Source organism: Geodermatophilus sp. SYSU D00742, assembly GCF_054049935.1.
The window spans coordinates 56,879-111,709 of sequence record NZ_JBJGYJ010000009.1; the positions used below are offsets into that span (position 1 = coordinate 56,879).

A 54,831-nucleotide genomic window follows, 5' to 3' on the forward strand; every position below is an offset into this window, starting at 1 on the left:
CTCACCGCGGCCGTCGTCTACTTCGTCGTCGTCCTCCCCATGAAGACGATCGTGGAGCGGCGCAAGCGCGGCGAGGAGGCCGGCCCGGCCGAGCCGACCCAGGTGGAGTTGCTGGCCGAGATCCGCGACCTGCTGCGTGCGCAGCAGGGTGCCGGCCCGGGCCCCGACCGCTCCGGCCCGGGGACGACGACGCTCCCCGGGCAGCTGTGACGGGTCAGTCGCTGCCCCAGTGCGGCGGCCGGTCCTCCAGGTAGCGGCGGTCGTCGGTGGCGCGGTCGTCCGGGCGCTCGCCCCAGCCGACGTCCCGGTCGTCCGGCGCCCGCCCGGTCGGGGCCGCGGCGACCGGCGGGGGCGGGTCCACCGGCGCCCGGCCCAGCCCCTCCAGGACGACGGCGGCCGGCAGCGCGGCCAGCGCCGCACCCGGCAGCGCCAGCTTGCTGCCCCGCGTGCCGGAGCCCACGACCACCGTCTCGGCGGCCACGACCACGGGGTCGACCAGCACCGGCCAGGACGGCGGCAGGCCGATCGGCGTGATGCCGCCGTAGGCCATGCCGCTCTCGGCGACGGCGACGTCCTGGGGTGCGAAGGAGGCCTTGCGGGCCCCGAGGTGCCGCCGCACCAGCCCGTTGACGTCGGCCCGGGTGGTGGCCGGCACCAGGCAGGCGGCCAGCATCGTCTGCCCGGCCCGGCGGGCGGCGACCACCACGCAGTTGGCCGAGGCCTCCAGCGGCACCCCGTAGGCCTCGGTGAACGCGGCGGTGTCGGCGAGGTCGTCGTCGATCTCGGCCACCCACGCGGGCGCGGGGAGGCCGCCCAGGGCCGCCGCGACCGGGGCGGCGAGCAGGTCGGGCCGGTCGGCGGCGGGGATCCAGGTCAGCGAGCCGAGCTGCGGGGCGCGGGAGGGAGACGGGGCCACGCCCCCGATCCTGCCCCGGTGGCCGGATCGGGGCGGGAACGGGCCGGAACCGCGCTGGTCGCCCGCGGAGGGCCAGGTCAGGATGGGGTCATGATCGGCCAGTTGCACTCCGTCGTCATCGACGCCCCCGACGCGCACGCGCTCGCCACCTTCTACGCGCAGCTGCTCGGGATGGCGGTCACCAAGGGGGAGCCGGGCGACGACTGGGTCGTCGTCACCGGCCAGGGCCACCGCCTGGCGTTCCAGCAGGCGCCCGACCTCCGGCCGCCCGACTGGCCCGACCCCGACCGGCCCCAGCAGTTCCACCTCGACGTCCGCGTCGCCGACGTCGAGGAGGCCGAGCCGCGGGCGCTGGCGCTGGGCGCCCGTCGGCTGCCCGGGGGCGGGGGAGACTTCCGCGTCTACGCCGACCCGGCCGGCCACCCCTTCTGCCTGGTGTGGGACGCGTGAGCGCCGAACTGCCCGGCGTCGACCTCACCTCGGCCAGCCGGTTCGTCGCCGCGACCGGGTTCGCCGTGGACGAGGTCAGCGGCACGCGGGTCACCGGCGTCGTCGAGCTGGGGCCGGACCAGCACACCCCCTGGGGCGTCGTCCACGGGGGGCTGTACTGCACCGTCATCGAGTCCGCCGCCAGCATCGGCGCCAGCGCGGCGGTGGTCGGGCACGGCCAGTTCGCCGTCGGGGTGAACAACAACACCGACTTCATCCGCAGCACGACCAGCGGCCGGCTGGACGTCGTCGCCGAGCCGGTGCAGCAGGGCCGTACGCAGCAGCTGTGGCAGGTGCTGCTCACCCGGGCCGACGACGGCAAGCTCGTCGCCCGCGGTCAGGTGCGGCTGCAGAACGTGGCCCTCCCCGGGTCGTGACCCCCGGCCGGGTCGCCCGGGCGGTCACCACCGCCCGGGTGGTGGCCGCGGCGCACGGGATCCGGTCGGAGCACCCCCGGGTCCTGCACGACGGCGTGAACGTGGTGGTCCACCTGACGCCGGCGCCGGTGGTCGCCCGGGTGGCCACGCTGACCACCCTGCTGCGGCCCGACGTCGCCCTGCACCTCGGCCGGGAGGTCACGGTGGCCGGGGGCCTGGCGGCGGCCGGCGCACCGGTCCTGCCGCCCAGCGACCTGGTGCCGCCGGGCCCGCACCGGCACGACGGCACGGTGCTCTCGTTCTGGACGCACGTGCGGGTGCTGCCGGAGGCGCCGACGCCGAGGGAGGTCGCCTCCGCGCTGACCGGACTGCACGGGCACCTCGCCGGGCTCCCGCCGACCGGCCGGTCCCTGGACACCCCGCTCGACGACCTCGCCGTCTTCCTCGAGCGCGGCAGCGCGTGGGGCGTCCCCCCGGCGCAGCTGGCGCGGCTGGCCGCCCGGCTGGACGGCCTGCGCCCGCGGCTGGACGGCGAGGGCGGCCAGCTGCACGGCGACGCGCACCCGGGCAACCTGCTGGCCACCCCGGCCGGCTGGGTCTGGACCGATCTGGAGGACACCTGCCCGGGCCCGCGGGGCTGGGACCTCGCCTGCCTGCGGACCACCTCCCGGCTGGACGGCCGGGCCGCGCTGGACGCGCTGCCCGACGCGCCCGGCGACACCGACCTGGCCCCGTGGCTGGAGCTGCGGCGACTGCACGCGGCGGCCTGGTCGGTCGTGGTCGCCGTCGGCCACCCGGGGCGGTGGACGGCGGCGCGGGAGCGGCTGGCCACCGCGCTGGACGGCCCCCTCGATCAGGCCAGCGGCAGCGAGGACTCGCGGTAGGTCGTGCCCGCCTCGGACGGCGGCAGGACCGCGGGGTCGATGACGACGGAGAACAGCGCCCGCGGGTCCTGCAGGGTGGCCGGGGGGCGGGCCGCCGACCGGGGTACCACCCGGTCCCAGCGGGCGGGGCGTCGGTGCGGCAGCAGCTCCCGGCCGTCGAACAGGTAGTCCCCGAGCACCTCGCCGACCAGGAGCCCCGCGCCGTGCTCGACGGGCAGCGCGACGGGGTCGCCGGGGCGCACCTCGTCGAGGAAGGTCGAGAGCTGGCGGAGGTCCTTGGCCGGGCGTCGTCCGGAGATCTCCTTCGACAGGGCGCGCAGCTCGGCGGGGCCGAGGCCGGTGGCGTCGACGTCGATGCCGGACTGCGTGCCCAGCCCGACGATGCCGGCGGCCAGGCACGCGCCGAGCTCGTTGTGCGCGCGGGGGCGCACCACCCACACCCGCGCACCCTCGGGCGGGGGTGCGGGCGGGACGTCGTCCGGTTCGGGCCACACGTAGGGCAGGTCGTCGGGCTCGGGACCGAACAGCTCGGTGAACCGCCCCCGGTAGAACGCCGGCTCCTTGGCCAGCAGGTTCGACCGGTGGGACAGGTGCAGCGCCTCGTCGCCCACCCAGGAGGGCAGCAGACCGGCGCGGGCCAGCGTCTCCTGGGACTCCCCCACCACCTCGGGCGCGAACTCGGCGATCAGGGCGTACGTGCTGTCGGCGAACCCGCGCTCGCGCCACACCCGGACCATCGCCAGCCCGTAGGCCACCAGCGCCGCCGTCCGCCCCCGCCACATCCGCACGACCGGGTGCGAGACCCAGCCGTAGTCGGGCAACTCGAGAGCGCGCAGCACCTGCAGCGTCTCGACGCGCTGCTTGCCCAGGCGCGGTGAGTCCAGGAGCCGGGCGCTGAGCTCGAAGTCGGCGACGGGCAGGAAGGTCTGCATCGGGTTCGGTCCTTCCCGGGCCGGCGCAGGGTCAACCGCCCGACGACTCGAGTGCGGCGAGGGCGGCCTCCCAGCGCGCGCGGCGCTCGTCGTCGTCCTCGTCCCACCATGCCGGACCACGCTCGCCCAGCCCCGTCTTGGCCAGCTGGACGCGCGCCCGGGCGGCCGCCACCGCGGCGTCGTCCCCCCGGCGCCCAGCGGTCCGGACGGCGGCACGCGCGACCCCGAGGTGGTGCAGCAGGCGGGCTCGGACCTCCTCGGGCAGCGCCGGGTCGGCGGTGCGCCAGCGCCGGCCGTCGACGACGATCCAGCGGCCGTCGTCGGTACGGCCGACCTCCCGGCTCACGCCGCCAGACGCCGGGCCAGCTGGGGCAGGACCGTGCCGAGCGGCGCGTCGACGCGGACGTCGACCTTCGCGTCGCCGCGGGTCGGGCCGAGGTTGACCAGCGCGACCGGGATGCCGAGCTTCTCCGCGCGCAGCACGAAGCGGTAGCCGCTCATGACCGTCAACGAGGAACCGAGCACGAGCAGGGCACCGGCGTGCTCGACCATGGCGAAGCTGGCATCGACCCGGTCGCGCGGCACGGTCTCACCGAAGAAGACGACGTCGGGCTTGAGCGGGCCGCGCCCGCAGGCCAGGCAGTCGACCATCACGAACCCGTCGAGGACCTCGTCGGGCAGTTCGGCGTCGCCGTCGGGGTTGACCTCGTCGGCGTGCGGTCCGAAGTGCGGGTTGGCCGCCTGCAGCCGCTCGTCGAGCGCGGCCCGGCTCGCGACGTCCCCGCAGGCCAGGCAGACGGTGCGGTCCAGCCCGCCGTGCAGCTCCAGGACCTCGCGCGCCCCCGCCGCCTGGTGCAGCCCGTCGACGTTCTGCGTGATGACACCGGTGACCAGCCCGGCGGCCTGCAGGTCTGCGACCGCGCGGTGGCCGGCGTTGGGCCGGGCCGCGCGGATCTGCCGCCAGCCGACGAAGCTGCGCGCCCAGTACCGGTGCCGTCCGCGCGGGTCGCGCAGGAAGGTCTGGTACGTCATCGGTGTGTGCCGGCGCAGCGACCCCGTGGCGCCGCGGTAGTCGGGGATGCCGGAGTCGGTGGACAACCCGGCGCCGGAGAGGACGACGACGTCGCCGTCCTCCACCAGCGCGGCGAGGTCGTCGAGGGCGGCCGGGTCGACGGCCGGCGCGACGACGGTGGGCGGTGCGGTCACCCGGCCATCGTCCCCTCCGATCGCCCGCCGCGCCGCCGGCGCAGCGCCCCGGGTCAGCCGGCCGACAGCTCCCGCTCCAGCCGGCCCAGCAGGTCCTCGTGCACCCGGCGCAGGCCCTTGGGCGCGAAGGTGCGCTCGAAGAACCCGCCGACGCCGCCCGCCCCGTTCCAGGTGGTGCGCACCCGCACGGTGCTGACCCCGGCATCGGCCGGGTGCACCGTCCAGGTGGTCACCATCGACGACCGGGTGTCGGTCTCGACGAGGGTGCCCTCGTCGGGCTGGGTCACCTCGACCAGCTGGTCGCGCACCCGCTTGGAGGTGGCGGCGAACCGCCACGCCACCCGGGTGCCCGCGCCCTGACCGCCGGCCTCGACCCGGTAGTCGCTGAACTGCTCGGGCAGCACCCGCCGTCGGGTCTCGGTGTAGTCGGCGAGGGCGGCGAGCACCCGCTCCGACGGGGCCTTGACGATGCGTTCGGCGGTGGCCACGACCTGTCCCATGCCCCCATCCTGCCCAGGCGCTCAACCGCGGGCCGGGCCGGGGACCGCCTGCGGGTCCAGACCGGTCCGCATCCGCCACGCCGCCAGGGCCACGCCGAGCCCGACGTGCTGGGCAGGGTCCTGCACCGGGGCGCCGAGCAGGTGCTCGATGCGGTCGAGCCGCGCGTACAGCGACTGCCGCCGGATGCCGAGCACGTCGGCGGTGCGGGTCTTGCTCAGCCCGGTGGCCAGGTGTGCGTCGAGGGTGCGCAGCAGCTCGGTGCCGTGCGCGGCGTCGTGGTCGACCAGCGGTCCGAGCTGGCCGGCGACGAACCGGTTGACCTCCCCCGGCGAGGGGCCGGCCGCCAGCAGCCGGTGGACGGCGACGTCCCGGGCGAGCACGACCGGCTCCCGGCTGCCGACGCGGCGGCTGAGCGCGACCACCTCGCGGGCCTCGGCGACCGCGGCCGGGACGTCGGCCAGCGCCCCGACCGCGTCGGCCACCCCCACGGTCCGGATCGCGGTGCCGAGCGGCCCGGCGCACAGCCGGTCGCGCAGTCCGGCCACCGCCTGCCGCTGCCGCGGCAGTGCGGACCTCGGCCAGCCGCGGGCGAGCACCAGCACCGCGCTCCCGGCGGCGCCGACCAGGCACTGCCCCAGCACCTCCTCGGCGGCCTGCCGGACCGCGGGCACCGCCTCGCTCGTGGGTGCGCGGCGGTCGAACTCGACGGCGGCCACGAGGACCGGCACGCCGGGGGCCGGCACCCACCCGGCGGCGGCCAGGCGGGTCCGCAGCTCGCCCTCGGAGGCGAGGACGCCGGCCACGAGGTCGGTGACCACGGCCTGCGCGAGGGAGGGGCGCGAGCCGACGTCCGGGTGCCGGCCCAGCTCCAGCGCCACGGCGACCGCGGCGCGGTCGGCGACGCCGGTGCGCCGCGCGGTGCGCCGGCCCAGGAGGACCAGCCGGCCGACCGGGCCGTGCTGCCCACGCACCTCCGCCACGGTGCGGTCGGTCGGGTGCGCCGTCCCGGGGAGGCGGCTGCGCTCGACCACCCGCCCGTCGACGTCGACCAGCTCGGCGGGGCAGTCGGCCAGCCGGGCGACGGCGTCGAGCACCGCGGCCAGGCCCTGCCCGGAGACCACCAGGCCGAGCAGCTCCTGCCAGACCGGCTCCCCGGCGTGCCGCCACGACAGCTTGCGGCGCAGCACCAGGTCGTGGAAGTCCTCGACCATGCGCACGAAGGGCACCACCTCGCGCAGCGCCAGGAGCACCACCCCGCGCCGCCGTGCGGTGGTCACCAGTTCCGGCGGGACGACGGAGAAGGTGCGCCCGACCTCCAGCGCCAGGGCGGCGCACCCCGCGTCGGCCAGCAGCTCGACGTAGTCCACGACCTGCTGCGCCGAGCGGCCGTGCAGCCCGAGCCCGGTGGTCAGCAGCAGCTCGCCCCCGGCCAGCAGGCCGCCCATCTCGTAGACCTCGGAGGAGTGCACCCAGCGGACGACGGCGGCGCGCGGGTCCCCGGCCAGCACCTCGGGGGCGGCCGCGCGCAGCGACGGCAGGTCGAGCACCTCGGACACGGTGGGCAGCACGGCGCAGGAGCCTCCGGGGCCAGGGGCACCGCGTCAAGCCCGGCACCCCGCGGACCGGACACGGTGTCCCTTGTCGGGCACCCCCGTGCAGGGTTCGCTGCCGACGTCAGCGCGCGTCGCCCACCGTCGAGGAGCCCCCGTGACCACACCTGCCCTGCCCACCGTCCCGCCGGACCTGAGCCCCGCCGAACGCGACCGGTTCTTCCTCGGCCTCGCCGTCGAGCAGGCACGGATCGGCTGGGAGGAGGGCGGGGTCCCGATCGGCGCGGCGCTGGTCGACGGCGACCGGGTGCTCGCCGTCGGCCGCAACCGCCGCGTCCAGATGGGCAGCGCCATCCGGCACGGCGAGACCGACTGCATCGAGCAGGCCGGCCGGCTCCCGGCGTCGGTGTACCGCCGGAGCACGCTCTACACGACGCTGTCCCCCTGCTTCATGTGCGCGGGGACGGCGCTGCTCTACGACATCCCGCGGATCGTCATCGGCGAGAACCGGAACTTCCAGGCGTCGGAGGAACTGCTCCGGTCGAAGGGCGTACAAGTCGACGTGCTGGACGACGCCGAGTGCGTCGCGCTCATGGAGCGGATGCTCGCCGAGCGGCCCGAGCTGTGGCTCGAGGACATCGGGGAGGAGTCGTGACCGCCGCCGAGCGACCGGCGGCGGTGGACACGGAGGTCGTCGACCCGGACTACCCGGTCACGCCCGTCCCGGCGCACGCCCGGAAGTCGTTCTTCTCCGTGGCGGTGGTCCTGCTCGGGTTCACCGTCTTCACCCCGACGATGCTGGCCGGCGCGGCACTGGGCCCGGCGTTCGACTTCGGCGACCTGGTCCTGGTCATCCTCGCCGGTTCGGCGATCCTCGGGACCTACGTCGCGGTGATGGGCTGGATCGGCTCGCGCACCGGGCTCACCACCGTCGTGATGTCCCGCTACACGCTGGGCTCGCGCGGCGCCAAGCTGGCCTCGATCCTGCTGGGCGGTACCCAGATCGGCTGGTACGCCGTCGTCGTCGGGACCATCGGTGACCTCACCGCCGAGGCGACGGGGTGGGACTCCTACGCGGCCCGGGCCACGATCATGATCCTGACCAGTGCGCTCATGTGCGCGACGGCCTACTGGGGCTACCACGGCATGTACTGGGTGTCGCTGGTCTCCACGCCGCTGATCCTGGTCCTGGCCTTCTGGGTCCTCGCCCGGTCGCTGCAGGAGGTGGGTGGCTTCGGCGGCCTGGCCGACGTCCAGCCGACGACGTCGATGGCGCTGGCCGTGGCGATCACCACGGTCGTGGGCACGTTCGTGTCGGCCGGCACCCAGGCACCGAACTGGACCCGGTTCGCCCGCCGCGGCTCGCACGCGGTGTGGGCCTGCATCATCGGCTTCCTGATCGGCAACGGGCTGATGATCTTCTTCGGCGCGGTCGGGGCGCTGACCTTCGGCGAGGGCGACTTCGTCCTGGTCCTGTACCAGCTCGGGCTGGTCGGCTGGGGCCTGGTGCTGCTGTTCGGCAACCTCTGGAAGAGCAACGCCGACACCGCCTACGCCTTCGGTGTGGCCGGCGCCGAGCTGTTCAACCGGCCGAGCAAGGCGCCGTTCGTCATCGGCGGCTCGGTGATCGCCACCGTGCTCGCCCTGACCGGGGTGCAGAACCACCTGGTCGACTACCTGGTGCTGCTCGGGACCTTCATCCCGCCGCTCGGCGGGGTCATCATCGGCGACTTCCTCGCCCGCTGGCGGCGCGGCATCCCCACCGGCACCGTCCCACCCGCGGTGCGGTGGCCGAACCTGCTGGCCTACGCGGTCGCCGCCTTCCTGGCGTGGCTCAGCGGCGAGCTCGGCATCGGCATCCCGCCGGTGATCGGCATCGTCGTGGCCGTCGCCCTGTCGATGGGCCTGTCCCGGGTCGGCACCCGGCCGGCCGAACCGGTCGGCGCGGGTCGCTGAACACCCGGCCCGTGGGGTGCGAGGGCACCCCACGGGCCGGCGTGGCGGACGTCACGGCCTGCTGTCGATCCGGCCCGGGTACGGACAACGGGTGACTGCGCTGCTGTCCTCGACCCGTTCCGGCTCCGGCGAGCCGCTCCTCCTGCTGCACGGCATGGGCAGCTCGCGGCGTGACTTCAGCGCCGTCCTCCCCCTGCTGACCGAGCGCTTCGACGTCGTCAACGTCGACCTCCCCGGCATCGGCGAGTCGGCGCACCTCGAGCAGCGCCCCACCGTCGCGGCCCTCACCGACACCGTCGAGCACACCCTCGACAGGCTGGGCCTCGGCCAGGTCCACGTCCTCGGCAACTCCCTCGGCGCCCGGATCGCCCTCGAGCTGGCCGTGCGCGGGCGCGCCCTGTCGGTGGTGGCGATCTCGCCGTCCGGCCTCAACATCCCGCAGGAGCGGGTCTTCCAGGGCATCGGGATGGGCATGGCCCGGCTCGCCATGCGCACGACCGAACCGCTGATCGAGACCGTGTCCCGCTCGGCGGTCGGCCGGGCCGCGCTGCTGGCGCCGCTGAAGGCCCGTCCGTGGAGCACCTCCCCCGAGGAGGCCCTCGGCGCGCGTGAGGGCTTCGCCGAGTCCCGTGACTTCTGGCGCACCGTGCTGTGGGGGCTGATGCTCGACGTCCCGCGCGGCCTGGACCGGGTCGACTGCCCGGTCACGCTGGTGCAGGGCCTCTTCGACTGGGTCGCCTCCGGCCAGACCGTGCGCTACCTGCCGCTTGTCCCCGGCTCCCGCTTCAGCCCCCTGCTGATGGCCGGCCACGCGCCGCAGTCGGACCGGCCGGCGACCATCGCCCGCATCGTGGAGCGGACCGCCGGGCGGCGCAAGCCTCAGCCCCTGCGCGCCGTCGCCTGACCGCCCGGCCCCGGGGGGCCGGGCGCGGGACGATGCCGCGGGGACGTCGACGAGCCGGAGGCGCCGCGAGCGTCGCGCAGGGACGCGGTCGCGGGTCCGGCACGGCGCGACCGGGTGCCTAGTCGCCGGGTGACTCCTCGGCGTTGAGGTAGGTGCAGCGGAACCGGGCCCCCGACATCGCCTCGGTGAAGCGCACCTCCCACGCCGGGTCGCCCGTCGGGAAGGTGTCGAAGACCCTGTCCTCGAGCACCACCGGCAGCCCGTCGAGGCCGGTGTAGGAACGCCGCAGCAGCACCCGCGTGACGCCGTCGACCTCGTCGTGGGCCGGCGTCCAGCGGGCCTGCGCGACCGCTGCGGCGACCTCGGCCCGCGAGCGGGTGGGCAGCCGGGCCTGGCCGGCACCGGTCCGCAGCACGGGCCGGGTCGTCCAGGTGCCGAGCGCGTACAGCAGCAGGGCGGCCAGCAGCACCAGGAGGGTGAGCTCGGCCAGCGCGACCACCATGTGCTGACGGTAGTTCGCCGGGACCGCCCCGGGTGGCCGTCGGCCCGCGCCCGCTAACCTCCTCCGGTACGCCCCGGTCGGTCCGCCGACGAGCCCCCGTAGCTCAGGGGATAGAGCATCGGTTTCCTAAACCGTGTGTCGCAGGTTCGAATCCTGCCGGGGGCACTCTCCGGTGCTGACCGTTGGTCGGCCGAAGTGCTGACCGTTGGTCCCGGGGAATGACGTCGGTCAGCGTTCCCCGCTCAGGCTCGCGACCTGGGCAGCCAGGCCGGTGAACCAGCGCGCCAGGTACGGCGTCTGCCCGCGAGCGAGGGCACGGGCGATGCCGTCCTCGACGAAGTCCACCGTCCAGTGGCCGCGGCGGATCAGCTCCGGGACCACGAAGTCGTCCATCCGCCGTCCCTCGGTGAACGCCTCGTCCCGCTGGGCAAGTGAGGCTCCGCTGATGCCGTCCGCGTCGAAGATGCGGCGCAGCGTGACGTCGATGACCACGGGACGGGCCTCGAGGTAGCGGAGCACGGCCTGCCCGTCGAGGGCACCCGGCCCGCGGGTGATCAGGAACAGCACGGCGCCGCGGTCCACCGGGGGTGGGATCAGACCCTCGTGTGCCCAGTCGAACTGGGCCTCCATGCCGCGGATGCGATCCCACGCCTTGGGGCTGCGCAGGAAGCGGGCCGACCACTCTCGAGAGAACGCCTCGAGGTGCTCGGGGAAGAACGCCTTCGGCAGGTCGTGGGAGTCCGGCAGGTCCAGCGGGGCGTAGGTGACCGCCTGCTCCACCGTCGAGCAGCCGAGGACGGCGGCCGCCGCGGCGGACCAGTGCGCCTGCCGCAGTTCCCCGTCCCACTCGCCGGCAGCCGCGCGTGCACCGGTCGGCGCACCGCTCACCACCCGGTCGTGTCGCCGGATGGCCGGGCGCAGCCGACGGCGCCGGTCGCCAGGCAGGCTCAGGGCAGCCTGGATGACGTCGTCCCGACGGCCGGCGCGCAGGGCAGCCCACAGTCGTTCTTCGGCCGCGTCGAGCATGGCGCTGAGAGTGCCGGACGCGGGAGCGGAGCACTGCAACCGGTTTCAGCCGAGGGAGTCGGTGCAGCCCGCGGCTTGCGACCGAACCCACGCAGGCCGCGCTGAGCCGGCGTGCCGGACCTCGCGGGGGCGGATGCGTGAGAAGTCACCGCTCAGCACGGGAGAGTTGCCCGGAGCTCGGCGGCACCGGTCGGAGCAACGGTCAGCACCCCACCCTGGGCAGCGGTCCGACCTACCTGAACGCGTCTTTGACCTTCTCGCCGGCCTGCTTGAGGTTGCTCGTGGCCTGCTCGCCGCGTCCCTCGGCCTCCAGGTCGGCGTTGCCGGTCGCGCGCCCGGCGACCTCCTTGCCCTTGCCGGCCAGCTCGTCGATCTTGTTCCTGATCTTGTCCTCGCTGCTCATGCCCGTGGTCTACCCCTCCGCGGGCACGGCGATGCCGGGCGGTCGCGGCGGCGGCTGCCCCCAGCCGCGGACGAGCCGGCGTGCGACACCGGCCGGCGGGCTCCCGTCGAGGACCGGTGGGTGCAGCACCCGGACCGGTCCGGCGGTGGACACGGGGCGGCGCGGGTACCGGCGCCCCCATGGGAGTACGCAACGCGGCGGTCGCGGCCGCGGGCCAGTGGACCGACCCCGACGACGGCGTCCGCTACCCCTCCGGGGAGGTCCACGCGTGGGAGCGCGGGCGCAACGAGACGGTCTGCGGGCTGTCGCTGCACCGGTCGGGGCTGACCCGCTTCCCCCACGTCGCCTGGGCGGACGTCCAGCCGGAGTCGGGCCGGCACGCGGAGGAGGTGCAGGCGGTGTGCCGGCGGTGCCGGGCCGCTCAGGGAGCCCGCCGGGACGAGCGCGGCTGGACGCGGACCAACCCTCGTCCCTGACCGTGAGGGGGTGTCGACCGCAGGTCACGCCAGGACGGCACCCCGGCGCGGCGAAACCCTCGAGGGCTCCGAGGCGTTACCGTTCCAGTACGCATGTCGAACCCGGCAACGGCGCCGGGCGAGCGGAGGTGGAACACGAGCATGGAGACGAGCGTGGTCGACGTCCCCGATCGGGGACGCTTCGAGGTGCTGCTCGACGGCCGGGTCGTCGGACTCGCGAGCTACCACGTCGAGAACGGCACCATGGCCCTCCCGCACACCGAGGTGGACCCGTCCGTGGGCGGCCGCGGCATCGGCAAGGTGCTGGTCGCCGGCGTCCTCGCCGCTGCACGCGAGCGCGGCCTGTACGTCCTCCCCTACTGCTCGTTCGTCCGCCACTACATCCAGCAGCACCCCGAGGAGCTCGACCTCGTGGCCGACGACGAGCGCGCGCACTTCGGCCTGGCGACGGCCGCCCACTGACCTGCGGGGCCGCCTCCGGCTCCCTACCCTGGCGCGGGTGCCGATCGCGCTGATGTGGTTCCGCCGCGACCTGAGACTCGGCGACCACCCGGCGCTGCTGGCCGCGCGCGACGCGGCGGGCCCGGAGGGCGCCGTCCTGCCCGTCTTCGTGCTGGACCCGCGGCTGTGGGACCCGGCCGGCGCGCCCCGCCGGCGGTTCCTGCTCGACTGCCTGACCGATCTCGGAGCCGCCGTCGGCGACGCGCTCGTCGTGCGTTCCGGCGACCCGGCGCGGGTGGTCCCGGCCCTGGTCCGAGAGGTCGGCGCGACCAGCGTGCACGTCTCGGCCGACGCCGGCCCGTACGGCCGGCGGCGGGACGACGCCGTGGAGCGCGCCCTCGCGGAGGTGCCGCTCGTGCGCACCGGGTCCCCCTACGCCGTCACGCCGGGTCGGGTGACCAAGGGCGACGGGACGCCGTTCCGCGTCTTCTCCCCCTTCGCCCGGGCCTGGCAGGCTCACGGTTGGCGTGCCCCCGCCCCGCGGCCACGGTCGGTGCGCTGGTACACCGGCGTCCCCTCCGAGGCGCTCCCGGAGGTCCGCCTGGACGGCGTCGCGCTGCCTCCCGCCGGGGAAGCCGCCGCCCGGGACGCGTGGCGCCGGTTCCGGGAGGAGCGGCTTTCCGGCTACCGGGACACGCGGAACAGCCCGGGCACCGACGGCACCAGCCGGGTGTCGGCGTACCTCAAGTACGGCTGCCTCCACCCGCGCACCCTGCTGGCCGACCTCGCCGGCATCGAGGGCGCGTCCGCCGAGCGCTACCGCACGGAGCTGGCCTGGCGGGAGTTCTACGCCGACGTCCTGTGGCACCGGCCGGAGACCCACAAGGAGGCGTTCGACCCGCGCATGCGTGCGCTCACCCAGGACACGGGTCCGGACGCCGACGAGCGGTTCGCCGCCTGGGCGGCCGGCCGCACCGGCTACCCCATCGTGGACGCCGGGATGCGGCAGCTGCTCGGCGAGGCCTGGGTGCACAACCGGGTGCGGATGGTCGTCGCCTCGTTCCTCGTCAAGGACCTGCACGTGGACTGGTGGCGCGGCGCCCGGCACTTCCTCGCCCACCTGGTCGACGGTGACCTGGCCAGCAACAACCACGGGTGGCAGTGGGTGGCCGGCACCGGCACCGACCCCTCGCCGTACCACCGCGTCTTCAACCCGGTCCGCCAGGGCAGGGAGTACGACCCGGACGGCGCCTACGTCCGGCGCTGGGTGCCCGAGCTGCGCGACGTCCCCACCCGGTACGTGCACGAGCCCTGGCTGGCGCCCGACGGCGTCCCCGCCGGCTACCCGCTGCCGATCGTCGACCACGCCGAGGAGCGCCGGGTGGCGCTGGACCGCTACGCGCGGCTGCGCACCGATGGGTGAGGGGGCGGGGATGGCCGCCCCGCTCCTCAGCCGCGGGAGCGGATCCACCCCGGCAGCAGGCCGGAGTCGAACAGCCGCTGCCTGACCGGCGCCATCAGCTCCACCAGCCGCTGCGCCCCGACGGCACCCAGGTGCGCCCAGCCGGGCAGGGCCAGGACGTCGGTCATCGCCTCCACCTCCTGGCGCAGCGCCCGCCCCGCCGCGGTCAGGCCACCCTCGTCGACCAGGCCGCGCGCCCGGCACCGGTCGACACCGGCGGCCCACTGCGCGTCGGTCCAGCCGCGGGTGCTGCGCACGAAGTCGAGGCTGTCCGACGCCAGCCCACCGGTGACCAGCGCCTCCACGGGGTCCAGGCCGGCCGCCATGAGGGCGGTGACGTGGCCGTCGCCGCGGTGCTCGCGGAGCAGCAGCCCGGCGTGCCAGAGCTGCAGGAGCGGGTCGTCGGGCCAGTCGATGCCGCTCCACGCCGCGTACAGCGGGCGCCCGGCCGCCGCCAGGCCGCCGCAGGCCTCCCGCGCCAGGGCGAGCGCCTCGCCGACGTCGGCCTCGCCCAGCACGCGGTGCAGGGCGGCCGAGACGCCACGGCCGCGCGCGGCGGCCCACTGCTCCGGCGTCCCCGCCGCCCAGACCGCCGGTACCGCGCCGGCGACGAGATCGGGCGAGAACACGTAGAAGGTCGCCACGACGACGGCCGGCTCGACCGGCCCGAGAGCGGACGCGCGGGCGGCGAAGTAGCCGGCGCGGGTCGCCGACACGCCGAACTCGTCGTAGGCGGCCTGCACCTCGGGAGCGAAGAAACCCACGACGTGCACGGTCTCCAGCGCGCCCCAGGCCGCCCGCGCCAGCTGCGGTGTCACCGGTGCCACGCGGCCATCGTGGCGGAGTCGCCGCCCAGCGGCGAAGCTGGGGCCATGACCGGTCGAGCCGCCCGTGCCTGAGGGACACACCCTGTTCCGGCTGGCCCGCGACCAGTCGCTCGCCTTCGTCGGCCGCCCGGTGCACGTCACCAGCCCGCAGGGCCGGTTCGCGGCGGGCGCGGCGCTGCTCGACGGGCGGGTGCTCGACGAGGTCACCTCGTACGGCAAGCACCTGTTCGCCTGCTTCGGTGCCGACACCCTGCACGTGCACCTGGGGCTGTACGGCAGCTACACCGCGGGCACCGGCGTCCCGCCGGCGCCGCGGGGCGCGCTGCGCATGCGGTGGGAGGGCGAGGGACCCGACGGCCTCGGGGTGTGGACCGACCTGCGCGGCGCGACCGCGTGCGAGGTGCTGACCACCGCCGAGGTCGACCGGATCCTCGACCGCCTCGGCCCGGACCCGCTACGGCCCCGGAGCGACGGCGTGGCCGCCCACCGGCGGATCTCGGGCAGCCGCACCGCCATCGGGGCGCTGCTCATGGACCAGTCGGTGCTGGCCGGCGTCGGCAACGTCTACCGCGCGGAGCTGCTGTTCCGGCACCGGCTCTCGCCGTTCCGCCCCGGCCGGGACGTCGACGCCGACCTGTGGGCGCGGATGTGGGCCGACCTGGTGGTGCTCATGCGTGCCGGGGTCCGGATGGGCCGCATCGTGACCACCCGGCCGGAGGACCGCACCCGCCGGCGTGGCGCGGTCGTGCGGGAGGACGCGCACTACGTGTACCGCCGCACCGGCCTGCCCTGTCGCCTCTGCGGCACCGAGGTCCGGACCGAGACGATGGTCGGTCGCAACCTGTACTGGTGCCCGGTCTGTCAGGCGGTGTGAGCCCCCGCGGATGCCCCCCGCGGGGTGAGTGACCACCGCCACGAGCGGGCTTATGGTGAGGGGATGTCCGGTACGGCGCGCGCTCTGGTCGTCGCCGTGCTGGCGTGCGCCGGTCTCGCCCTGGGGCTGCCGACCGCGGCGGCGTCCACCGCCGAGGGGCGCTCGTCCGTCGGCTACGACGTCTCACACCCGCAGTGCGACGAGGACCTGCCCGGGGACCACGCGTTCGGCATCGTCGGCGTCAACGGAGGTCTGGCCACGCGGCCCAACCGCTGCCTGGCCGAGCAACTGGCCTGGGCCGCGGACGCGACGGGGGCGGTGGCCGGGCAGCCACGGCTGCAGCTCTACGTCAACACCGCCAACCCCGGTGAGTTCATCGACGCCCTGCACACCTGGCCGCTGCGCGGCACCACCCCGTACGGCGCGTGCGACGGCGACAACAGCACCGCCTGCTCCTGGCAGTACGGCTGGCTGCGCGCCTACGTGTCGGTCGAGGCCTTCTTCGTCCCCGCGGCCCAGGAGGCCGGGGTCGACGCCGACCCCGCCGCGTACCAGTGGTGGCTCGACGTCGAGACGATGAACACCTGGCAGTACGGGTCCGCGGCCGCCCGGGCCCGCAACCGGGCCGCGCTGGAGGGCATGACCGCCTACCTCACCGGCCGCGGCGCCGAGGTCGGGCTGTACTCGACGGGCTACCAGTGGGGGCTCATCGCGGGCGACGTCCCGGCCGACAGCCCGCTCCACGACCTGGACAGCTGGCTCGCCGGCGCCACCACCCTCGCCGGCGCGGAGGCCGCCTGCCGGCGGCCGCCGCTGACCGGCGGTGGCGAGGTGGTCCTCACCCAGTACGTCACCGACGGGCTGGACCACGACCACGCCTGCGACTAGATCGCACCCTTGGCCTGTTCCCCTGCCGGGACGGCGGTCAGCACCTGCAGCTCCGGGGCACCGGTGAGCCTGCCCTCCAGGGCCTGGCTGAGCGTGCTCAACGGCTCGCCCTTGCCGTGGGCCGCGAGCGCCTCGGGGCTCGCCCACTGCTCGATCATGACCAGGCGGCCGTCCTGGCCCTCGTGCAGCGCGTAACGCTGGCACCCGTCCTCCTCGTGCACCTGCGGGATCGCGGTGAGCACCGCCTCCCGCACGGCGTCGGCGTGCTCGGGCTGCGGGGTGATGGTCGCGACGACGACGACGGACACGGGCTGCTCCTGGGGTCGGGGGCGGATGCCTGGTGCATTCCCCACGGTGAGGGCGAGGATGCCTGTCGTGTCGGTCGACGAAGACCCCGGTCCCCCGTCCCCTGCGCCGCCCCTCCGGGTGGCCGTCGTCGGCGCGGGCCCGGCCGGCATCTACGCCGCGGAGGCGCTGACCCGGCAGCAGGAGGTCCCGGTCGCCGTCGACCTCATCGACCGGCTGCCGACCCCGTTCGGCCTGGTGCGGCACGGCATCGCGCCCGACCACCCGAAGATGCGGGCCATCCGCGACACCCTGCACCGGGCGCTGGAGCACCCGCGGGTGCGGTTCGTCGGCAACGTGGAGATCGGCCGCGACATCTCCTGTGCCCAGCTCCACGGCGCCGTCGACGCCGTCGTCTACACCTACGGCGCCGCCCTGGACCGGCAGCTGGCGATCCCCGGCGAGGAACTGCCCGGCAGCCTGGCCGCCACCGAACTGGTCGCCTGGTACACCGGCCACCCCGACGCCGACCGCCCCAGGGTGGAGGCGGCCCTGGCCGGGGCGCGCTCGGTCGTCGTGGTCGGCGTGGGCAACGTGGCCCTCGACGTCGCCCGCGTCCTGGCCCGGACGCCGGCCGAGCTCGAGCCGACCGACATGCCCCAGCACGTGTTGGACGCCCTGGCCGCGGCACCGGTGCAGGAGGTCACCGTCATCGGCCGCCGCGGCCCCGCGCACGCCACCTTCACCACCCAGGAGCTGCGCGAGCTCGGCGAGCTGGCGCGGGCCACGGTGCTGGTGGACCCGGCAGACCTGGAGCTGGACCCGGCCGCGCAGGAACGGGCCGACGCCGACCGGGTGGTGCACCGCAACCTCGCCGTCCTGCACGAGTGGGCGCAGCACGTGCCCGAGCCGGGCCGGACGCCGGTGCGGCTGCGCTTCTACTCCCGACCGGTGCGACTCGTGGGCACCGACCGGGTGACCGGGATCGAGGTGGAGCGCACCGTCGTCGACGAGGACGGTCGTGCCTCCGGCACCGGCGAGACGGAGCTGCTGCCGGCCGACCTGGTCGTCCGGTCGGTCGGCTACCGCGGCAGCGGGCTGCCCCAGCTGCCCCTCGACGAGCGCCGCGGCGTGGTGCCCAACGACGGGGGCCGGGTGCTGCGGAACGGGCGGCCGGCGCCGGGCGAGTACGTGGCCGGCTGGATCAAGCGGGGGCCCACCGGCGTCGTCGGCACCAACAAGCACGACGCCCGGGAGACGATCGCCGTCCTGCTCGAGGACGTCGCCGCCGGCGTGGTGCGCCCGGGCCGCGGCGGGGTCGACGACCTGGTGTCGGAGCTGCGCGCCCGCGGTGCCGACCCGGTGCTGCTGTCGGACTGGCGGGCCATCGACGCCGCCGAGGTGGCCCTCGGCGCCACCCGCGGCCGGGCCCGCACGACCCTGCACGAGTGGGAGTCGCTGCTGGCGGCGGTGCGGGAGGCGGCGGCGCGGCCCCGCTGACCCTCAGCCGACGGCGCGGAGCAGTTCCCGCGCCGCCTCCGGGGTGGCGGCGGCGACGAGCCGGGTGAGGGCCTCGGTGTCCGGGCGCAGGACGAGCGGCTCGCCGTCCGGGTCCAGCACCACGCCGCCGGCGGCGGTGAGCACGGCCAGCCCGCCGGCCACGTCGTGCACGTGGGTGCCGCTGCGGTCGACGTCGTGCCAGGCCGCGGCCGAGCCGTCGGCGACCAGGCACAGCTCGACGGCGGTGCAGCCGGTGACCCGCACCCGCCGCGCGGTGGGCGGCACGGTGACCGCCGACCCCGGCGGGGCCGAGGGGACGACGACCGTACCGCCCGGCCGCGGCCGGATGGGCAGGCCGTCGCGCACCGCACCGGCCCCGACCGCACCGGACCAGCGCCGCCCCGAGGAGAGGTCGACGACGACGCCGGCGACCGGGACGCCGTCCTGGACGAGTCCGGCGGAGAACGCCCACGGCGGCAGTCCGGCCCGGAAGTTGCCGGTGCCGTCGAGCGGGTCGAGCACCACCCACGGCCCGGCGGGGTCCACCGGCCGGTCCGGCCGTTCCTCGCTCAGCAGCGGGACACCCAGCGCGGACAGGACGCCGACGGCGGCGACGTGCGCGGCGTCGTCGGCGGCCAGCGACGGGCTGCCGTCGGCCTTGACCCGCTCCTCCCCCTCCCCGCGCGCCAGGGCGACCGCGGTCTCCACGCGGGTGGCCGCGAGCGCCGCCAGGTGCAGGAACCGCTCGCTCACCGGGGCGCTCGCCGCGGGTGCCGGGACCGGGACCACGCCCCGCCCGCCGGGTCGGTCGCGCACCCGCACGCAGCCCCAGCCCGCGGCGGTCGCCAGCACCGCCGGCGTGTCGGGCCCGACGCCGGTCGAGGCGAGGACCACGGCCTCCGGGGTCCCGTCGACCGTCCACTGCCGCCGGAGCAGGACCGCGGCGCCGTCGTCGTCGGAGAGGACCCGGTAGGCCGGGTCGCTGACCGCCGGGGCCAGGGCGGCGGGCGCGAGCCCGAGGGCGGCGGCCGCGCGGGCGAGCTCCGGTCCGCCGGCGGCCGGGCACGGCCCTCGCCCGGCCGGCGCCGCGCGGTGGACCGGCAGGGTGTCAGCCACTGTTGCGCAGCGCCGTGGCGATGCCGTTGATGGTCAGCTGGATGTTGCGGCGGACCAGCTCGTCGTCGTCCCCGCTCCGGCGCCGCCGCAGCATCTCCACCTGCAGGTGGTGCAGCGGTTCCAGGTAGGGGAACCGGTTGCGGATCGAGCGCGCCAGCGACGGGTTGTCGGCGAGCAGGTGGTCGTCGCCGGTGACGGCCAGCAGCATCCGGCAGCTGCGCCCGTGCTCGGCGGTGAGCTGGTCGAAGACCCGGGCGCGCAGCTCGGCGTCGGGCACCAGCTCGGCGTAGCGGGCGGCCAGGTCGAGGTCGGTCTTGGCCAGCACCATGCCCATGTTGGACAGCACCGTGCGGAAGAAGGGCCATCGACGGTGCAGCTCCTGCAGCCGGGCCAGCCTGGCCTGGTCGCCGTCCACCCAGCCCTCCAGGGCGGTGCCCGTGCCGTACCAGCCGGGGAGCATGATCCGGGCCTGCGACCAGCTGAACACCCACGGGATCGCCCGCAGGTCGGCGATGGAGTCCCCCGCCTTGCGCGAGGGCGGCCGGCTGCCGATGTTGAGCTCGGCGAGCTCGCCGATCGGCGTGGCCGCGCGGAACCACTCGACGAAGCCCGGCGTCTCGTGCACCAGGGCGCGGTAGGCGGCCCGGGCGCGGCCGGCGAGGTCGTCGAGGAGGGCGTAGGCGGGTTCCGCGTCGTCCCCCAGGCCCTCGACGTCGAGCAGGCTCGCCTCGAGGGTGGCCGCGACCATCGCCTCCAGGTTGCGGCGGGCGAGGTCGGGGTCGGCGTACTTGGCGGCGATGACCTCGCCCTGCTCGGTGATCCGCAGCGCGCCGGCGACCGCGCCCGGCGGCTGGGCGCGGATCGCGTCGTAGCTGGGCCCGCCGCCCCGGCCCACCGTCCCGCCTCGGCCGTGGAACAGCCGCAGCCGGATGCCCTCGCGGCGGGCGACCTCGACCAGCGCCAGCTCCGCCCGGTACAGCGCCCAGTTGGCGGCGAGGTAGCCGCCGTCCTTGTTGCTGTCGGAGTACCCGAGCATGACCTCCTGCACGTCCCCCCGGTCGGCCAGCAGCGCCCGGTAGAGCGGCTGGTCGAGGACGGCGGACATCGTCTCGGCGGCGCGCTGGAGGTCCTCGATCGTCTCGAACAACGGCGAGATGCCGACCGGGCAGGTGGGGCCGTCCTCGCCGTCGGGGTCCAGCAGGCCGACCTCCTTGAGCAGGACGGCGACCTCCAGCACGTCGCTGACCGAGTCGCACATGCTGATGACGTAGTTGGGGACCGCCCGCGGGCCCAGCGCGGCGACCTGCTCGGCCGCGGCGGTCAGCACGTCGAGCTCGCCGCGGGCGGTCTCGGAGAGGTCCGCGCCGGGGCGCACGAGCGGACGGCGCATCCGCAGCTCGCCGACGAGCAGGGCCACCCGCTCCTGCTCGCCGAGCGCGGCGTAGTCGGGGCAGACGCCGGCCCAGGCCAGCAGCTCGGCGACCACCTCCTCGTGCACGGCCGAGTTCTGCCGCATGTCCAGCCCGCACAGGTGGAAACCGAAGACCTCGACGCTGTCGCGCAGCCGGGCCAGCCGGTCGTCGGCCAGGGCCCCGGCGCCGTGCCGGCGCAGCGACGCGTCGACCGTCGCGAGGTCGGCCAGCAGCTCGTCGGGGCTGTCGTAGGGCTCGAGCTCGTGGTGCGGCGGCGGACCCGGGACGGCGCCGAGCACCCGCTGGGCGGTCGCGGCCAGGCGGGCGTGGATGCCGTGGAGGGCGCGCCGGTACGGCTCGTCGGCGCGGAACGGGGAGTCGTCGCGGGAGGCCTCGGCCAGGTGGGCGAGCTCCGGCGTGGGGGTGATCAGCCGGTCGGACATCGACAGCTCGTCGCGCAGCACCAGCAGCTCGGACAGGTGGTGGGCCAGCGCAGTCTCGGCCTGCCGGGTGCTGGCCTGGCGGACGGCGTCAGCGGTGACGAACGGGTTGCCGTCGCGGTCGCCGCCGATCCACGACCCCGGCAGCAGCATGGGGCGCGCCAGCAGGCCGGCGTGCGGCCAGCGCTCGCGCAGCGCCCGGCGGAGCTCGGCGTTGATGGCCGGGACCACCTCGAACAGGGACAGCTCGTAGTAGCGCAGCGCCTCGTCGATCTCGTCGGCCAGCCGCAGCCGGGACAGCCGCAGCAGCGCCGTCTGCCACAGGGTCAGCACCGCGCGCTCCAGCCGCGCGGACCACTCGGCGTCGGCCTCCCCCGGCGCGAGGCGGTCGCGCTGCCGGAGCAGCTCGCTGACCTGCCGCTGCACCCGAGAGACCGTCTTGCGCCGCACCTCGGTGGGGTGCGCGGTGACCACCGGGCAGACCAGCGCGCCGGAGAGCTCGCGTGCGACGACGTCGGGGTCGGGCCGCTCGGCGTCCAGCAGGGCGAAGGTGGCCGCCAGGCTGCCCTTCTGCGGCGGTGAGCCCTCCCGCCGGTGGAAGCGTCTCCGTCGCTCGTGGTGGATGTCCTCGGCGATGTTGGCCAGCAGTGAGAAGTGGCTGAACGCGCGGATCACGTGGTTGGCCGACCGGACGTCGAGGTCCCCGAGGCGGGCGGCCAACTCGGCGCGGTCGACCTCTGACCGGCGGATGCGGAAGGCCTCCACGCGGGTGGACTCGACGAGGTCGAGGACGTCCTCCCCGGACTGCTCCCCGATCACCTCGCCGAGCACGCGGCCCAGCAGGCGGATGTCCTCCCGCAGCGGGGCGTCGGTGGCGTCCCCCTCGTCGGCCCCGTGGTGGCGCAGGTCGGCGACGTCGACGGTGGCTTCGGACATCGCTGCAGTATCCCGGCCTGGTGTCACGGGCGGGTGTCCTGGGGACATGTCGTCCGTGCGCACCCTGACCGCCGTCCCGGCCGCCCCGTCCCCCGCCGTCCACGGCGAGGGACCGACGTGGGACGCCGAGCGCGCCGAACTGCTCTGGGTGGACATCACCGCCGGCCTGGTGCGACGGGCCCACGTGGCAGCCGACGGCACCCTCGCCGAGACCGCACCGGCCCTCCGGGGCGGCGACACCGTCGGTGCGGTCGTCCCGGCCGTGGCCGGCGGGTGGCTGCTCGCGGCCGGCGGCGGGTTCACCCACCTCGGGGACGACGGCACCGCCCGGGTGCTGCTCGAACTGGCCGGTGAGGGCGGCACCGAGGCCGACGGCGGTACCCGGATGAACGACGCGAAGTGCGACCGGGCCGGCCGGTTCTACGCCGGCACCATGGCCTTCGACCAGCGCCCCGGCGCCGGCACGCTCTACCGACTCGACCTCGACGGCACCGTGTCGACCGTGCTCGACGGGCTGACCGTCTCCAACGGCCTGGGCTGGTCACCCGACGAGCGCACCGTCTACCTCGCCGACTCCGGCCCCGGCGTCGTGCACGCCTTCGACTACGACCCGGGCGACGGGAGCTTCACCCGCGGCCGGGTCCTGCTGGACCTCGAGGGGGACGACGGCGTCGCGGACGGCCTCACCGTCGACGACGAGGGTTGTCTCTGGACGGCGATGTGGGGCGCGGGCCAGGTCCGCCGGTGGTCGCCCGACGGGGACCTCCTGGCCGTCGTCGAGGTGCCGGTGGCCCAGACGTCGAGCTGCGCCTTCGCCGGGCCCGGGCGGGGCCTGCTGGTGGTGAGCACCTCCACCGAGGGCATGGACGACGCGGCGCGGGCGGCCCAGCCCGACGCCGGCCGGCTGTTCACCGCGCCGGCCGGGGTGACCGGCCCGCCGGCGTCCCCCTACCGCGGGCCGCTCGACGCCCTGCGCCGGTAGGGAGGCCCTGGGGGCGGTCCCCTTCAGTCCCCCAGCTCGCGGAGGGCCTCGGCGGCCAGTGCGTCGCCGTCGGCGGCCCCGAGCCGGAAGTGCTCGACCGCACCCTCCAGGTCGCCGCGGTCGGCGAGCAGCACGGCGAGGTTGTGGTGGCAGTACGTGTCCCCGGCGGTGATCCCGGCCCGGTAGGCCTCCTCGGCGGCCTCCACGTCGCCGAGCTGCTCGGCGTAGAAGTTGCCCAGCGGCAGCCAGGCCTGCAGCTCGCCCCGCTTGGCGCCGCGCTCCAGGGCGAAGCGCGCCTCCTCCGGCCGGCCGTTCTCCCGCAGCAGCTGGGCGAGTGCGACCCGGGCGCCGGGGAAGAGGTCCTGGCCGGCGCGCAGGTCCCCCTCCAGGCCGGGGTCGAGCGTGGCGCCCCACCGCCAGGTGGCGACGACGGCCGCGGCCAGCGCGTCCCCGGCCGCGGCCAGCTCCTGGGCGACGGCCAGCGCCTCGGCCCGCTCCCCCTGGTCGTGCAGCAGGAAGGCCAGCTGCAGACCCCCCATGGCGTCCCCGGCCGCACCCGCGCCCTCGTAGGCGCGCATGGCCCCGGCGAGGTCCCCCAGCTCCTCCAGCACCAGGCCGAGGTTCACCCACGCCTCGGCCTCCCCGCCCGCGAGCGCCTGCTCGTAGGCGTCGACGGCCTCCTCGACGCGGCCGCGGGCGGCCAGGGCGTTGCCCAGGTTGAACCACCCGAGCGAGGCGCCCAGCTCGGCGGCGCGACGGAAACAGCGCTCGGCGTCCTGGTCGCGCCCGGCATCGGCCAGGTCGCAGCCCAGTTCGATGATCGCGTCGGCGTCCCGGCAGGCGCGCAGCCGACGGAGGCGCCCGTCGAGGTCCTTCCCCATGCGGCGATCATCACCGGGCGCCGTCGCCGCGTCGTCCCCCGACGGTGGCGTCTCACCCCTCGGAGGCGGTGCCGCCGATCACCCGCCGAAGGCCTCCCGCCACGCGGGCACCAGCGTCCGCCGGCTCCACTCGAGGAACGGCGCCTGGTGGTCGCCACCGATCTGCACCAGCGCGAGGTGGGTGAACCCGGCGTCGGCGTACTCCTGGGCCGCCGTGATGACGGCGTCGACGTCGTCACCGCACGGGATGCTCCCGGCGACGTCCTCCTCGCGCACGAACTGGCTGGCGGAGTCGAACGCCTGGGTGCCGGGCAGTTCGGCGTTGACCTTCCAGCCGAGGCCGAACCAGCGGAACAGCGTGTGTGCCCGGGTGACGGCGGCATCCCGGTCGGTGTCGTAGCAGATCGGCATCTGCCCGATCCGCGGCTTGCCGGCCCCACCCGCGGCGTCGAACCTCTCCCCCAGCTCCGGGTCGGGCGCGACGGCGATCATGGCGTCGGCGAGCTCACCGGCGATCCGGCAGGACTGGGCTCCGGAGACGGCGACCGCGATGGGCACCCGCTTCTCGGGCAGGTCGAAGAGCTTGGCCGACTCGACGTCGAAGTGCTCGCCGCGGACGTTGGTGTACCCGCCGTCGAACAGGTCGCCGATGATCTGGATCGCCTCGACCAGCATCTCCTGCCGGACGTCGGCCGGCGGCCAGCCGGCGCCCACGACGTGCTCGTTGAGGTTCTCCCCCGAGCCGAGGCCGAGGGTGAAGCGGCCGTCGGACAGCAGCTGCAGCGTCGCCGCCTTCTGCGCGACGACGGCCGGGTGGTACCGGAAACTCGGGCAGGTCACGTAGGTCATCAGCGGGATGCGGCCGGTGGCCTGGGCGGCGGCGCCGAGCACCGTCCAGGCGTGCGGCGCGTGGCCCATCTCGTCCAGCCACGGGAAGTAGTGGTCGCTGCTGACCGCGAAGTCGAAGCCGGTCTCCTCGGCGCCCACGACATGACCGACGAGGTCCTTCGGCCCGGCCTGCTCGGTCATCATCGTGTAGCCCAGCTGCATCGCCATGTGGGCGCGCTACCCGGCGACCGGACGGGTGAACCCGCCGCCACCGGGCACCGTCCTGGCCGGGGTCCTCGCTCAGGCCCGCTCGGCGCGCAGCGCCTCGCGCAGCTTGGTCTTCCCGCTCGTGCGCAGCAACGAGCCGGCGTACACCCGCCCGCCCAGCCGCACGACGAGCGCGATCGCCGCGAGCATCAGGACGACGGCGAGCCCGGTCTCCCACGCGGCGACCTCGCCCGCCGCCCGGCGGACCGGCATCACCAGCGGCGAGAGACCGGGCACGTAGGAGGTGACCCGCGCCAGCGCCCCGCCGGGGTCGGCGGCCGCCTGGATGCCGATGACGAACGCGGCGACCAGCACCAGCGTCGTCGGCATGACCACCGTGCCGAGGTCCTCCTGGCGGCTGACTAGCGACGCCGCGACCGCGAAGACCGCCGCGTAGAAGGCGTAGCCCAGCACGAACCAGAGCACCACGGAGACGGCGGTGCCCACGAGGTCACCGGCGATGTCGACCAGGTCGAGGGCGAGCGCCCCGCCGACGGCCACCACGGCGATCAGCACGATCTGCGCCAGCCCCAGCAGCCCCAGGCCGATGATCTTGCCGGCCAGCAGCTGCCAGGGCCTCATCGTGGCGAGGAGGAGTTCCACGACCCGGCTGGACTTCTCCTCGACCACGCCCTGGGCGACGAACTGCCCGAACAGGATCAGCAGGCTGTAGAGGACGCCGACGCCGACCATCGCGACGACGACCCGCTGGCCGTCCTCGTCGGCGTCCGGGTCGAGGGCGGTGACCGCGACCTCGGGGACGTCGAGGCCGGTGATGCCGGCCGCCCGCAGCTGCTCGGCCAGGGACAGCTGCGCCACCGCGCCCTGGACCACACCCTGCAGCGTCGCACCGGCGCTCTGCGGCACCAGGAGCTGCGGGGCGCCGGCGACGTCCGCGACGAGCACGCCGTCGACGTCCTCGTCGTCGATCGCGGTCCGCGCCGCCGCCTCGTCGGCGAGCGGCAGGACCTGCACGTCGGCACCGAGCGCCTCGCCCTGCGCCTCGAGCGCGGGCTGCAGCGCGGCGACGTCGCCGACGACCCCGATGCGCGTCTCCTCGGTGCCGGAGTCCAGCGCGACCTGCAGGCCCAGCACGCCGACGAGCACCAGCAGGATGACGACCGAGCTGATGATGAAGTTCTTGTCGCGGACGCGGCTGGCGACCTCCCGCCCGGCGACCAGCCGGACCATGGCGGCGCTGCCGACCTCCTGCGGCCGGCTCACGCTGCCACCTCCGGTGCCGACGGCGCGGCCACGGCCTCGCGGAACAGTTCCACGAGCGTCGGTTGCTGCCACGCGAAGTGGGTGACCGGGCCCGTGGTCAGGGCCGCGGCCAGCACCGCCTGGTCGTCGGCGTCGCCCTCCAGCTCGAGCACGGTGTCACCGGCCTGCTCGGAGACGACCCGGACGCCCGGGACGGCGGCGGCCCAGCCCGGGGCCGCGGCGGGGGCCACCACGCGCAGCAGCCGCCCGGTTTCGCGCCGGCGGAGCTCGTCGACGGTGCCGGTGGCGACCATCCGGCCGCGGGCCAGGATGCCGACGGAGTCGCACAGCCGCTCGACGAGATCGAGCTGGTGGCTGGAGAAGACCACCGGTACGCCCTGGCGGACCTGACCGAGCAGCGCCTCGGCCAGCGAGTCGACGCCGATCGGGTCCAGGCCCGAGAACGGCTCGTCGAGGATCAGCACCTCGGGCCGGCTCACCAGCGCGGCGGCCAGCTGGACCCGCTGCTGGTTGCCCAGCGACAGCTTCTCCACCGGGTCACCGCTGCGCGGCCCGAGCCCGAGCACCTCCACCCACTCGTCGGCGGCGCGCCGGGCCGCGGCGCGGCCGAGGCCGTGCAGCCGGGCGAAGTAGGCGACCTGCTCGCCGACCCTCATCTTGGGGTAGAGCCCGCGCTCCTCCGGCATGTAGCCGATCCGCCGGCGCACCGACGGGTCCAACGGGCGCCCCTGCCAGCGGACCTGGCCCGCGTCGGCACGGGCCAGGCCCATCGCGATGCGCATCGTGGTGGTCTTCCCGGCGCCGTTGGACCCGCAGAAACCGAACATGGAGCCGGGGGCGACGCTGAAGGACACCCCCTCGAGCACCCGGGTGGACCCGTAGGTCTTGTGGAGCCCGTCGAACTGCAGCACTGCGGTGGTCTCCCCTCGTCGGCTCCCGACCGTATCGGTCGGTCCGACCGGTCCCGTGACCGACGCGGGGTCAGCCCACCGGGTCGCCATTGCGGAGGGGGGTCACGGTGGTCGCCGTCCCGGCCCGCGCCAGCCGCCAGGCCGTACCGAGCCCGGCGACCCGGCCGGTGCCGTCGACGACGTGCACGGCGGTGTCCTCGTCCAGTGCCAACCCCCGGCCGCCCGGCACGCCGGGGAGCGCGCTGATCAGCCGCGGCAGGGTGCCCCACTGCGCGCAGTGCACGTCGACGGCCCACGGCACCAGCCCCAGGCCCGGGACGACGCCCACCTCCTCGAGGTCCTCGGCGGCGTCCTCGGGGCAGACGCGGACGCCGCCGGCGCGCCACCCGCCGACGACGGCGGCGCCGGCGCTGACCGCCGCGCCCGCGGAGAAGCCCGCGTAGGGACGGTCGCCCGCCGCCAGCCAGGCCCGCAGCTCCCCCGCGACGGGCGCCAGCGCGTCGGCGTAGGCGGGGGTGAGCCCGCCGCACACCAGCAGCGCGTCGGCGTCGCCGAGCGCCGCCACGTCCAGCCGGCCGCCCAGCGGCACCAGCACCGGCACCGGCTCGCAGGTCGCCGTCCGCCGCAGGACGGCGGCCCAGCGCTCGAACTGCGCGGCGCCGTCCCCCTCGTCGAGGACGACGGCCGCCACCACGGGCGCGGTGCCCGCCCCCTCCAGGAACGGGCCGTAGAGGGCCGCGGTCGCGGACGGGTCCCAGCCGCCGCCGAGCAGGTGGACGGGCGGCACGGGCGTACTCCTCGGGTCCGGGGCGCGGGCCGGGTCAGTCTGCCCTGCGGACGCGCGGTTCCTGCGGTCTCATCGGTCCATGAGCGAGGAGAACGTCCCGGCTCGGCCGCCCACCGGTGTCGGGCTGGAGGGCCTGCGCGCCGCCGCTGCGGGGTGCCGGGCGTGCGAGCTGTGGCAGGACACCACGCAGACGGTGTTCGGCGAGGGACCGGAGACCGCGCGCATCGTCTTCGTCGGCGAGCAGCCCGGCGACCAGGAGGACCGCCGGGGCGAGCCGTTCGTCGGCCCGGCCGGGCGGCTGCTGGACAAGGCGCTCGCCGAGGCCGGCATCGACCGCCGCGACGCGTACATCACCAACGCGGTCAAGCACTTCTCGCACACCGTGAAGGGCAAGCGGCGGGTCCACCAGACCCCGCGGCCGGAACACCTGCGGGCGTGCCGGCCGTGGCTGGAGGCGGAGTTCGCCGTCCTGCAGCCGGAGGTGGTGGTGTGCCTGGGCGCCACGGCGGCCAAGGCGCTGATCTCGCCGTCCTTCCGGATCACGAAGGACCGCGGGCAGCTGGTCCCGTGGACCCCGCCCGGCGCCGGGGCCGCCGACCCGGCCGACGACGACGAGGACGCCCCGCACCAGACGTGGATGCTGGCGACCACGCACCCCTCGGCCATCCTGCGGACGCCGGACGAGGCCCGCGACGCCGCCTACGACGCGCTCGTCGCCGACCTCCGGGTGGTCGCGCACGCGCTCGCCTGACCCCTGTCGGGCGGAACGGGGCCGGGCCGGTTATGAAGAGGCGGGCCCCGGCCGGCCCTCGCCACTCTCGGGGGCGGGTGAGGACGGCCGGGGCTCCCCGGCCGGCGTGGTCGCGTACGTCGAGCGGGAGGCACGGAACACCCAGAACGACGGCACGACGAGCGCGACGACCACCATGGCGACGACGACCACGATGCCGCCGGAGACCATCGCGGCGCTGACCCCGGCCGCGCTGGCGATCGCCCCGGCGCGCAGGTCGCCCAGGCGCGGCCCACCGGCGACGACGACGAGGAAGACCCCCTGCATGCGGCCGCGCATCTCCTCCGGGGCGGCCAGCTGGAGCATCGACGAGCGCAGCACGGCGCTGACCATGTCCCCGGCGCCCGCGACCGCGAGGCACAGCACGGCCAGCCACAGCGACGGGGCGAGGCCGAAGCCGATGATCGCCACGCCCCAGACGACGATCGCCCCCAGCACCACCGCACCCTGCCGGTCCACCCGCGACACCCAGCCGGACGTGAGCCCCATGAGCAGCGCGCCGATGGAGACGCCGGCGAACAGCCAGCCCAGGCTGTTGGGCGAGTCGGCGTAGCGGCCCTCCGACAACTCCGGGAACACCGCCTGCGGCCACGCGAAGCACATCGCGATGACGTCGACGACGAAGGTCATGAGCAGCACCGGCTGCGTGCGCAGGAAGGCGAACCCCTCCCCCACGCCCCGGACGGCCGCGCCCAGCCGCAGCGGCCCGGCCACCCGCCCGGGCGGCAGCGGGGGCAGGCCGCGCAGCAGCAGGACGGCGACGACGAACCCGAGCGCGTCGACGGCGTAGGTGATGAACAGGTCGCCGACGGCGATGAGGACGCCGGCCAGCAGCGGGCCGACGATGACCCCGACCTGGCGGACCGTCATCGCCAGGGCGTTGGCCGCCGGCACCCCCTCCGCCCCGACGATCGCGGGGATGACCGCGCTGCGGGTGGGCTGGTTGACCGCGCTGAACCCGGAGACGCACGCGGTGAGCAGCCACAGCAGCCACAGGTTGCCGCCGCCGGGCAGCAGCGCCTGGGCGGCGAGCAACGCGCTGGTCACCGCCGAACCGACGCCGGTGACGAGCATCAGCCGGCGGCGGTCCATCGAGTCGGCGATGGCACCCCCGAGCAGCCCGAACACGATGAGCGGGACCAGCGCGACGATCGACGTGACGCCGACCAGCAGCGAGGAGCCGGTGAGCGCGTAGACCTGGTAGGGGACGGCCACCAGCGTCATCTGCTGGCCGAGCATCGTCGCCGCGACGCCCCAGAACAGCCGCCGGTAGTCGGGGTTGCGCAGCGGCGTCGTGTCGATGGCCCAGGCGCGGCGGGGCGCCGGTGGGGGGACCGGGACCGGCTCCTCGACCGGACCTCCGCCCTCGACGGGGTCGACGGGTGACGTCATGCGCGCTCCTCCCGGGGGCGGGAGCGGCCACTGCTGCCCCCGGCGGCGGTCGGGGCGGTCACGGGGCCAGCCGCTGGACGATCCAGCCGCCGCCCTCCTCGTCGTCCCGGACGAAGCGCAGCCGGTCGTGCAGGCGGTCGGTGCCGCCCTGCCAGAACTCCACGCGGTCGGGGACGACCCGGTAGCCGCCCCACACCGCCGGCCGCGGGACCCTGCCGTCGGGGGTCTGCTCGTCCAGGCGGCGCAGCCGCTCGACCAGCTCCTCGCGGGAGTCGACGACGGTGGACTGCACCGACGCGGCGGCGGCCAGCTGGGCTCCCCGCGGGCGGGGGTCCCACAGGTCGTCGGAGGCCCGGGCCCCGATCCGCTCCACCCGGCCGTTGACCCGCACCTGGCGCTGCAGCGCGTGCCAGGGGAAGACCAGCGCCGCACGCGGGTTGACCGCCAGCTGGGCGCCCTTGGTCGAGGCGTAGCTGGTGCCGAAGACGAAGCCGTACTCGTCGTAGCCCTTCACCAGGACGATCCGCGCGTCCGGCGCGCCGTCGGCGTCCGCCGTCGCCACCACGACGGCGTTGGGCTCGGGGAGCTCGGCGGCCACCGCGTCGGCGAACCAGCGGTCGAACTGCTCGACCCACGTGGGGGCGAGGTCGGACTCCCGGAGACCCCGGGTCTCGTAGTCCCTGCGCATGCGGGAGAGGTCGGGCACGACTCCATGCTGTCACCGGCGATGCGGACCGGCGCGCACGGCAGCGGGCCCGCGCCCCCGCCGTGCTCGGCGTGTCGGCACCGCCTAGGGTCGCAGGCGCAGTCGTGCGCCATCACCGATGCGCGCACGTGTCCCGCGCGCAGAGGAGCATGCGAGATGGCCGACGACTTCGTACCCGGCCTCGAGGGCATCATCGCCTTCGAGACGGAGATCGCCGAACCGGACAAGGACGGCGGCGCACTCCGGTACCGCGGGGTCGACATCGAGGACCTCGTCGGCAAGGTCACCTTCGGCAACGTCTGGGCGCTGCTGGTCGACGGGAAGTTCGGCCCCGGCCTGCCGCCGGCCGAGCCGTTCCCGATCCCCGTGCACAGCGGTGACGTGCGGGTCGACGTGCAAGCGGCACTGGCGATGCTGGCCCCGTTCTGGGGCTACCGCCCGCTGCTGGACATCAGCGCCGAGGAGGCCCGCGACCAGCTGGCCCGGGCCGCGGTCATGGCGCTGTCCTACGTCGCGCAGTCCGCCCGCGGCATCGGCATCCCGGCCGTGCCGCAGAAGCGCGTCGACGAGGCCTCGACCATCGTCGAGCGGTTCATGGTCCGCTGGCGCGGCGAGCCCGACCCGCGCCACGTCGCCGCCGTCGACGCCTACTGGACGTCGGCCGCCGAGCACGGCATGAACGCCTCCACCTTCACCGCCCGCGTCATCGCCTCCACCGGCGCCGACGTCGCCGCGGCCCTCTCCGGCGCGATCGGGGCCATGTCCGGGCCCCTGCACGGCGGGGCGCCGTCCCGCGTGCTGCACATGCTCGACGGCGTGGAGAAGGAGGGGGACGCGGAGAAGTACGTCAAGGACCTGCTCGACCGCGGCGAGCGGCTGATGGGCTTCGGCCACCGCGTCTACCGCGCCGAGGACCCGCGCGCCCGCGTGCTGCGCCGGGCCGCCGAGGAGCTGGGCGCGCCGCGGTTCGAGGCCGCGCGGGCGCTGGAGCAGGCGGCGCTGCAGGAGCTGCGGGAGCGCCGTCCCGACCGGCCGATCGAGACCAACGTGGAGTTCTGGGCGGCGATCGTCCTGGACTTCGCCGAGGTGCCCAGCCACATGTTCACCTCGATGTTCACCTGCGCCCGCACCGCCGGCTGGTGCGCGCACATCCTCGAGCAGAAGAAGACCGGCCGGCTGGTGCGTCCCTCGGCCCGCTACATCGGTCCGGCCCCGCGCAGGCCCGAGGAGGTCGACGGCTGGGAGACGATCCGGACCAAGGCCGTCAACGAGCCCGCGCCGGCCTGAGAGAGGGCCCCCGCCCCGCCGTTCCCGGCGGGCAGGGGGCCGGGAGCCGGGACGGGGCCGCTCTGCTCCTCCGCGCCGGCTCCAGCCCCGACCCTGATCTGAGAGGCAGTCCCCCCGGATGAGCATCACCATCCCCGCCGACCTCCTGCCCGCCGACGGCCGCTTCGGCTGCGGCCCGTCGAAGGTGCGCCCCGAGGCGCTCGAGGCGCTCGCCGCCAGCGGCGCCTCGTTGATGGGGACCTCCCACCGCCAGGCCCCGGTCAAGGGCCTGGTCCGTCAGGTACGCGAGGGCCTGACCCAGCTGTTCGACCTGCCGGACGGCTACGAGGTCGTGCTCGGCAACGGGGGGACGACGGCGTTCTGGGACGCCGCGATCATCGGGCTGATCCGCGAGCGCAGTGCGCACGGCACCTACGGGGAGTTCTCCGGCAAGTTCGCCTCCGGGGTGGCCGAGGCGCCGTTCCTCGCCGACCCCGTGGTGGCCCGGGCCGAGCCGGGGTCGCTGGCCCTGCCGACGGCGACCGACGGCGTCGACGCCTACGCGTGGGCGCACAACGAGACCTCCACCGGCGTCATGGCACCGGTGCAGCGGCCGCACGGCACCGACGACGCCCTGGTGCTCATCGACGCGACCAGCGCCGCCGGCGGCCTCCCGGTCGACGTCTCGCAGACCGACGTCTACTACTTCGCGCCGCAGAAGAACCTCGGTGGGGACGGCGGGCTGTGGATCGCCCTCATGTCCGGTGACGCGCTGGAGCGGGTCGCCGAGATCAAGTCCTCGGGCCGCTGGATCCCCGGGTTCCTGGACCTGTCGATCGCCGTCGACAACTCCGGCAAGGACCAGACCTACAACACCCCGGCGGTCGCCACGCTGTTCCTGCTGGCCGACCAGATCCGCTGGCTGCTGTCGCTGGGCGGGCTCTCCGGCGCGGTGGCCCGCACCCAGGACTCCTCCCGCCGGCTGTACGGGTGGGCCGAGCAGTCGCAGTTCGCGACGCCGTTCGTCACCGACCCCGACCACCGCTCCTACGTGGTCGGGACGATCGACTTCGACGAGTCCGTCGACGCCGCGGCGGTGGCCACGGTGCTGCGGGCCAACGGCGTGGTCGACGTCGAGCCCTACCGGAAACTGGGCCGCAACCAGCTGCGGGTGGGCATGTTCCCGGCCGTCGACCCCGACGACGTCAGCGCGCTGACCGCCTGCATCGACTTCGTCGTCGAGAAGCTCTAGCCGGACCCCCTCGCCGGGCACCACGGTGCGCGGTCGACCGGTGACGGCCCGGCGGGACGGGGCCCGTCGGATCCGCCACGCCGGGCGAGCCTGCCGAGCCCGTCCCCCGCACGCGGATAGCCTCGGGAGCCAGGCTGTCTCCGCCGAGCCGGCCCGCCCGTCCACGCAGTCCCCAGGAGGTCGCCATGCGCACGCTGCGCCTCGTGGCGCTCTCCGACGACGGCACGAGCCTCGTGCTGGCGTTGGACGGCACCGAGCCGGGCGAGGAGGGCGAGCGGTTCGAGCTGCCGATCGACGAGCGCGTCCGCGCCGCAGCCCGGGGTGACGCCCGCCGCCTCGGTCAGATCGACGTCGAGATCGGCGCCACGCTCCCGCCCCGGGTGATCCAGGCCCGCATCCGCGCCGGCGAGACGCCCGAGCAGGTGGCGCAGGCCTCGGGCATCCGGGTGGAGCGGATCATGCGCTTCGCCCACCCGGTCCTGCAGGAGCGCGAGCGGGTGGCCGAGCAGGCCCGCGACGCCCGCGTCCGCCTCTCCGACGGCACCCCCGCCGTCCCGCTGCAGCAGTTCATGTCCGAGCGGCTGCGGTTGCTGGGAGCCGACCTCGACGCCGTCCGCTGGGACGCCTTCCGGTCCTCCGACGGCACCTGGCAGGTCACCGCCGCCTGGCAGGCCGGCGCGAAGTCCGGCGTCACGCGCTGGGCCTACGACATCCCGGGGCGCACCGTCACCCCGGTCGACGCCGCCACCACCGACTTCGCCGAGGGCACCCGCCTGGTCCGCGTCGTCCCGCACGTGCCCAGCGAGCGGCCCGTCCCCGTGTACCGCGCCCGGCCCGTCGCCGTCGTCCCGGACGACGACGGCGTCGCCGCACCGGCGTCGTCGGAGCGGCTGGCCGGTGACGACCGTCCCGAGGAGGACGAGCACGTCCGCCCGGTCCTGCCCGCCGACGGCTCCCCCGGCGGTGCGCGGCGCACGGACCCGGAGTTCGACGACGACATCGCCGAGCACGACACCGTAGTCCTGGGCCGCCCCGGCGGGGACGGCGACGGCGAGGACGAGGACCCGCGCGCCCGCATCCCCGCGTGGGAGGACATCGTCTTCGGGGTCCGCCGCCACCGCTGACCCCCTACGCTGCCACCGGCGGGAACACCCCTCGCGTGTCCGCCGTTCGTCCGGGGGTAGGAGGTGCCCATGGCAGCGTCGGTGTCCATGCCGCTCGGCGGCGTGCAGGTCGGGTCCTACGACAGCTACGAGCAGGCGCAGGCCGCCGTCGACTACCTGGCGGACGAGAAGTTCCCCGTCGAGAACGTCACGATCATCGGCTCGGACCTCAAGCAGGTCGAGCAGGTGACCGGCCGGCTCACGATGGGCCGGGCGGTCGCCGCCGGTGCCGCCGGCGGCGCCTGGTGGGGCCTGTTCGTGGGCCTGCTGCTGGGCATCTTCGCCGAGGACGGCGCCAACTGGGTCGGCTCGGTGCTCACCGGCCTGCTCATCGGCCTGGTGTTCGGCGCGCTGTTCGGCGCCATGGGGTACGCCGCGACGCGAGGACGGCGCGACTTCACCAGCACCAGCTCGATCATCGCCGGCCGGTACGACGTGATGTGCAACCCGGCCCGCGCCGAGGACGCCCGCGCGCTGCTCGCCCGCTTCTCGCTGCGCGGCTGACCGTCGGCCGGCGCAGGGCCCTCCGCCCCTGTCGCCGGCGCCGCGCGAGCCGCTAGCGTCGCCGCCTCCGTCCGCCCGGGAGGCGACGATGGACGACGTCCGCGCCCAGCAGGTCGACAGCTCGCCCACGTGGGTCGCCCCCGGTCCGGGCACCTGGACGCTGGATCCCAGCCACGTGCCGCGGCCGCTGTGCCGCTTCACCGCCGTCGCAGTCCTGGAGGGCTTCTCGCTCGGCTTCGACGAGGGCCTGGCCCGTTACGGCACCCTGCTGGAGCACTTCGACACGGCCGTCGTGGGCGGGTTCCTCTACCAGCGGTTGCGCCCGGTGGGTGCGCCCCCGGACGCCGCGGGACCGCCACCGGGGCCGGTGTTCCGGCAACTCCTCGAGGAACACCCGGTGCTGCGCGAGCGCGTCGCCACAGCGGAGGCGGTCCTCTCCGAGCGCCGATGGCGAGAGGCGCTCCGGGAGTGGGACGAGGAGGTCAAGCCGGCACTGCAGGGCGTCCACCGGGCGCTGACCGCGGTGGATCTCGGCGTCCTGGACGACGCCGGTCTGGCCGACCACGTCGATCGGTGTGCGCAGGCCCTCGTCGAGGGCTGGAAGCAACACCACCGCTACACCGTCCCCGCCCTGCTGCCCGTCGCGGACCTCGTCGTCCACAGGATGCGGTGGACCGGGCTGCCACCCGCCGACGTGCTGGCCTGCCTCGCCGGCGCGAGCCCGGTCACCGAGGGGGCACCCGACCAGTTGGCCGCCCTGGTGGCCGCGCTGCGCGAGGACCCCGCGGCCGCGGCGCTGGTCGTCGACCGGACGGCCGAGCCGGACGCGGCGCTCAGCGCGCTGCTGCGCAGCCCCGGCCCGGTCGGCGAGCGGGCCGGGGCCTACCTCACGGCCCTGGCGGCCCTGCCGGTCGACGGGGAGGACTCCGTCGCCGAACCGGGGTCGCTCGAGGCCCCGGGCCTGGTGCTCGGACGCATCCGCGGCGCGCTCTCGCCGGACCGCCCGCGCGACGACGTCGGGGCTGCCGAGGTGGAGGCCCGGGTGCGGGCGGCTGTCCCGCCGGAACACCGGGCCGCCTTCGACGACCTGCTCGCCGAGGCCCGCCTGGTCTACCGGCTGCGCGACGAACGCGCCGTCCACGGGGACCGGCGGATGGGCAGCGCGGCACGCACCGCGCTGCTGGAGGCCGGTCGGCGGCTGGCCGACCGCGGCCTCCTCGACGACCCCGAGGACGCCGTCGACCTCGATGCCGGTGAAGTCCGGTCGCTGCTGGTCGAGGGCCGCGGCCCCGGCCGGGAGGAGGTCGCCGCGCGGGTCCACCGGCGGCGGACCGCCGACTACCGGGACATGCCACCGTTCCTCGGCACGCCACCGGGCGAGCCGGTGCCGGCGTCCTGGCTGCCGCCCGCGGCGGCCCGGATCCACGAGGCGGTCGGCTTCGCCGTGGCAGCCGTGCTGCGCGACGCCGCCCGCCCGCCGGAGGGCCGGGTGCTGCACGGGCTGGGCGTCAGTTCCGGCAGCTATGAGGGCACCGCGCGGGTGGTGTCCGGCGCCGGGGAGCTGTCCCGCATCCAGGCCGGTGACGTGCTCGTCGCCTCGTCCACCGGTCCGGCGTTCAACCTGGTGCTCCCCCGTCTCGGGGCCATCGTGACCGACCGCGGCGGACTGCTCTCGCACGCCGCGATCGTGGCCCGGGAGTTCGGCGTCCCCGCGGTCGTGGGCTGTTCCGAGGCCACGCAGGTGGTGCCCGACGGAGCCCGCGTGCGCGTCGAGGGCGCCACCGGCACCGTCACGGTGCTGTGACGGCCGGGCCCGTGCCGCTGGCGGCGGTCGAGGACGAGGGCACCTACGGCGGCAAGGCGGTGGCACTGGGGCGGGCGCTGCGCAGCGGCCTGCCCGTCCCACCCGGGACGGCGCTGCCGGTCGACCTCGTCGCGACCGTGGCCGCCGGGGACCGGGAGGCCGCTGCTGCCGTCCGGGACGCCGCTGCGCAGCTGGGCGGGCCGCTGGCCGTCCGCTCGTCGGCGGTGGGTGAGGACGGCGGGACGTCCAGCTACGCCGGCCAGCACCTGTCGGTCCTCAACGTCGGCACCGCGGACGTCGTCGACGCCGTCGTGCGGGTGGCGGCGTCGGCCTGCGCCGAACCGGCGCTGGCCTACCGTCGCGCCCGCGGCGACCGTTCCCCGCCGCGCTGCGCGGTGGTCCTGCAGCGGCTCGTGCCGGCCGTCGCGGCCGGGGTGCTGTTCTCGCACGATCCCGTGACCGGCGCCGACCAGCTGGTCGTGGAGGCCAGCTGGTCGCTCGGCGAGGCGGTGGTCGGGGGCATGGTGGTCCCGGACCTGTTCCGTCTGGACCGCGACGGCCGGTTGCTGGACCGGGTCGTCGGCCGCAAGGACCGCGCGGTCGTCCCCCGGCCCGGTGGTGGGACGGCGACCGTCGACGTCGAACCCCAGCGCGCCCGGCAGCCCTGCCTGCACCAGGCGGAGCTGACCGTGCTGGCCGACCTGGCGCACCGCTGCGACGAGCTGTTCGGGGGGCCCTCCGACGTGGAGTGGGCCTGGGGGGCCGCCGGCGTGGCGCTGCTGCAGCGCCGGCCGATCACCACCGGCTGACCGGGGATGGCCGCGGGCACTGGACCGGCCGCCCGCGTCCGCGCGGAGGAGCGACCGGTCGTGGCCGCCGCGTGCCTGGCCACCACGCTGGTCCCCCTGGGCTCGACCTCCGTGGCGGTCGCGCTGCCGCGGATCGGTGCGGCCCTGAGCACGGGCGTCGCCGGGGTGGTGGCCCTGGTGACCGCCTACCTCGTCGTCACCGCGGCCTGCCAGACCATCGCCGGCGCTCTGGGCGACCGGTGGGGCCGCCGGCGCTGCGCGCTCCTCGGCACCGCAGGGTTCGGGTTGTGCACCGCACTGGCCACCGCCGTTCCGGCGCTCCCCGCGGTGGGGGTGATGCGCTGCGGACAGGCGGCATGCGGAGCGCTGGCGCTGGTGAACGCTGCGGCGACCGTGCGGGCGACGGTCCCCGCCGCACGCCGGGGCCGGGCGTTCGGCGCGGTGGGCGCGAGTGCGACCGCAGCCGCCGCCGCCGGGCCGGTTCTCGGCGCCCTCGCCGTGCACGTGGCCGGCTGGCGCGGCGCGTTCCTCGTCACGCTGCCGGTGGTGGTGCTCGGCGTCGCCGCGGTCCGGCGCTGGTTCCCGCCCGACCCGGACGGCCCGGTCGCGCGGGGACGGCCGGTGGCGGCGCGGTTCGACGTCCCCGGGGCCCTGCTGTTGCTCGCCGTCCTCGGGGGTGGCGCCGCCCTCCTGAGCGAGTTCCGGCGGCTCCCGGCCGGCTGGCTGGTGGCCGCGGCGGGCGCGCTCGTCCTGGTCGCCGTCGCGTTCACCCGGCGCGAGCTCCGCCAGCCGGCGCCGGTCCTCGACGTGCGAGTGCTCCGGCTGCGTCCGGTGCTCGCCGCCGGCGCCGCGGTCGCCACCGGCAACCTGGCCCTCTACACCGTCGTCCTCGCCGTCCCGCTCCTGGTGGGCACCGGTCCAGCGGTGCCCCTGCTGCTACCCGCGCTCGCAGGAGCCAGCGTCGCCGCCCTGTTCGGCGGGCGGCTCAGCGACCGCTGGGGACGCCGGCGGCCCGCCGTCCTCGGTGGGGCGATGGTGGCCGTCCCGGCGCTGGCGCTGGTCGCCGTCGACCCGGCGCGGCAGGCGCCGGTGGCGGCTGTGCTGCTCGCGGTGTGCGGCATCGGCCAGGGCATGGCCGCGGCCGCGGTGCAGACGGCGGGGCTGGAGGCGCTGCCGGCCGAGCGTGCCGGCCTGGCGTCGGGCGTGTGGTCCACCTGCCGCTACCTGGGCAGCATCACCGGGACGAGCCTGCTGGCCCTGCTCATGGCCGGCGGAGCGGGCACGGGCGTCTTCTGGCTGACCGCCGTCGGGGGTGTGCTGTCGGTGGCCGCGGCCGCCGCGCTCCCCGCGGTCCGCCCGGGCTGAGCCGCCCTCAGCGCAGCGTCGCGAACGCCACCGCGGCCGCCGCGGCGACGCCCAGGGAGTCCACGCCCGCCCGCATCGGGATCCGGGCCCGCACCCGCGCGGCCGCCTGCGCCTCCGGCGTGAGCCCCGGGCCCTCCGCACCGAGCAGCACCGCCGTCCGCGGGTGGGCCTTCGGGTCGACCTCGGTCAGGTCGACCGCGTCCGGCGCCGGGGTGAGCGCCACGGTCAGGTAGCCGGCGTCGTGCAGCCGCGCCAGCCCGCCGGGCCAGTCGGGCAGGACGGCGAACGGCAGCGCGAGCACGTGCCCCATCGACACCCGTACCGAGCGCCGGTACAGCGGGTCGGCGCACCGCGGGTCCAGCAGCAGCGCGTCGACGCCGAGGGCCACCGCCGAGCGGGCGATCGAGCCGAGGTTCTCCGCGTCGTTGAGCGCCTCGAGGACCGCCAGCCGCCGCGGCGCCACCGGGTCCGGCCCGGCCAGCAGCGCGTCGACGTCGGCCGGCGGCCGCCGGTCGGCCGAGGCGAGCACGCCCCGGGTCAGCCGGAACCCGATGACCTCCGAGAGCACCCACTTGTCCGCCTCGTAGGCGGGCACGCCCTCGGGCAGGCCGAGTGCGGCCACCCGGCCCGGGACGCCGAACACCGCGCGCACCCGGTACGGCGAGGCCAGCAGCCGCTCGACCGCCGGCACGCCCTCCACGATCACCGTGCCCGTCCCGCGCTCGGTGCCCGGCGGGCGGTCGCCGGCCACGAGGTCCCGGAAGTCGGCGACCCGCTCGTCGTGCGGGTCGGTGATCGTCACGGGCGCGGTGGGCACGACCGCCATCCTCCCAAGCCGCCGGCCCCGCGGTCACGGCGCGGGGACCGCGTGCGGCCGTCCTCGGGTGGTCGCGGCGCCGTGATCGCCGCGGTCAGCGCGGCAGGCGCGCCAGCTGCCGGCTCTGGGCGACCAGCCGGCCGGTGGAGTCCCAGATCCGGTAGTCCTCGTCCAGCCAGCCGCCGGCCACCTCGTTGGCCCGTGCCTCCACCAGGCACCAGCCCGGCGCCGGGAGGGCGCGCACCAGCACCTGCAGCTGCACCGTCGGCGCCCAGCCGAACCGTCCGGTCGCCCAGCTGGTCGGCGGCAGGACGTCGGCGAACAGCAGCAGCGCCAGCGGGTCCGGCTCGCGTCCGTCGGCCAGCCGGACCCAGCCGCGCAGGTACGGCTCGACCCCGGGCCGGCCCATCGCCCAGCCGGCGGTCAACGGGTCCAGCCGGGTGTGCACGCGGGTCCGCAGCCCCACCTCCGGCAGGGGGTGGGTCAGCGTGCCGTCGTCCACCGCGGGCAGGCAGTCGGCCACCGGGGTGGCCTCCGGCGGCGACGACGCCGAGTACAGCGGCTCGTCGTCGGTCAGCGTGGCGGTGGTGACCTGGACGGCCAGCGACGGCCCGTCCCCACCCGCGAGGAGCACCGAGGCGTGCGCGAGCGTGCGGCCGGCCGGCCCCGGGGTCAGCGTCAGCGTGGCCGGACCGGGCGGCGTGGCGCGCAGGAAGCTCGCCGCCAGCGCCACCGGGTGGGCGTGCGGGCTGGCCGTGAGCGCCGCCCGGGCCACGACCGCGAGCAGGTACCCGCCGTTGAGGACGCCCGGCCCGACGTCCCACCCCGGTTCCAGCTCCGCGGCCAGCCCGCCGCCCTCGGTGCTGGTCACGGCGGTGGCGGCGTCGAACACGGAGAGCGTCGGGTCGGTCTGCGGCACGCCCCCGAGACTGCCAGGGTGGGCGCCCATGGAGTACACGCACCTGGGACGCAGCGGCCTGTCGGTCTCCCGCCTGTGCCTCGGCACCATGAACTTCGGCTGGAAGACCGCGGAGGCCGACGCCCACGCGATCATGGACCGCGCGCACGCCGCCGGGGTGAACTTCTTCGACACCGCCAACACCTACGGCTTCGACGCCGGGAAGGGGCGGACCGAGGAGGTCCTCGGCACCTGGTTCGGCCAGGGCGGGCAGCGGCGCGAGAAGACCGTGCTGGCCACCAAGGTGTACGGCTCGATGACCGACTGGCCCAACGACACGTTCCTGTCCGCCCGCAACTTGGTCCGCTCCTGCGAGGCGTCGCTGCGCCGGATGCGGACCGACTGGATCGACCTCTACCAGTTCCACCACGTCGACCTGACCACGCCGTGGGAGGAGATCTGGCAGGCCTGCGAGACCCTCGTCGCCCAGGGCAAGGTGCTCTACGTCGGTTCCTCCAACCACGCCGCCTGGCAGATCGTGGCGGCCAACGAGGCGGCCGCCCGCCGGCACTCCGTCGGACTGGTCAGCGAGCAGTCGCACTACAACCTGCTCACCCGGCACGTGGAGCTCGAGGTGCTCCCGGCGGCACGGCACTACGGCGTCGGCATCATCCCGTGGAGCCCGCTGGCCGGTGGGCTCTTGGCCGGGGTCCTCGCCCGGGAGGGCGGCGACCGCCGCCGCGCCGCCGAGCAGCGGGTCGAGCAGCACCGACCGGCACTGCAGGCCTACGAGGACGCCTGCCGGGAGTGGGGCCTGGCACCGGCGGACGTGGGCGTGGCCTGGTTGCTGCACCAGCCGGCGGTCACCGCACCGATCGTCGGCCCCCGCACGACGGAGCAGTTCGACGGTGCGCTGGGAGCCCTCGACGTTCGCCTGGACGACGCCCAGCTGGCCCGCCTCGACGAGATCTTCCCCGGCTACCGAGCGGCACCCATGGAGTACGCCTGGTGAGAACGGCGCCCAACGTCCTGCGCGGTGTCACCGGCTGACCACACTGCGCGACGCCCCGTCCCCCGGCACCCCAACTCTGGGGGCCGTCCACCCCCGCTCCCGCGTGTGGCCTGCGCGTTCGCCGCCCAGCAGGGTCAACGGCCACGAGAGCTGCCGACGGGTGCGGGCTCTCCTCTGCGCCGGGGGGCGTGCGATGCGCGAGTTCGGGGACGGGTCCGGGGGCGGCTGCCCCTTCAGTGGGGCAGCCGCGCGGGACGACGAGGGGGCGGGCAACCGGCTGTCCCGGCGGTCGGTGCTGGCCGCCGGGCTGGCCGGCCTGGCCGCGGTGCCGGTGATGAGCGGCACGGCGTTCGCGGCACCGGAGCGGCGGGCCGCACCCACGCCGACCCCGGCGCCCACGACGGCACCGCAGGTGACGCGCCGGCCGGCCCGGGCCGCCCGGGCCGCACACGCGGTGGGCAACCCACGCGGCGCCGACATCGCGGTGCGCGTCGGGCGCGACCGGGAGGCGCGCTTCGGCGTCATGTTCAAGCAGCTGCCGGCGTTCAGCCCGCCGGACACCCTGCTCACCGCGCTCGCGGCGAGCATGAACGACGGCAAGCTGCCGCTCAGCGACGTCAAGGACTCCGATGCGGAGTTCGACATCTCGACCATCCCCGCCGGGTACATCTACCTCGGCCAGTTCATCGACCACGACATGACGCTGGACACCACGCCGCTGACCGAGCAGCAGTACGACCCGCGGGGCGTCACCAACTTCGACACGCCCCGCTTCGACCTGGCCAGCGTCTACGGCAAAGGCCCCACCGGCAGCCCGGAGCTCTACGACCCGGCCAGGCCGGGCTACCTGATGGTCAACGACCACGACGGGCTGCACGACCTGCCCCGCGACGACACCGGCGCGGCGTACCTGGGCGACCCGCGCAACGACGAGAACCTCATCGTCGCGCAGCTGCACGCGGTCTTCCTGCGGATGCACAACAGGCTGCGGGACGAGGGCCGGACCTTCGAGCAGGCCCAGCGGGAGCTGCGGTGGAACTACCAGTGGCTGATCGTCAACGACTTCCTGACCCGCATCGTCGGAGGCGAGGTCGTCCGCAGCAAGATCGTCCAGCGGCGCGGCGGTCCCATCGAGTTCACCGGCAAGTTCTACAAGCCCCGCGACCGGCAGCGGCCCTACATGCCGATCGAGTACTCCGGAGCGGCCTACCGCTTCGGGCACAGCATGATCCGCGCGGAGTACGAGGTGCAGGACCAGCGCACCGTCCCGATCTTCGCCCAGGAGGGCTACCAGGACCTGCGCGGCCACCGCCCGGTCCCCGCTGACCTGTGGATCGACTGGAACTACTTCTTCGACATCCCCGGCATGAGCGCGCCGGACGACCGGAACATGGCCCGGAAGATCGACACCCAGCTGTCGCTGCCGCTCACCACGCTGCCGCCCACCGTCGTCGCTCCCACCGCGGGCGCGATCGTCTCGCTGATCGAGCGCAACCTGCTGCGCGGGAAGCGGCTGGGTCTGCCGGCCGGCCAGGACGTCGCCACGGCCATCGGCGCCAAGAAGGTCTACACCAACGCCGAACTCGGTCTCACCGACCCCGGTTGGGGCGGCAAGGCGCCGCTGTGGTTCTACATCCTCAAGGAGTCCGAGCTGCTCGGGGGCAACCGCCTCGGTCCCGTCGGCGCCACGATCGTCGCCGAGGTGATCCTCGGGCTGCTGGCCTGCGACCCCACCTCGTACTTCAACGCCAATCCCACCTACACCCCGAGCGCGGGCCCCTCGATGGGCCACTTCCTGCTGCGTGCCGACGCGATCGACCCGCGGGCGGTCGTGCCGCCGGAGGGCGAGGAGGCAGAGGAGGGCGAGGAGGCAGAGGAGGGCGAGGAGGCCGAGGAGGGCGAGCACGTGGACGAGGAGGAGCTGCTCGAGCCCGAGCCGCTCGAGCCCGACGAGCGGATCGACCCCGACGCCACGACCCCCGTGGAGGGCCCCGTCGTCTGAGCCCGCTCACCCGTCGAGGGGCCAGGCGGCCAGCCGCTCGTACCGCGCCGACGGGCCGAGGTGGCTCTCCAGCAGCTCCACCTCGGTCACCGGCCAGCTCGGTCCGCGGTAGTCGGCCAGCCGGTCGGGCAGGTCGCCGTCCCCCGGGCGCCCGGGTCGCCAGCGCCCGAGGGTGAGGTGCGCCCGGAAGGGCCGGTCCTCGACCGCGAGGCGCAGCCCGCGGGCGGTCCGCGACAGCCGGCCGGCGAGCGCCCCCAGTTCCCGCACGTCGCCCGCCAGGCCGGCCCAGCACACCTGTGGCCGCCGCCGGGAACCGAACCGGCCACCGCCGGCGAGCTGCAGCCGCAGCGCCGGGGTGCCCGCCACCGCCGGGCCGGCCGCGTCGACCAGCGGCGCCACCGCCGCGTCGGGTACCGCGCCGAGGAACAGCAGCGTGAGGTGCCAGCGGCCGGGAGCGGTCCAGCGCGGCGCCCCCGGGGCGTCGCGCAGCGGCGCCAGTGCCCGGTCGAGGTCGTCGCGCGCCGCGGCCGGCGGCGTCACCGCGAAGAACAGCCGCCGCGTGGCCTGGGCGCTCAGTCCGGCACCACCAGGCCGGCGTCGGCCAGCGCCGCGCGCACCCGCAGGCGCTCCACGTCGCGGGACCGCCCGGGTGGGGTGCCGGTGAGGGCGTGCGGCACCTCCAGCAGCTCCGCCGCCTCGATCAGGACGTCGTCGTAGGCGGCCTGCAGTCCGCGCCGGCGGGCCATCGGGGCGCCGGCCGGCACCCGGGCCAGCTGCCGGCCCAGCCGGCGCAGGTCCGCGGCGACGACCTCCAGGGGGCGGTGCACCGGTCGCGGCGGCTCCGGTGCCCGCCGGCGCCGGGACACCGGCAGCCGCGCCGACCCGAACAGGAAGCGGGCCAGCCAGCCGAGACCCGCCACCGCACCCACCACGCCCGCGACGATCGACCCGAGGTACAGCAGCGAGGTGGCCATGTCGCCTCCACGGACGACTCGACGATGACCTGCGTCACGGTACGTCGGGGCGGCGTCCGGCGGCAGCCGGACGGCGGTCAGCTGCCGCTCGCCGTCCGCTGGCCGGGTGCCTGCAGCGCGGCGGCCTCCATGGCGGCGGGCACCTGGGGCGGGGGCACCGTGCGGGGGCTCACGTGCAGCTGCAGCCGCGGTGGGGCGAGGGAGGCCTGCAGCCGGACGCGCCGGCCCCGGGCCAGCCACGCGGCACCGCCGCACCCCGCCAGGACGGCGACCGACCCGCCGAGGACCAGCCCCCAGGGCGCCCCGAGGTGCTCGGAGACCCAGCCGATCAGGGGCGCGCCGAGCGGCGTCCCACCCATGAAGCACATGAAGTACAGCGCCATGACCCGGCCGCGCACCTGCGGGTCGGCGCCGAGCTGGACGAAGCTGTTGTTGGCGACGCTGAACACCAGCCCGGCCGCGCCCGTGGGCACCAGCAGCACCGCGAACGACCAGTACCCCGGCGCCAGCCCGCAGACGATGGTGAGCAGGCCGAAGACGGCCGCGGAGACGACGAGGAACCGCTGCCGCGGGCGGGTGCTGCGCCGGGTGGACAGCAGCGCACCGGACAGCGAGCCGACGGCGAAGCAGGTCGACAGCAGCCCGAACGCCTCGGCCCCGAGGTCGAACACCTCACGGGCCATCAGCGCGATGGTGACCTGGTAGTTGAACGCGAAGGTCCCCAGCACGAACGCCAGGCCCATGGCCAGCCGCAGGTCCGGGTGGGCCCAGGCGTAGGCCAGCCCCTCGCGCAGCTGGCCCCTGGCCCGGGCCACCCGCGGGCTGGGGTGCAGCTCGCCGGCCCGCATGCGCAGCAGCGCCCCGATGGTGAAGGCGAAGCTGGCGGCGTTCACGAAGAACGCCGGTGCGGTGTCGCCCGAGGCGGCCCCGATGAGCAGCCCGGCGACCGACGGGCCGACCAGCCGCGCGCCGTTGAAGATCGTCGAGTTGAGGCTGACCGCGTTGGTCAGCAGCTCCGGCCCCACGAGCTCGGACACGAAGGCCTGTCGCACCGGCGCGTCGATGGCCGACACCGCGCCCAGGGCCCCGGCGAGGACGAACACGTGCCACAGCTCGATGCCGTCGGCGGCCACCAGCAGCCCCAGCACCAGGGCCAGCAGACCCATCAGCGCCTGGGTGACGACGAGCATGCGGCGCTTGGCGTAGCGGTCGGCCAGCACCCCGCCGTACATGCTCAGCACCAGCGTGGGCCCGAACTGCAGTGCGGTGATCAGCCCCAGCGCGATGCCGCTGTCACCGGAGAGCTGCAGGACCAGCCAGTCCTGGCCGATCCGCTGCATCCACGTACCGGTGAGGCTGAGCAGGTTGGCCGACGCGTAGATCCGGTAGTTGCGGACGCGCAACGACCGGAACATCCCCGTGCCGTCCGTGCGACCGCTCACCCACTCGCCAGCTTGCCCATGATCGCCGCCGCCTCGCGCAGGACCGCCCGCTCCTCGGGGGTCAGCTCCTGCAACCGCCCGGACAGCCACGCCTCGCGGGCGCGGGCCTCGACGGTGAGCAACTCCTCCGCGGCCGGGGTGAGGTCGATGACCACCTGTCGGCCGTCGGTGGGGTGCGGGCTGCGGGTGACCAGCCCCATGCCCTCCAGCGCGACGACGACGCGGGTCATCGACGGCGGCTGCACCCGCTCGTGCGCCGCCAGCTCACCCGGGCTCATCGCGCCGTGCTGCTGGAGCGTCGACAGCGCGGCCAGGTGGGTCAGCGTGACCGACTGGTCGACCCGCTGGTTGCGCAGCCGCCGCGAGAACCGCATCACCGCCAGGCGCAGGTCGTGGGCCAGCGCCGCGGTGTCGAGCGTCGTCCGGCCCACTTCCTCAGCCTAGCTAACGGTCGCCCGCGACTCAGAACAACTGCTGCAGCGGCTCCAGGGCGAAGTAGACGAGGAAGAGCACCGCGATGACCCACATGAGCGGGTGCACGTCGCGGCGGCGCCCGACGACCGACCGCAGCAGCACGTAGCTGATGACGCCGGCGCCGATGCCGTTGGTGATCGAGTAGGTGAACGGCATGAGGGCGATGGTGAGGAACGCCGGGATGACCAGGGACATGTCGTCCCACTCCAGGTTCCGGATCTGGCTGATCATCAGCGCGCCCACGATGACCAGCGCCGGCGCGGCGGCCTCGGACGGCACGATCTGCACCAGTGGGGTGAAGAGCATCGCGAGGAGGAAGAGCACGCCGGTCGCGACGCTGGCCAGGCCGGTCCGGGCGCCGTCGGCCACCCCGGCGGCGCTCTCGACGTAGGTGGTGTTGGAGGAGACGCTGCCCGCACCACCGGCGGCGGCGGCCAGGGAGTCGACCAGCAGCACCGGCTGGGACCGGGGCAGGTTGCGGTTCTCGTCCAGCAGGTCGCCCTCGGCGCCCACGGCGGTCACCGTGCCGACGGTGTCGAAGAAGTCGGCGATCATGATCGAGAAGACGATGAGCAGGGCGGCGATGACGCCGATCCGCTCGAAGCCGCCGAACAGCGAGAACTCGCCGACCAACGACAGGTCCGGCGCGCTGACGACCTCGTCGGGCCACCGCGGCAGCTGGAGCGCCCAGCCGCGCGGGTTCTCCTCACCGACGCGGACACCGATGTCGGCGACCTCCTCGATGACGATCGCCAGCACGGTGGAGACGACGATGCCGATGAGCAGCGCGCCCTTGACCCGGCGGACGACGAGCACGCTGGTGAGCAGGAGGCCGACGACGAAGACCAGCAGCGGCCACCCGGCCAACTGGCCCCCGACGCCGAAGCTGATCAGCGGCGTGCCGGGGCGGATGACCCCGGCGTCGGCCAGGCCGATGATGGTCAGGAAGAAGCCGATGCCCACCGCGATCGCCGTCTTCAGCTGCGGCGGGATGGCCTCGAACACCGCCCGCCGGAAGCCGGTCAGCACCAGCACCGTGATGAGCAGGCCCTCCAGCACGACCAGGCCCATGATCTCCGGCCAGGACAGCTGGGTGGCCGCGAAGACCGCGACGATCGCGTTGATGCCCAGCCCGGCCGCCACCGCGAACGGGTACCGGCCGACGACGCCCATGAGGATCGTCATGACGCCGGCGATGAGGGCGGTGACCGCGGCGACGGAGGCGAACGGCAGCGAGCCGCCGGTGACGTCGGTGCCGGACAGGATGATCGGGTTGAGGATGACGATGTAGGCCATCGTGAAGAACGTCGTCAGGCCACCACGCAGCTCCCGGGTCACCGTCGAGCGGCGGGCGCTGATCTCGAAGTAGCGGTCCAGCCCGTTCTTCGGCTTGACCCGGGGACCGCCACTGCGCCGCGCCGTACGGGCACCGGCGGCGACGTCGGCCGGTGTGTCTCCGGGGGCGCTGCTGCCCGTGGACGGGCCGGACTTCTCTGCCATGACGACTCCACGACGGGGGGCCGGGCGGGCGAGCGGCGGGGGAGCGCGCGCCGGCCGACCGGTGCGGTCTGCACTGAGCGGCGACAGAGTGCCACACGCACGTGCCGGCCGTGTGCAGGCAGGGGGCGCGGTACAGCGCCTAGGGTCGGGGTGTGCCCGGTCCGGCGAAACAGGCCCCGCCCCCGCTGCGGGTGGACACCGTCCGCGTCGTGCTGGCCGGGACGGCGGTGTGGGCGGTCGCGCTCGTCGTCCTCCTGCTGCTCGGGGACCGCGTCGACCGCGTGTGGACCTGGACCTGTGTCGCCGGCATCGCCCTCGCTGCCGCCGGTCTGGGCATCATGCGCTGGCAGGGCCAGCTCCGCCGACGGGACTGAGGGCGCACCGGGCCCACCGCGGGTCGTTCTCGCCGGGACACGGACAGCGGCTCAGCGGCGGTCGGGGACGGCCGTCGGTGGCGGTGTGGACCGGTCGCGGGGGTCCGCAGGACCTCCCGACCGGGACACGGGCAGCGGCTCAGCGGCGGTCGGGGACGGCCCTCGGCCGCGGTGTGGACCGGTCACGGGGGTCCGCAGGACCTCCCGACCGGGACACGGGCAGCGGCTCAGCGGCGGTCGGGGACGGCCGTCGGCCGCGGTGCGGTCCGGAGGACCGCGATGTCACAGCACGTCGAAGGCGCCGGTGTCGTAGCGGGCCGAGGTGACGACCTCGGTCGCCTCGTCGGCGACCAGCGTGGCCTGGCTGTGCGCGCCGCAGCCGTAGTCCACGGCCACCACGTGCCCGTCGGCGGGGGCGTAGACGTTGCCGCAGGCGCCGTAGCCGTGCCGGAGCGAGCCGGCCAGCGGGAGGAAGAACCCGCAGGTGCCGCAGGGGCCGGGCGCGTGCCGGGCCATCGCCGAGCCGGGACCGAACTCACCCGCACTCCACCGGGCTGCGGCCTCGCTGCGCCCCTCCCGGGACATGACCCGCTCGCGGCCGAGACCGATCTCGGCGGCGACGACGGCGCCCTCCGGGTCGTCGGCGGAGTCGTCGTCGGCCGTGTAGGCCGGGACCAGGCGGGGGTCGTCCTCCGTGGCGGGCAGGACGTCGCCGACCGAGAGGTCGCCCGGCCGGAGGCGCTCGTGCCACGGCACCCACGCCGGGGCGAGCAACGCCTGCTCCCCCGGCAGGAGGACGACCTCGTCGACGGTCACGGTCTCCTCACCGGGGACCCGGGCCAGCGTGACGGCCCAGTGCCAGCCGACGTAGCCGGGCAGCCGGCTGGCGAAGGAGTGGGTCACCACCTCGCCGAGCACCGCGGGGTCGGGGAGCTCGACGTCCGCGGCGGGCAGCTCGGGGACGGCGCCGAGGTGCTCACCGACGAGGTCCGGGGAGCCTGCGGTCTCGACCGCTGCCGCCCGGGCCTGCTCGACCGCCGCGGACAGCACGTCGTTCCCCGCCGCGGCGGGGTCGGTGAAGTCGACCACGTCGCCATTGTCCCTGACGCGGCCACCCCCGCGTCGGTGCGGGGGCGGTTCGCCGACCGACCGTCCGGACGGGTGCGGCACGATGGGCGGGTGCCCAGCTCCCGCCCGCCCGCGCCCCGGCGCGGCGTCCTGCGCGGGCGGCCGCTGCCGCCGGCGGCGGAGCGGATGGACACGGCCCCCATCGACGTCCCCCGGCCGGCGACCCGCCCGCTGCCGGAGGCGCAGGCCGGCGGGGGAGGCGCACAACCCCCGCCCGCGCTCCCGCCGGGGTCGCCCACCCCGCCCCCGACCGCGCCGCTGCCGCCGCGGAAGCTGACGGTGACCCGTGTGGCCGCGGTGCGGTCGCGGCAGCTGACCGGTGCGGCGGTGCGCCGGGTCCGCGCCGCGAGCCGGGCCGACGGCGCGGGCGAGAGCGGGCTCACGCACCTGCTGTGGGTCAACGCCCTGCACATGGCCGGCGACGCGATGGTCGCCGTCTCGCTGGCCGGCACGCTGTTCTTCGCCGCGACCACCGACGCCCAGCGCGGCAACGTGGCGCTCTACCTGCTGGTCACGATGGCGCCGTTCGCCGTCGTCGCCCCGGTGATCGGCCCGCTGCTGGACAGGCTGCAGCGCGGCCGCCGGTGGGCGATGGGCGCGAGCCTGTCCGGCCGCGCCGTCCTGGCGGTGGTCATGGCGGCGCACTTCGACGACTTCGTCCTCTACCCGGCGGCGCTCGGTGTGCTGGTGCTGTCCAAGGCGCACAACGTGCTGCGCGCCGCGGTGGTCCCCCGGGTGCTGCCGGGTGCGATGTCGCTCACCTCCGCCAACGCCCGGACGTCGGTGTTCGGGCTGCTCACCGCGGGGGTGTTCGGCGGCATCGGAGCCGGGCTGGCGTGGGCGCTGGGCTTCGAGTGGCTGCTGTACGCCACCGCGGCGGTCTTCGTCGTGGGCGCGGTGGCCGCGGTGCGGCTGCCCCACCACGTCGACGTCCCGGCCGGGGAGCAGCCCGCCGACGTGCTCACCACGGCCCCGCAGCCGGTGGCCACCGGCCGGCGGCGGCGTCCGGTCAGCCCGCACGTGGTCGTGGCGCTGCGCGCGAACGCGGCGCTGCGGGGACTGGGCGGATTCCTGACGATCTTCTCCGCCTTCCTGGTCCAGGCCACGGTCGACGGCGGGTGGCCGGCCACCCTCGCCCTCGGCGCGGTCGCGGGGGCCGCGGGCGTGGGCAGCGTCCTGGGCACGGCGGTCGGCTCCCGGCTGCACCGGGTCAGCCCCGACCCGATCGTGCTCTGGTCGGCCGGCACCGCGGCGGCGATCACCGTGCTGGCCGCCGTCTTCTACAGCCTGCCGATGGCCGCCGTCGTCGCCGGCGTGGCGGCGGTGACCAACGCGCTGGGCAAGGTGGCCCTCGACGCGATCATCCAGCGGGAGGTGCCCGAGAGCCTGCGCGCCTCGGCCTTCGCCCGGTCGGAGACCATGCTGCAGCTGTCCTGGGTGGTGGGCGGCGCCCTCGGCATCGCCCTGCCGCCCACCGGCTGGCTCGGCTTCACCGTGGCCGCCGCACTCCTGGTGCTCGCCGTCGGGCTCGTCCTGTGGGGTCCGCGCCGCCGCACCGCGGCCACCGCGGAGACGCCGACGTGGTCGCCGGGCGCGCCCGACGCGGCCCCGGGACGGCAGCCGTGAGGCGGGCGGCCGGCCTGGCCGCCGGCGTCCTCCTGCTCGCCGGCTGCGGCTCGGAGCCCAGCGGCCCCGAGGAGGTCGAGGTCGTGGCGGGAGCACGGCAGGTCAGCGTCTCGCCGACCCAGTCCTGCCTGGACGGCGAGGGGCAGCGCTACTCGACCACGCCGCCGATCCTCGAGGTCTCCCCCGACACGACGATCCGGCTGACCGTGCCGGACTCGGTCGCCGAGCGGGGCTGGAGCGTGCAGGTCTTCGACGAGCAGCTGGAGGAGCAGCTCGGTGAGGTCGACGTCGACCGCGGCGAGACGGTCTTCGACGGGATCAACAGCTCCGACGTCGTCCCGCCCGCCTTCTACCTGGTGGTCGTGGAGGACGCGGGCGAGGACTGCGCGGGGTTCAGCGGGGCGTGGCCCGTGGGCTTCCTGCGCGCCGGCGGCGCCACCGGCGGGACGGCATCACCCGACCCCGCCGGCTGATCAGACCCCGCACGGCCCGCGACGGCCCCGTCCCGGGTACCGCCCGAGCCCGCCGAGGGTGGGGAGGACTGGGTCCTCCCGCGAGACGGGAGTGGCCCGTCCTCAGTGCTCCAGGTCCGTGGCGACCGCGCGGAGCACCGCGGCGACCTTGCGGGCCACCGCCTTGTCCGGGTGCCGGCCGCGGCGCAGGCCGTTGGAGACGTCGTCGAGCAGCTTGATGAGGTCCTCGATGATCGGGACCAGCTCGTCGGGCTTCTTGCGGGTCCGCTCCGCGTGTGCCGCGGCCACCGACGGCAGCGGATCGAGGATGCGCACCTGCAGCGCCTGGTCACCGCGCCGTCCGGCGACGATGCCGAACTCCACCCGCTGGCCCGGCTTGAGCTCGCTGGTGCCGGCCGGCAGCGCGTCCTTGTGCACGAAGACGTCGGGACCGTCCTCGCGGGAGAGGAAGCCGAAACCCTTCTCCGGGTTGAACCACTTGACTCTGCCGGTGGGCACGTTGATCTCTCAGTCGGTCGCGGACGGACCCGGCACCGGGCCGGGAGGACGGGCGCGGTACGGGGACCGCTGCCTGCCAGATTAGTCGGCGCGACCGCCGTCCTCCCCGCCCTTTCCCCCGCGTCCTGGCCGGGGCCGCGCCGAGGACGGCGGCGGCCGCCACCGCCGTCGTCGTCCCCGTGGCCGCAGCCGCGCCGGCCGGGGTGCTCAGCCCTCGCTGACGACGCCCTCGACGACTCCCAGCCGGTCGAGCAGGATCAGGAAGACCGCCGCGAAGTCGTTGCTCTCGACCTCCCGGCGGACCCGCGCCCAGTCGACCTGCTCGCGCAGCGCGCGGGCCACCGGCAGCAGCCGCGAGTAGTCGCAGTAGTGCTCGTCGAGGGCCATCAGCTTGGTGACCACGATGTCGGTGGCCTCCAGGACCGGCATGTGCACCGACAGCACCGGCAACTCCTCGGCGCGGTCGATGAGGTCCATCTCCACCGGGATCCCGCAGGTGCGCCACAGGACGTCGACGAACGAGTTGCCCTGGACGACCTTGGTCAGCCAGTCCTCGGCGGGGTCGACGACCTCCAGGCCGGCGTCGGCCAGCACCTTGGCCGCCCGCTCGGACTCCGCGGCCGGGACGAGGAAGTCCGCGTCGTGGTCGGGCTCCGGTGCCCCGCGGACCCATGCCGCGTAGCCCCCGCAGAGGGCGAAGGGCACGTCGCCCTGCTTGAGCGCCACGGCGGTGCGCTTGAGGAGGTCACGGATCTCGTCGCGGTCGTCTGGCAGCACGCCGTACCTGCTACCCGGCGTCCCGTGCTCGGAACGTGCCCGTGTGGACGGCGCCGGTCGGGGCACTGGAGGTCCGTGCGGATCGCGACGTTCAACATCCTCCACGGCCGCTCCCCCGTCGACGACCGCGTCGACGTCGAGCGGCTGGCCGCGGCGGTGAAGTCCCTGGACGCCGACGTCCTCGGGCTGCAGGAGGTCGACCGCGACCAGCCGCGGTCGATGGGCGCGGACCTGACGGCGGTCGCAGCCGAGGCGATGGGCGCGGTGGACTCCCAGTTCGTGGCGGCGCTGCACGGCACGCCCGGGGGCACCTGGATGGCGGCCACCGGCGAGGAGCAGCCCGGGTCCGCGACCTACGGCATCGCCCTGCTGTCGCGCTACCCGGTCGTGTCGTGGCGGGTCGTGCGGCTGCCGGCGCTGCGCAGCCGGGTGCCGGTGTGGTTCCGCGGGACGCCGCGTCCGAAGCTGGTCGGCGACGAGCCGCGGGTCGCCGTCGCCGCCGTCCTCGACGGGCCGTCGGGCCAGTTCACCGTCTGCAACACCCACCTGTCGTTCGTCCCCGGCTGGGGGGCGCTGCAGCTGTCGAAGCTGGTCCGCTCGCTGACCGGCACCCACGAACCGCTGCTCCTCATGGGCGACCTGAACATGCAGGCCCCGCAGGCGGTGCGGCTGTCGGGGCTCCAGCCCCTGGGCCGGGCCGCGACCTTCCCGGTGGACGCCCCGACCCGGCAGCTGGACCACGTGCTGGCCCGGGGCCCGGTCGTCGCGACCGGGCCGGCCGAGGCGGTGCGGCTGCCCCTGTCGGACCACCGCGCCCTCGTCGTCCCCGTGCGGACCGGGACGGCACCGGCATGACGACGAGCCGCCCGGCCCCGTCCCGGGTCCCGCCCTGAGCTCGCGGAGGGTGGGGAGGACGGGGTCGTTCCTCAGGCGTTCCTGATGGCCGCGGCGGCCTGCAGGCCGAGCTCCTCGACCGAGACCTCACGCATCTCGACCTTGCGGACCTTGCCGGTGACCGTCATCGGGAAGGCGTCGACGATCTTCACGTAGCGCGGGATCTTGTAGTGGGCGAGCTTGCCGCCGCAGAACTCGCGCAGCGCCTCCGCCGTCAGCGGCTCGGCACCCTCCCGCAGCCGCACCCAGGCCATGAGCTCCTCCCCGAACCGCTCGTCGGGGACGCCGATGACCTGCGCGTCGATGATGTCGGGGTGGGTGTAGAGGAACTCCTCGACCTCCCGCGGGTACACGTTCTCCCCGCCGCGGATGACCATGTCCTTGATCCGGCCGACGATGTTGAGGTAGCCCTCGGCGTCCATGACCGCGAGGTCCCCGGTGTGCATCCAGCGGGCGGCGTCGATGACCTCGGCGGTCTTCTCCGGCTCCTCCCAGTAGCCGAGCATCACCGAGTAGCCGCGGGTGCAGAACTCCCCCGGCGTCCCGCGCGGCACCGTGAGCCCGGTCTCGGGGTCGATGACCTTGACCTCCAGGTGCGGGTGCACCCGGCCGACGGTGGAGGTGCGCCGGTCCAGGTCGTCGTCGGCGCCGGTCTGGGTGGAGACCGGGGAGGTCTCGGTCATGCCGTAGCAGATGGTCACCTCGGTC

Annotated in this window: 58 protein-coding genes, 1 tRNA gene and 1 pseudogene (2 of these 60 only partly in view); 29 read left to right on the top strand and 31 right to left on the bottom strand. The window is 75.6% G+C overall.

Annotated elements, in window-relative coordinates; all coding sequences use genetic code 11:
• Positions 1-210: the final stretch of a large conductance mechanosensitive channel protein MscL gene (gene mscL / locus ACI78V_RS08590; RefSeq protein ID WP_456850422.1), read on the top strand. It extends 228 nt beyond the left edge of the window; 210 of the gene's 438 nt are visible here — the last part of the coding sequence; the start codon falls outside the window, past its left edge; its stop codon occupies positions 208-210.
• A 4-nt stretch (positions 211-214) separates the two neighbouring features.
• On the opposite strand, the gene ACI78V_RS08595 is transcribed toward mscL, so the two are convergent.
• Positions 215-916, bottom strand: coding sequence for a YbaK/EbsC family protein (locus ACI78V_RS08595; RefSeq protein WP_456850423.1), 702 nt, complete (start codon positions 914-916; stop codon positions 215-217).
• Between the two features lie 90 nt (positions 917-1,006).
• Here ACI78V_RS08595 and ACI78V_RS08600 point away from each other — a divergent pair, with 90 nt between their 5' ends.
• From ACI78V_RS08600 to ACI78V_RS08610, 3 genes are read left to right on the top strand one after another with little or no spacing between them, the layout of a single operon-like run.
• Positions 1,007-1,366, top strand: a complete 360-nt coding sequence (locus ACI78V_RS08600; protein ID WP_456850424.1) for a VOC family protein — start codon at positions 1,007-1,009, stop codon at positions 1,364-1,366.
• A complete protein-coding gene (locus tag ACI78V_RS08605) occupies positions 1,363-1,782 on the top strand; it encodes a PaaI family thioesterase (protein ID WP_456850425.1) in 420 nt (139 codons plus the stop codon). Before ACI78V_RS08600 ends, ACI78V_RS08605 begins: the two co-directional genes overlap by 4 nt.
• Positions 1,779-2,666, top strand: coding sequence for a phosphotransferase family protein (locus ACI78V_RS08610; RefSeq protein ID WP_456850426.1), 888 nt, complete (start codon positions 1,779-1,781; stop codon positions 2,664-2,666). Before ACI78V_RS08605 ends, ACI78V_RS08610 begins: the two co-directional genes overlap by 4 nt.
• On the opposite strand, the gene ACI78V_RS08615 is transcribed toward ACI78V_RS08610, so the two are convergent.
• Genes ACI78V_RS08615 through ACI78V_RS08635 form a run of 5 tightly spaced genes read right to left on the bottom strand, consistent with a single transcriptional unit; the run spans position 2,636 to position 6,873 of the window.
• Positions 2,636-3,598: an MSMEG_6728 family protein gene (locus ACI78V_RS08615; RefSeq protein ID WP_456850427.1), complete on the bottom strand. Its 963-nt coding sequence runs from the start codon at positions 3,596-3,598 to the stop codon at positions 2,636-2,638. The genes ACI78V_RS08610 and ACI78V_RS08615 overlap by 31 nt on opposite strands.
• 31 nt (positions 3,599-3,629) lie before the next feature.
• Positions 3,630-3,944, bottom strand: a complete 315-nt coding sequence (locus ACI78V_RS08620) for a biopolymer transporter Tol (protein WP_456850428.1) — start codon at positions 3,942-3,944, stop codon at positions 3,630-3,632.
• Positions 3,941-4,804, bottom strand: a complete 864-nt coding sequence (locus ACI78V_RS08625; protein WP_456850429.1) for an NAD-dependent protein deacetylase — start codon at positions 4,802-4,804, stop codon at positions 3,941-3,943. Before ACI78V_RS08625 ends, ACI78V_RS08620 begins: the two co-directional genes overlap by 4 nt.
• A gap of 53 nt (positions 4,805-4,857) precedes the next feature.
• Positions 4,858-5,304 carry an SRPBCC family protein gene (locus ACI78V_RS08630; RefSeq protein ID WP_456850430.1) on the bottom strand — a complete coding sequence of 149 codons (447 nt, stop codon included), beginning with the start codon at positions 5,302-5,304 and terminating at the stop codon, positions 4,858-4,860.
• Positions 5,305-5,325: 21 nt separating this feature from the next.
• Positions 5,326-6,873, bottom strand: coding sequence for a PucR family transcriptional regulator ligand-binding domain-containing protein (locus ACI78V_RS08635; RefSeq protein ID WP_456850431.1), 1,548 nt, complete (start codon positions 6,871-6,873; stop codon positions 5,326-5,328).
• A 139-nt stretch (positions 6,874-7,012) separates the two neighbouring features.
• On the opposite strand from ACI78V_RS08635, the gene ACI78V_RS08640 reads away from it, so the two are divergent.
• The 3 genes from ACI78V_RS08640 to ACI78V_RS08650 all read left to right on the top strand — a co-directional run bounded on the left by ACI78V_RS08640 (position 7,013) and on the right by ACI78V_RS08650 (position 9,715).
• Complete coding sequence (locus ACI78V_RS08640) at positions 7,013-7,510, top strand: nucleoside deaminase (protein WP_456850432.1); 498 nt, start codon at positions 7,013-7,015, stop codon at positions 7,508-7,510.
• Positions 7,507-8,811, top strand: coding sequence for a cytosine permease (codB, locus tag ACI78V_RS08645; protein WP_456850433.1), 1,305 nt, complete (start codon positions 7,507-7,509; stop codon positions 8,809-8,811). The genes ACI78V_RS08640 and codB overlap by 4 nt, the downstream gene beginning before the upstream one ends.
• 91 nt (positions 8,812-8,902) lie before the next feature.
• Complete coding sequence (locus ACI78V_RS08650) at positions 8,903-9,715, top strand: alpha/beta fold hydrolase (RefSeq protein ID WP_456850434.1); 813 nt, start codon at positions 8,903-8,905, stop codon at positions 9,713-9,715.
• Positions 9,716-9,833: 118 nt separating this feature from the next.
• Here the strand turns inward: ACI78V_RS08650 and ACI78V_RS08655 are convergent, their stop codons facing one another.
• Positions 9,834-10,217, bottom strand: coding sequence for a hypothetical protein (locus ACI78V_RS08655; protein ID WP_456850435.1), 384 nt, complete (start codon positions 10,215-10,217; stop codon positions 9,834-9,836).
• Between the two features lie 92 nt (positions 10,218-10,309).
• Here ACI78V_RS08655 and ACI78V_RS08660 point away from each other — a divergent pair.
• Positions 10,310-10,382, top strand: a tRNA-Arg gene (locus ACI78V_RS08660).
• A 63-nt stretch (positions 10,383-10,445) separates the two neighbouring features.
• On the opposite strand, the gene ACI78V_RS08665 is transcribed toward ACI78V_RS08660, so the two are convergent.
• Positions 10,446-11,243, bottom strand: a complete 798-nt coding sequence (locus tag ACI78V_RS08665) for a hypothetical protein (RefSeq protein ID WP_456850436.1) — start codon at positions 11,241-11,243, stop codon at positions 10,446-10,448.
• A gap of 232 nt (positions 11,244-11,475) precedes the next feature.
• Positions 11,476-11,646 carry a CsbD family protein gene (locus ACI78V_RS08670; protein WP_456850437.1) on the bottom strand — a complete coding sequence of 57 codons (171 nt, stop codon included), beginning with the start codon at positions 11,644-11,646 and terminating at the stop codon, positions 11,476-11,478.
• 179 nt (positions 11,647-11,825) lie between these two features.
• On the opposite strand from ACI78V_RS08670, the gene ACI78V_RS08675 reads away from it, so the two are divergent.
• The 3 genes from ACI78V_RS08675 (at position 11,826) to ACI78V_RS08685 (ending at position 13,986) form a co-directional block, all read left to right on the top strand.
• On the top strand, positions 11,826-12,122 hold the full coding sequence (locus ACI78V_RS08675) for a hypothetical protein (RefSeq protein WP_456850438.1): 297 nt from the start codon (positions 11,826-11,828) through the stop codon (positions 12,120-12,122).
• 93 nt (positions 12,123-12,215) lie between these two features.
• Positions 12,216-12,584 (top strand): GNAT family N-acetyltransferase, encoded by a 369-nt coding sequence (locus tag ACI78V_RS08680; RefSeq protein ID WP_456850439.1) that lies wholly within the window; start codon positions 12,216-12,218, stop codon positions 12,582-12,584.
• A gap of 37 nt (positions 12,585-12,621) precedes the next feature.
• On the top strand, positions 12,622-13,986 hold the full coding sequence (locus ACI78V_RS08685) for a cryptochrome/photolyase family protein (protein WP_456850440.1): 1,365 nt from the start codon (positions 12,622-12,624) through the stop codon (positions 13,984-13,986).
• A 26-nt stretch (positions 13,987-14,012) separates the two neighbouring features.
• Here the strand turns inward: ACI78V_RS08685 and ACI78V_RS08690 are convergent, their stop codons facing one another.
• The gene (locus ACI78V_RS08690) at positions 14,013-14,852 is read right to left on the bottom strand and encodes an SCO6745 family protein (protein WP_456850441.1); all 840 of its coding nucleotides are present in this window, start codon (positions 14,850-14,852) and stop codon (positions 14,013-14,015) included.
• Between the two features lie 64 nt (positions 14,853-14,916).
• On the opposite strand from ACI78V_RS08690, the gene ACI78V_RS08695 reads away from it, so the two are divergent.
• Entirely contained in the window at positions 14,917-15,726 is an 810-nt protein-coding gene (locus tag ACI78V_RS08695; protein ID WP_456850442.1) for an Fpg/Nei family DNA glycosylase, read from the top strand.
• Positions 15,727-15,789: 63 nt separating this feature from the next.
• Complete coding sequence (locus ACI78V_RS08700) at positions 15,790-16,614, top strand: hypothetical protein (protein ID WP_456850443.1); 825 nt, start codon at positions 15,790-15,792, stop codon at positions 16,612-16,614.
• Here the strand turns inward: ACI78V_RS08700 and ACI78V_RS08705 are convergent.
• Positions 16,611-16,922, bottom strand: coding sequence for a putative quinol monooxygenase (locus ACI78V_RS08705; RefSeq protein WP_456850444.1), 312 nt, complete (start codon positions 16,920-16,922; stop codon positions 16,611-16,613). The genes ACI78V_RS08700 and ACI78V_RS08705 overlap by 4 nt on opposite strands.
• Positions 16,923-16,980: 58 nt before the next feature.
• Between ACI78V_RS08705 and ACI78V_RS08710 the strand changes: the two genes are divergently transcribed.
• Entirely contained in the window at positions 16,981-18,399 is a 1,419-nt protein-coding gene (locus tag ACI78V_RS08710) for an FAD-dependent oxidoreductase (RefSeq protein ID WP_456850445.1), read from the top strand.
• A gap of 3 nt (positions 18,400-18,402) precedes the next feature.
• Here the strand turns inward: ACI78V_RS08710 and ACI78V_RS08715 are convergent, their stop codons facing one another.
• Positions 18,403-19,515 carry an inositol monophosphatase family protein gene (locus tag ACI78V_RS08715; protein ID WP_456850446.1) on the bottom strand — a complete coding sequence of 371 codons (1,113 nt, stop codon included), beginning with the start codon at positions 19,513-19,515 and terminating at the stop codon, positions 18,403-18,405.
• Positions 19,508-22,303 (bottom strand): phosphoenolpyruvate carboxylase, encoded by a 2,796-nt coding sequence (ppc, locus tag ACI78V_RS08720; protein ID WP_456850447.1) that lies wholly within the window; start codon positions 22,301-22,303, stop codon positions 19,508-19,510. Before ppc ends, ACI78V_RS08715 begins: the two co-directional genes overlap by 8 nt.
• Positions 22,304-22,349: 46 nt before the next feature.
• Between ppc and ACI78V_RS08725 the strand changes: the two genes are divergently transcribed.
• Positions 22,350-23,285, top strand: a complete 936-nt coding sequence (locus ACI78V_RS08725; protein WP_456850448.1) for an SMP-30/gluconolactonase/LRE family protein — start codon at positions 22,350-22,352, stop codon at positions 23,283-23,285.
• Between the two features lie 23 nt (positions 23,286-23,308).
• Here ACI78V_RS08725 and ACI78V_RS08730 read toward each other — a convergent pair whose 3' ends face one another.
• From ACI78V_RS08730 to ACI78V_RS08750, 5 genes are all read right to left on the bottom strand, one after another.
• Complete coding sequence (locus ACI78V_RS08730) at positions 23,309-24,166, bottom strand: tetratricopeptide repeat protein (RefSeq protein ID WP_456850449.1); 858 nt, start codon at positions 24,164-24,166, stop codon at positions 23,309-23,311.
• Between the two features lie 78 nt (positions 24,167-24,244).
• A complete protein-coding gene (locus ACI78V_RS08735) occupies positions 24,245-25,222 on the bottom strand; it encodes a TIGR03557 family F420-dependent LLM class oxidoreductase (RefSeq protein ID WP_456850450.1) in 978 nt (325 codons plus the stop codon).
• A 72-nt stretch (positions 25,223-25,294) separates the two neighbouring features.
• On the bottom strand, positions 25,295-26,485 hold the full coding sequence (locus ACI78V_RS08740; RefSeq protein WP_456850451.1) for an ABC transporter permease: 1,191 nt from the start codon (positions 26,483-26,485) through the stop codon (positions 25,295-25,297).
• Positions 26,482-27,396: an ABC transporter ATP-binding protein gene (locus ACI78V_RS08745; RefSeq protein ID WP_456850452.1), complete on the bottom strand. Its 915-nt coding sequence runs from the start codon at positions 27,394-27,396 to the stop codon at positions 26,482-26,484. Before ACI78V_RS08745 ends, ACI78V_RS08740 begins: the two co-directional genes overlap by 4 nt.
• 70 nt (positions 27,397-27,466) lie before the next feature.
• Entirely contained in the window at positions 27,467-28,183 is a 717-nt protein-coding gene (locus ACI78V_RS08750; protein WP_456850453.1) for a hypothetical protein, read from the bottom strand.
• A gap of 58 nt (positions 28,184-28,241) precedes the next feature.
• On the opposite strand from ACI78V_RS08750, the pseudogene ACI78V_RS08755 reads away from it, so the two are divergent.
• Positions 28,242-28,934: pseudogene (locus ACI78V_RS08755) on the top strand (UdgX family uracil-DNA binding protein); the annotation flags it as partial.
• Positions 28,935-28,964: 30 nt separating this feature from the next.
• Here ACI78V_RS08755 and ACI78V_RS08760 read toward each other — a convergent pair.
• Positions 28,965-30,365, bottom strand: coding sequence for an MFS transporter (locus ACI78V_RS08760; protein ID WP_456850454.1), 1,401 nt, complete (start codon positions 30,363-30,365; stop codon positions 28,965-28,967).
• A gap of 58 nt (positions 30,366-30,423) precedes the next feature.
• A complete protein-coding gene (gene pdxH, locus ACI78V_RS08765) occupies positions 30,424-31,071 on the bottom strand; it encodes a pyridoxamine 5'-phosphate oxidase (RefSeq protein ID WP_456850455.1) in 648 nt (215 codons plus the stop codon).
• A 156-nt stretch (positions 31,072-31,227) separates the two neighbouring features.
• On the opposite strand from pdxH, the gene ACI78V_RS08770 reads away from it, so the two are divergent.
• The 7 genes from ACI78V_RS08770 (at position 31,228) to ACI78V_RS08800 (ending at position 39,234) form a co-directional block, all read left to right on the top strand.
• Positions 31,228-32,358 carry a citrate synthase 2 gene (locus ACI78V_RS08770; protein WP_456850456.1) on the top strand — a complete coding sequence of 377 codons (1,131 nt, stop codon included), beginning with the start codon at positions 31,228-31,230 and terminating at the stop codon, positions 32,356-32,358.
• A 118-nt stretch (positions 32,359-32,476) separates the two neighbouring features.
• Positions 32,477-33,589: a phosphoserine transaminase gene (gene serC, locus ACI78V_RS08775; RefSeq protein WP_456850457.1), complete on the top strand. Its 1,113-nt coding sequence runs from the start codon at positions 32,477-32,479 to the stop codon at positions 33,587-33,589.
• Between the two features lie 185 nt (positions 33,590-33,774).
• Positions 33,775-34,713 carry a septation protein SepH gene (gene sepH, locus ACI78V_RS08780; RefSeq protein ID WP_456850458.1) on the top strand — a complete coding sequence of 313 codons (939 nt, stop codon included), beginning with the start codon at positions 33,775-33,777 and terminating at the stop codon, positions 34,711-34,713.
• A gap of 69 nt (positions 34,714-34,782) precedes the next feature.
• Positions 34,783-35,256 (top strand): general stress protein, encoded by a 474-nt coding sequence (locus ACI78V_RS08785; protein ID WP_456850459.1) that lies wholly within the window; start codon positions 34,783-34,785, stop codon positions 35,254-35,256.
• Between the two features lie 88 nt (positions 35,257-35,344).
• Positions 35,345-37,060, top strand: a complete 1,716-nt coding sequence (locus ACI78V_RS08790; protein WP_456850460.1) for a PEP-utilizing enzyme — start codon at positions 35,345-35,347, stop codon at positions 37,058-37,060.
• A complete protein-coding gene (locus tag ACI78V_RS08795) occupies positions 37,057-37,869 on the top strand; it encodes a PEP/pyruvate-binding domain-containing protein (protein ID WP_456850461.1) in 813 nt (270 codons plus the stop codon). The genes ACI78V_RS08790 and ACI78V_RS08795 overlap by 4 nt, the downstream gene beginning before the upstream one ends.
• Before the next feature lie 60 nt (positions 37,870-37,929).
• Positions 37,930-39,234: an MFS transporter gene (locus ACI78V_RS08800; protein ID WP_456850462.1), complete on the top strand. Its 1,305-nt coding sequence runs from the start codon at positions 37,930-37,932 to the stop codon at positions 39,232-39,234.
• A 7-nt stretch (positions 39,235-39,241) separates the two neighbouring features.
• Here the strand turns inward: ACI78V_RS08800 and ACI78V_RS08805 are convergent, their stop codons facing one another.
• Together ACI78V_RS08805 and ACI78V_RS08810 are read right to left on the bottom strand one after the other, a co-directional pair.
• Positions 39,242-40,051 carry a TrmH family RNA methyltransferase gene (locus ACI78V_RS08805; protein WP_456850463.1) on the bottom strand — a complete coding sequence of 270 codons (810 nt, stop codon included), beginning with the start codon at positions 40,049-40,051 and terminating at the stop codon, positions 39,242-39,244.
• A gap of 94 nt (positions 40,052-40,145) precedes the next feature.
• Positions 40,146-40,970 carry a thioesterase family protein gene (locus tag ACI78V_RS08810; protein WP_456850464.1) on the bottom strand — a complete coding sequence of 275 codons (825 nt, stop codon included), beginning with the start codon at positions 40,968-40,970 and terminating at the stop codon, positions 40,146-40,148.
• A 28-nt stretch (positions 40,971-40,998) separates the two neighbouring features.
• Between ACI78V_RS08810 and ACI78V_RS08815 the strand changes: the two genes are divergently transcribed.
• Together ACI78V_RS08815 and ACI78V_RS08820 are read left to right on the top strand one after the other, a co-directional pair.
• Complete coding sequence (locus ACI78V_RS08815; protein ID WP_456850465.1) at positions 40,999-41,961, top strand: aldo/keto reductase; 963 nt, start codon at positions 40,999-41,001, stop codon at positions 41,959-41,961.
• A 193-nt stretch (positions 41,962-42,154) separates the two neighbouring features.
• A complete protein-coding gene (locus ACI78V_RS08820; protein WP_456850466.1) occupies positions 42,155-43,963 on the top strand; it encodes a peroxidase family protein in 1,809 nt (602 codons plus the stop codon).
• 6 nt (positions 43,964-43,969) lie between these two features.
• Here ACI78V_RS08820 and thpR read toward each other — a convergent pair whose 3' ends face one another.
• The 5 genes from thpR to ACI78V_RS08845 all read right to left on the bottom strand — a co-directional run bounded on the left by thpR (position 43,970) and on the right by ACI78V_RS08845 (position 48,353).
• On the bottom strand, positions 43,970-44,539 hold the full coding sequence (gene thpR, locus ACI78V_RS08825) for an RNA 2',3'-cyclic phosphodiesterase (protein ID WP_456850508.1): 570 nt from the start codon (positions 44,537-44,539) through the stop codon (positions 43,970-43,972).
• Positions 44,536-44,937 carry a hypothetical protein gene (locus tag ACI78V_RS08830; protein WP_456850467.1) on the bottom strand — a complete coding sequence of 134 codons (402 nt, stop codon included), beginning with the start codon at positions 44,935-44,937 and terminating at the stop codon, positions 44,536-44,538. Before ACI78V_RS08830 ends, thpR begins: the two co-directional genes overlap by 4 nt.
• A 77-nt stretch (positions 44,938-45,014) precedes the next feature.
• Positions 45,015-46,379 carry an MFS transporter gene (locus ACI78V_RS08835; RefSeq protein ID WP_456850468.1) on the bottom strand — a complete coding sequence of 455 codons (1,365 nt, stop codon included), beginning with the start codon at positions 46,377-46,379 and terminating at the stop codon, positions 45,015-45,017.
• A complete protein-coding gene (locus ACI78V_RS08840; protein ID WP_456850469.1) occupies positions 46,376-46,810 on the bottom strand; it encodes a MarR family winged helix-turn-helix transcriptional regulator in 435 nt (144 codons plus the stop codon). Before ACI78V_RS08840 ends, ACI78V_RS08835 begins: the two co-directional genes overlap by 4 nt.
• A gap of 31 nt (positions 46,811-46,841) precedes the next feature.
• Positions 46,842-48,353 (bottom strand): NCS2 family permease, encoded by a 1,512-nt coding sequence (locus ACI78V_RS08845; RefSeq protein ID WP_456850470.1) that lies wholly within the window; start codon positions 48,351-48,353, stop codon positions 46,842-46,844.
• Positions 48,354-48,505: 152 nt separating this feature from the next.
• Here ACI78V_RS08845 and ACI78V_RS08850 point away from each other — a divergent pair, with 152 nt between their 5' ends.
• Complete coding sequence (locus tag ACI78V_RS08850) at positions 48,506-48,727, top strand: DUF2530 domain-containing protein (protein WP_456850471.1); 222 nt, start codon at positions 48,506-48,508, stop codon at positions 48,725-48,727.
• A 282-nt stretch (positions 48,728-49,009) separates the two neighbouring features.
• Here ACI78V_RS08850 and ACI78V_RS08855 read toward each other — a convergent pair whose 3' ends face one another.
• Positions 49,010-49,816, bottom strand: a complete 807-nt coding sequence (locus tag ACI78V_RS08855; RefSeq protein WP_456850472.1) for a DUF3027 domain-containing protein — start codon at positions 49,814-49,816, stop codon at positions 49,010-49,012.
• Between the two features lie 90 nt (positions 49,817-49,906).
• Between ACI78V_RS08855 and ACI78V_RS08860 the strand changes: the two genes are divergently transcribed.
• Together ACI78V_RS08860 and ACI78V_RS08865 are read left to right on the top strand one after the other, a co-directional pair.
• Complete coding sequence (locus ACI78V_RS08860) at positions 49,907-51,481, top strand: MFS transporter (protein WP_456850473.1); 1,575 nt, start codon at positions 49,907-49,909, stop codon at positions 51,479-51,481.
• Positions 51,478-51,954, top strand: coding sequence for a DUF2771 family protein (locus ACI78V_RS08865; RefSeq protein WP_456850474.1), 477 nt, complete (start codon positions 51,478-51,480; stop codon positions 51,952-51,954). The genes ACI78V_RS08860 and ACI78V_RS08865 overlap by 4 nt, the downstream gene beginning before the upstream one ends.
• Before the next feature lie 102 nt (positions 51,955-52,056).
• Here ACI78V_RS08865 and ACI78V_RS08870 read toward each other — a convergent pair whose 3' ends face one another.
• Both ACI78V_RS08870 and ACI78V_RS08875 read right to left on the bottom strand, forming a co-directional pair.
• Positions 52,057-52,452, bottom strand: coding sequence for a cold-shock protein (locus tag ACI78V_RS08870; RefSeq protein ID WP_456850475.1), 396 nt, complete (start codon positions 52,450-52,452; stop codon positions 52,057-52,059).
• Positions 52,453-52,659: 207 nt separating this feature from the next.
• Positions 52,660-53,229: a hypothetical protein gene (locus tag ACI78V_RS08875; RefSeq protein WP_456850476.1), complete on the bottom strand. Its 570-nt coding sequence runs from the start codon at positions 53,227-53,229 to the stop codon at positions 52,660-52,662.
• Positions 53,230-53,304: 75 nt separating this feature from the next.
• Here ACI78V_RS08875 and ACI78V_RS08880 point away from each other — a divergent pair, with 75 nt between their 5' ends.
• Positions 53,305-54,084: an endonuclease/exonuclease/phosphatase family protein gene (locus ACI78V_RS08880; protein WP_456850477.1), complete on the top strand. Its 780-nt coding sequence runs from the start codon at positions 53,305-53,307 to the stop codon at positions 54,082-54,084.
• Between the two features lie 71 nt (positions 54,085-54,155).
• On the opposite strand, the gene ACI78V_RS08885 is transcribed toward ACI78V_RS08880, so the two are convergent.
• Positions 54,156-54,831 carry the final stretch of an AMP-binding protein gene (locus ACI78V_RS08885; protein WP_456850478.1) on the bottom strand. 980 nt of this gene lie beyond the right edge of the window, so 676 of the gene's 1,656 nt are visible here — the last part of the coding sequence; the start codon falls outside the window, past its right edge; its stop codon occupies positions 54,156-54,158.

What these genes read in the sequence shown, in the direction of transcription:
- ACI78V_RS08785 (WP_456850459.1), top strand. Translation starts at nt 34,783, where the DNA reads ATGGCAGCGTCGGTGTCCATGCCGCTCGGCGGCGTGCAGGTCGGGTCC.
- ppc (WP_456850447.1), bottom strand. Translation starts at nt 22,303, where the DNA reads ATGTCCGAAGCCACCGTCGACGTCGCCGACCTGCGCCACCACGGGGCC.
- ACI78V_RS08735 (WP_456850450.1), bottom strand. Translation starts at nt 25,222, where the DNA reads ATGGCGATGCAGCTGGGCTACACGATGATGACCGAGCAGGCCGGGCCG.
- ACI78V_RS08600 (WP_456850424.1), top strand. Translation starts at nt 1,007, where the DNA reads ATGATCGGCCAGTTGCACTCCGTCGTCATCGACGCCCCCGACGCGCAC.
- ACI78V_RS08770 (WP_456850456.1), top strand. Translation starts at nt 31,228, where the DNA reads ATGGCCGACGACTTCGTACCCGGCCTCGAGGGCATCATCGCCTTCGAG.
- ACI78V_RS08700 (WP_456850443.1), top strand. Translation starts at nt 15,790, where the DNA reads ATGTCCGGTACGGCGCGCGCTCTGGTCGTCGCCGTGCTGGCGTGCGCC.
- ACI78V_RS08845 (WP_456850470.1), bottom strand. Translation starts at nt 48,353, where the DNA reads ATGGCAGAGAAGTCCGGCCCGTCCACGGGCAGCAGCGCCCCCGGAGAC.
- ACI78V_RS08670 (WP_456850437.1), bottom strand. Translation starts at nt 11,646, where the DNA reads ATGAGCAGCGAGGACAAGATCAGGAACAAGATCGACGAGCTGGCCGGC.
- ACI78V_RS08655 (WP_456850435.1), bottom strand. Translation starts at nt 10,217, where the DNA reads ATGGTGGTCGCGCTGGCCGAGCTCACCCTCCTGGTGCTGCTGGCCGCC.
- ACI78V_RS08675 (WP_456850438.1), top strand. Translation starts at nt 11,826, where the DNA reads ATGGGAGTACGCAACGCGGCGGTCGCGGCCGCGGGCCAGTGGACCGAC.
- ACI78V_RS08680 (WP_456850439.1), top strand. Translation starts at nt 12,216, where the DNA reads ATGTCGAACCCGGCAACGGCGCCGGGCGAGCGGAGGTGGAACACGAGC.
- ACI78V_RS08815 (WP_456850465.1), top strand. Translation starts at nt 40,999, where the DNA reads ATGGAGTACACGCACCTGGGACGCAGCGGCCTGTCGGTCTCCCGCCTG.
- ACI78V_RS08665 (WP_456850436.1), bottom strand. Translation starts at nt 11,243, where the DNA reads ATGCTCGACGCGGCCGAAGAACGACTGTGGGCTGCCCTGCGCGCCGGC.
- ACI78V_RS08830 (WP_456850467.1), bottom strand. Translation starts at nt 44,937, where the DNA reads ATGGCCACCTCGCTGCTGTACCTCGGGTCGATCGTCGCGGGCGTGGTG.
- ACI78V_RS08630 (WP_456850430.1), bottom strand. Translation starts at nt 5,304, where the DNA reads ATGGGACAGGTCGTGGCCACCGCCGAACGCATCGTCAAGGCCCCGTCG.
- ACI78V_RS08790 (WP_456850460.1), top strand. Translation starts at nt 35,345, where the DNA reads ATGGACGACGTCCGCGCCCAGCAGGTCGACAGCTCGCCCACGTGGGTC.
- serC (WP_456850457.1), top strand. Translation starts at nt 32,477, where the DNA reads ATGAGCATCACCATCCCCGCCGACCTCCTGCCCGCCGACGGCCGCTTC.
- ACI78V_RS08760 (WP_456850454.1), bottom strand. Translation starts at nt 30,365, where the DNA reads ATGACGTCACCCGTCGACCCCGTCGAGGGCGGAGGTCCGGTCGAGGAG.
- sepH (WP_456850458.1), top strand. Translation starts at nt 33,775, where the DNA reads ATGCGCACGCTGCGCCTCGTGGCGCTCTCCGACGACGGCACGAGCCTC.
- ACI78V_RS08710 (WP_456850445.1), top strand. Translation starts at nt 16,981, where the DNA reads ATGCCTGTCGTGTCGGTCGACGAAGACCCCGGTCCCCCGTCCCCTGCG.
- ACI78V_RS08615 (WP_456850427.1), bottom strand. Translation starts at nt 3,598, where the DNA reads ATGCAGACCTTCCTGCCCGTCGCCGACTTCGAGCTCAGCGCCCGGCTC.
- ACI78V_RS08820 (WP_456850466.1), top strand. Translation starts at nt 42,155, where the DNA reads ATGCGCGAGTTCGGGGACGGGTCCGGGGGCGGCTGCCCCTTCAGTGGG.
- ACI78V_RS08730 (WP_456850449.1), bottom strand. Translation starts at nt 24,166, where the DNA reads ATGGGGAAGGACCTCGACGGGCGCCTCCGTCGGCTGCGCGCCTGCCGG.
- ACI78V_RS08725 (WP_456850448.1), top strand. Translation starts at nt 22,350, where the DNA reads ATGTCGTCCGTGCGCACCCTGACCGCCGTCCCGGCCGCCCCGTCCCCC.